Annotated in this window: 52 protein-coding genes and 1 tRNA gene (1 of these 53 running past the window's edge); 20 read left to right on the forward strand and 33 right to left on the reverse strand. The window is 28.4% G+C overall.

The annotated features are described in order from the left end of the window. Both EU92_RS06860 and EU92_RS06855 read right to left on the reverse strand, forming a co-directional pair. Positions 1-476: the 5' portion of a thiamine phosphate synthase gene (locus EU92_RS06860; protein ID WP_032523350.1), read on the reverse strand. 580 nt of this gene lie to the left of the window's left edge; only the first 476 of its 1,056 coding nucleotides appear in the window; it begins with the start codon at positions 474-476; its stop codon lies off the left edge, out of view. 7 nt (positions 477-483) lie between these two features. After that, complete coding sequence (locus tag EU92_RS06855) at positions 484-1,407, reverse strand: bifunctional riboflavin kinase/FAD synthetase (RefSeq protein WP_032513070.1); 924 nt, start codon at positions 1,405-1,407, stop codon at positions 484-486. 68 nt (positions 1,408-1,475) lie between these two features. Here EU92_RS06855 and EU92_RS06850 point away from each other — a divergent pair, with 68 nt between their 5' ends. After that, positions 1,476-2,009, forward strand: coding sequence for a DUF3611 family protein (locus EU92_RS06850; protein ID WP_032513068.1), 534 nt, complete (start codon positions 1,476-1,478; stop codon positions 2,007-2,009). On the opposite strand, the gene surE is transcribed toward EU92_RS06850, so the two are convergent. Beyond that, on the reverse strand, positions 1,989-2,798 hold the full coding sequence (surE, locus tag EU92_RS06845; protein WP_032513067.1) for a 5'/3'-nucleotidase SurE: 810 nt from the start codon (positions 2,796-2,798) through the stop codon (positions 1,989-1,991). The genes EU92_RS06850 and surE overlap by 21 nt on opposite strands. A 68-nt stretch (positions 2,799-2,866) precedes the next feature. Here surE and pheS point away from each other — a divergent pair, with 68 nt between their 5' ends. Beyond that, on the forward strand, positions 2,867-3,874 hold the full coding sequence (gene pheS, locus EU92_RS06840; protein ID WP_032523521.1) for a phenylalanine--tRNA ligase subunit alpha: 1,008 nt from the start codon (positions 2,867-2,869) through the stop codon (positions 3,872-3,874). A gap of 70 nt (positions 3,875-3,944) precedes the next feature. Beyond that, a complete protein-coding gene (locus EU92_RS06835; RefSeq protein WP_032513064.1) occupies positions 3,945-4,853 on the forward strand; it encodes an NAD(+) kinase in 909 nt (302 codons plus the stop codon). Positions 4,854-4,866: 13 nt separating this feature from the next. Here EU92_RS06835 and EU92_RS06830 read toward each other — a convergent pair whose 3' ends face one another. Continuing rightward, on the reverse strand, positions 4,867-6,141 hold the full coding sequence (locus EU92_RS06830) for a bifunctional cobalt-precorrin-7 (C(5))-methyltransferase/cobalt-precorrin-6B (C(15))-methyltransferase (RefSeq protein WP_032513063.1): 1,275 nt from the start codon (positions 6,139-6,141) through the stop codon (positions 4,867-4,869). A gap of 83 nt (positions 6,142-6,224) precedes the next feature. Between EU92_RS06830 and EU92_RS0108825 the strand changes: the two genes are divergently transcribed. The 6 genes from EU92_RS0108825 to lexA all read left to right on the forward strand — a co-directional run bounded on the left by EU92_RS0108825 (position 6,225) and on the right by lexA (position 11,669). Further along, positions 6,225-6,476, forward strand: a complete 252-nt coding sequence (locus EU92_RS0108825) for a hypothetical protein (protein ID WP_032513062.1) — start codon at positions 6,225-6,227, stop codon at positions 6,474-6,476. Next, a complete protein-coding gene (locus EU92_RS06825; protein WP_032513061.1) occupies positions 6,451-6,951 on the forward strand; it encodes a DUF3122 domain-containing protein in 501 nt (166 codons plus the stop codon). Before EU92_RS0108825 ends, EU92_RS06825 begins: the two co-directional genes overlap by 26 nt. A 15-nt stretch (positions 6,952-6,966) precedes the next feature. After that, the gene (ribD, locus tag EU92_RS06820) at positions 6,967-8,061 is read left to right on the forward strand and encodes a bifunctional diaminohydroxyphosphoribosylaminopyrimidine deaminase/5-amino-6-(5-phosphoribosylamino)uracil reductase RibD (protein ID WP_032513060.1); all 1,095 of its coding nucleotides are present in this window, start codon (positions 6,967-6,969) and stop codon (positions 8,059-8,061) included. 114 nt (positions 8,062-8,175) lie between these two features. After that, complete coding sequence (ftsH, locus tag EU92_RS06815) at positions 8,176-10,038, forward strand: ATP-dependent zinc metalloprotease FtsH (protein WP_032513059.1); 1,863 nt, start codon at positions 8,176-8,178, stop codon at positions 10,036-10,038. A 28-nt stretch (positions 10,039-10,066) separates the two neighbouring features. Then, a complete protein-coding gene (gene argF, locus EU92_RS06810; RefSeq protein ID WP_032513058.1) occupies positions 10,067-10,993 on the forward strand; it encodes an ornithine carbamoyltransferase in 927 nt (308 codons plus the stop codon). A gap of 58 nt (positions 10,994-11,051) precedes the next feature. Further along, on the forward strand, positions 11,052-11,669 hold the full coding sequence (gene lexA / locus EU92_RS06805; RefSeq protein ID WP_032513057.1) for a transcriptional repressor LexA: 618 nt from the start codon (positions 11,052-11,054) through the stop codon (positions 11,667-11,669). 131 nt (positions 11,670-11,800) lie between these two features. Here the strand turns inward: lexA and EU92_RS06800 are convergent, their stop codons facing one another. After that, the gene (locus EU92_RS06800; protein WP_032513056.1) at positions 11,801-12,523 is read right to left on the reverse strand and encodes a class I SAM-dependent methyltransferase; all 723 of its coding nucleotides are present in this window, start codon (positions 12,521-12,523) and stop codon (positions 11,801-11,803) included. A gap of 1,902 nt (positions 12,524-14,425) precedes the next feature. Between EU92_RS06800 and EU92_RS06790 the strand changes: the two genes are divergently transcribed. The 3 genes from EU92_RS06790 (at position 14,426) to galE (ending at position 17,425) form a co-directional block, all read left to right on the forward strand. Next, the gene (locus EU92_RS06790) at positions 14,426-15,895 is read left to right on the forward strand and encodes a hypothetical protein (RefSeq protein WP_032513053.1); all 1,470 of its coding nucleotides are present in this window, start codon (positions 14,426-14,428) and stop codon (positions 15,893-15,895) included. 115 nt (positions 15,896-16,010) lie between these two features. Next, positions 16,011-16,340, forward strand: coding sequence for a hypothetical protein (locus tag EU92_RS06785; RefSeq protein ID WP_032513052.1), 330 nt, complete (start codon positions 16,011-16,013; stop codon positions 16,338-16,340). Further along, the gene (galE, locus tag EU92_RS06780; RefSeq protein ID WP_032513051.1) at positions 16,337-17,425 is read left to right on the forward strand and encodes a UDP-glucose 4-epimerase GalE; all 1,089 of its coding nucleotides are present in this window, start codon (positions 16,337-16,339) and stop codon (positions 17,423-17,425) included. Before EU92_RS06785 ends, galE begins: the two co-directional genes overlap by 4 nt. Positions 17,426-17,507: 82 nt before the next feature. Here the strand turns inward: galE and EU92_RS06775 are convergent, their stop codons facing one another. The 8 genes from EU92_RS06775 to EU92_RS06745 all read right to left on the reverse strand — a co-directional run bounded on the left by EU92_RS06775 (position 17,508) and on the right by EU92_RS06745 (position 27,940). Continuing rightward, positions 17,508-18,455 (reverse strand): glycosyltransferase family 2 protein, encoded by a 948-nt coding sequence (locus EU92_RS06775; RefSeq protein ID WP_032513050.1) that lies wholly within the window; start codon positions 18,453-18,455, stop codon positions 17,508-17,510. Positions 18,456-18,594: 139 nt separating this feature from the next. Beyond that, entirely contained in the window at positions 18,595-19,290 is a 696-nt protein-coding gene (locus EU92_RS06770) for a polyphosphate polymerase domain-containing protein (RefSeq protein ID WP_032523522.1), read from the reverse strand. Positions 19,291-19,292: 2 nt separating this feature from the next. Next, positions 19,293-21,959, reverse strand: coding sequence for a CotH kinase family protein (locus EU92_RS06765; RefSeq protein ID WP_032523523.1), 2,667 nt, complete (start codon positions 21,957-21,959; stop codon positions 19,293-19,295). Positions 21,960-21,980: 21 nt separating this feature from the next. Further along, a complete protein-coding gene (locus tag EU92_RS09385) occupies positions 21,981-22,670 on the reverse strand; it encodes a DUF4956 domain-containing protein (protein ID WP_052045052.1) in 690 nt (229 codons plus the stop codon). A gap of 67 nt (positions 22,671-22,737) precedes the next feature. Beyond that, positions 22,738-23,829, reverse strand: a complete 1,092-nt coding sequence (locus EU92_RS06760; protein ID WP_032513047.1) for a metallophosphoesterase family protein — start codon at positions 23,827-23,829, stop codon at positions 22,738-22,740. Between the two features lie 540 nt (positions 23,830-24,369). Continuing rightward, entirely contained in the window at positions 24,370-25,059 is a 690-nt protein-coding gene (locus EU92_RS06755) for a hypothetical protein (RefSeq protein ID WP_032523352.1), read from the reverse strand. A gap of 294 nt (positions 25,060-25,353) precedes the next feature. After that, the gene (locus EU92_RS06750) at positions 25,354-26,430 is read right to left on the reverse strand and encodes a hypothetical protein (RefSeq protein WP_032513045.1); all 1,077 of its coding nucleotides are present in this window, start codon (positions 26,428-26,430) and stop codon (positions 25,354-25,356) included. Between the two features lie 10 nt (positions 26,431-26,440). Next, positions 26,441-27,940 (reverse strand): MBOAT family O-acyltransferase, encoded by a 1,500-nt coding sequence (locus tag EU92_RS06745; RefSeq protein ID WP_032513044.1) that lies wholly within the window; start codon positions 27,938-27,940, stop codon positions 26,441-26,443. Positions 27,941-28,359: 419 nt separating this feature from the next. On the opposite strand from EU92_RS06745, the gene EU92_RS0108835 reads away from it, so the two are divergent. Then, the gene (locus EU92_RS0108835) at positions 28,360-28,557 is read left to right on the forward strand and encodes a hypothetical protein (RefSeq protein ID WP_032513042.1); all 198 of its coding nucleotides are present in this window, start codon (positions 28,360-28,362) and stop codon (positions 28,555-28,557) included. A gap of 43 nt (positions 28,558-28,600) precedes the next feature. On the opposite strand, the gene EU92_RS06740 is transcribed toward EU92_RS0108835, so the two are convergent. Continuing rightward, positions 28,601-28,673, reverse strand: a tRNA-Ala gene (locus tag EU92_RS06740). A gap of 271 nt (positions 28,674-28,944) precedes the next feature. Further along, positions 28,945-30,231 (reverse strand): hypothetical protein, encoded by a 1,287-nt coding sequence (locus EU92_RS06735; protein ID WP_032513041.1) that lies wholly within the window; start codon positions 30,229-30,231, stop codon positions 28,945-28,947. A gap of 67 nt (positions 30,232-30,298) precedes the next feature. Between EU92_RS06735 and EU92_RS06730 the strand changes: the two genes are divergently transcribed. Next, positions 30,299-31,327 carry a glycosyltransferase family 2 protein gene (locus EU92_RS06730; protein WP_032513040.1) on the forward strand — a complete coding sequence of 343 codons (1,029 nt, stop codon included), beginning with the start codon at positions 30,299-30,301 and terminating at the stop codon, positions 31,325-31,327. Positions 31,328-31,450: 123 nt separating this feature from the next. Further along, a complete protein-coding gene (locus EU92_RS06725) occupies positions 31,451-32,896 on the forward strand; it encodes a mannose-1-phosphate guanylyltransferase/mannose-6-phosphate isomerase (protein ID WP_032513039.1) in 1,446 nt (481 codons plus the stop codon). 16 nt (positions 32,897-32,912) lie between these two features. Here the strand turns inward: EU92_RS06725 and EU92_RS06720 are convergent, their stop codons facing one another. After that, the gene (locus EU92_RS06720) at positions 32,913-33,431 is read right to left on the reverse strand and encodes an adenine phosphoribosyltransferase (protein WP_032513038.1); all 519 of its coding nucleotides are present in this window, start codon (positions 33,429-33,431) and stop codon (positions 32,913-32,915) included. A 52-nt stretch (positions 33,432-33,483) separates the two neighbouring features. On the opposite strand from EU92_RS06720, the gene EU92_RS06715 reads away from it, so the two are divergent. After that, entirely contained in the window at positions 33,484-34,272 is a 789-nt protein-coding gene (locus tag EU92_RS06715) for a 5'-methylthioadenosine/adenosylhomocysteine nucleosidase (RefSeq protein WP_052045051.1), read from the forward strand. 18 nt (positions 34,273-34,290) lie between these two features. On the opposite strand, the gene EU92_RS06710 is transcribed toward EU92_RS06715, so the two are convergent. From EU92_RS06710 to EU92_RS06665, 11 genes are all read right to left on the reverse strand, one after another. Beyond that, positions 34,291-35,313 carry a Gfo/Idh/MocA family oxidoreductase gene (locus tag EU92_RS06710; RefSeq protein ID WP_032513036.1) on the reverse strand — a complete coding sequence of 341 codons (1,023 nt, stop codon included), beginning with the start codon at positions 35,311-35,313 and terminating at the stop codon, positions 34,291-34,293. Beyond that, positions 35,310-35,996: an SDR family oxidoreductase gene (locus EU92_RS06705; RefSeq protein WP_032513035.1), complete on the reverse strand. Its 687-nt coding sequence runs from the start codon at positions 35,994-35,996 to the stop codon at positions 35,310-35,312. Before EU92_RS06705 ends, EU92_RS06710 begins: the two co-directional genes overlap by 4 nt. 5 nt (positions 35,997-36,001) lie before the next feature. Next, complete coding sequence (locus EU92_RS06700; protein WP_032513033.1) at positions 36,002-37,039, reverse strand: GDP-mannose 4,6-dehydratase; 1,038 nt, start codon at positions 37,037-37,039, stop codon at positions 36,002-36,004. After that, positions 37,036-38,862, reverse strand: coding sequence for an N-acetylneuraminate synthase family protein (locus EU92_RS06695; protein ID WP_032513031.1), 1,827 nt, complete (start codon positions 38,860-38,862; stop codon positions 37,036-37,038). Before EU92_RS06695 ends, EU92_RS06700 begins: the two co-directional genes overlap by 4 nt. Positions 38,863-38,893: 31 nt before the next feature. Continuing rightward, positions 38,894-39,889 carry an NAD-dependent epimerase/dehydratase family protein gene (locus EU92_RS06690; protein WP_032513030.1) on the reverse strand — a complete coding sequence of 332 codons (996 nt, stop codon included), beginning with the start codon at positions 39,887-39,889 and terminating at the stop codon, positions 38,894-38,896. Continuing rightward, positions 39,883-40,449 carry an NUDIX hydrolase gene (locus EU92_RS09390; protein WP_052045050.1) on the reverse strand — a complete coding sequence of 189 codons (567 nt, stop codon included), beginning with the start codon at positions 40,447-40,449 and terminating at the stop codon, positions 39,883-39,885. Before EU92_RS09390 ends, EU92_RS06690 begins: the two co-directional genes overlap by 7 nt. Positions 40,450-40,452: 3 nt before the next feature. Beyond that, complete coding sequence (locus EU92_RS06685; protein WP_032513029.1) at positions 40,453-41,604, reverse strand: methyltransferase domain-containing protein; 1,152 nt, start codon at positions 41,602-41,604, stop codon at positions 40,453-40,455. Beyond that, on the reverse strand, positions 41,601-43,436 hold the full coding sequence (locus EU92_RS06680) for a thiamine pyrophosphate-binding protein (RefSeq protein ID WP_032523353.1): 1,836 nt from the start codon (positions 43,434-43,436) through the stop codon (positions 41,601-41,603). Before EU92_RS06680 ends, EU92_RS06685 begins: the two co-directional genes overlap by 4 nt. A 107-nt stretch (positions 43,437-43,543) precedes the next feature. Next, positions 43,544-44,590 (reverse strand): aldo/keto reductase, encoded by a 1,047-nt coding sequence (locus tag EU92_RS06675; RefSeq protein WP_032523354.1) that lies wholly within the window; start codon positions 44,588-44,590, stop codon positions 43,544-43,546. A gap of 13 nt (positions 44,591-44,603) precedes the next feature. Further along, entirely contained in the window at positions 44,604-45,416 is an 813-nt protein-coding gene (locus EU92_RS06670) for a hypothetical protein (RefSeq protein ID WP_032513025.1), read from the reverse strand. A 3-nt stretch (positions 45,417-45,419) separates the two neighbouring features. Further along, complete coding sequence (locus tag EU92_RS06665; protein WP_032513023.1) at positions 45,420-46,553, reverse strand: radical SAM/SPASM domain-containing protein; 1,134 nt, start codon at positions 46,551-46,553, stop codon at positions 45,420-45,422. 192 nt (positions 46,554-46,745) lie between these two features. On the opposite strand from EU92_RS06665, the gene EU92_RS06660 reads away from it, so the two are divergent. Continuing rightward, the gene (locus tag EU92_RS06660) at positions 46,746-47,606 is read left to right on the forward strand and encodes a hypothetical protein (RefSeq protein WP_032513022.1); all 861 of its coding nucleotides are present in this window, start codon (positions 46,746-46,748) and stop codon (positions 47,604-47,606) included. Positions 47,607-47,700: 94 nt separating this feature from the next. Continuing rightward, positions 47,701-48,906 (forward strand): DegT/DnrJ/EryC1/StrS family aminotransferase, encoded by a 1,206-nt coding sequence (locus EU92_RS06655; RefSeq protein ID WP_032513020.1) that lies wholly within the window; start codon positions 47,701-47,703, stop codon positions 48,904-48,906. A gap of 11 nt (positions 48,907-48,917) precedes the next feature. Here the strand turns inward: EU92_RS06655 and EU92_RS06650 are convergent, their stop codons facing one another. Together EU92_RS06650 and EU92_RS06645 are read right to left on the reverse strand one after the other, a co-directional pair. Next, positions 48,918-49,454 carry a hypothetical protein gene (locus tag EU92_RS06650; protein WP_032513019.1) on the reverse strand — a complete coding sequence of 179 codons (537 nt, stop codon included), beginning with the start codon at positions 49,452-49,454 and terminating at the stop codon, positions 48,918-48,920. Between the two features lie 4 nt (positions 49,455-49,458). Then, a complete protein-coding gene (locus tag EU92_RS06645; protein ID WP_206537406.1) occupies positions 49,459-50,064 on the reverse strand; it encodes a thiamine pyrophosphate-dependent enzyme in 606 nt (201 codons plus the stop codon). 90 nt (positions 50,065-50,154) lie between these two features. On the opposite strand from EU92_RS06645, the gene EU92_RS06640 reads away from it, so the two are divergent. Continuing rightward, positions 50,155-51,243: a glycosyltransferase family 10 domain-containing protein gene (locus EU92_RS06640; protein ID WP_080727635.1), complete on the forward strand. Its 1,089-nt coding sequence runs from the start codon at positions 50,155-50,157 to the stop codon at positions 51,241-51,243. Positions 51,244-51,271: 28 nt separating this feature from the next. On the opposite strand, the gene EU92_RS06635 is transcribed toward EU92_RS06640, so the two are convergent. Together EU92_RS06635 and EU92_RS06630 are read right to left on the reverse strand one after the other, a co-directional pair. Further along, positions 51,272-52,393: a hypothetical protein gene (locus EU92_RS06635; protein WP_032523526.1), complete on the reverse strand. Its 1,122-nt coding sequence runs from the start codon at positions 52,391-52,393 to the stop codon at positions 51,272-51,274. Positions 52,394-52,477: 84 nt separating this feature from the next. Beyond that, complete coding sequence (locus EU92_RS06630; protein ID WP_032513015.1) at positions 52,478-53,995, reverse strand: B12-binding domain-containing radical SAM protein; 1,518 nt, start codon at positions 53,993-53,995, stop codon at positions 52,478-52,480. 82 nt (positions 53,996-54,077) lie between these two features. On the opposite strand from EU92_RS06630, the gene EU92_RS06625 reads away from it, so the two are divergent. Beyond that, positions 54,078-55,769 carry an ATP-binding cassette domain-containing protein gene (locus tag EU92_RS06625; protein WP_032513014.1) on the forward strand — a complete coding sequence of 564 codons (1,692 nt, stop codon included), beginning with the start codon at positions 54,078-54,080 and terminating at the stop codon, positions 55,767-55,769. Positions 55,770-55,800: 31 nt separating this feature from the next. Here EU92_RS06625 and EU92_RS06620 read toward each other — a convergent pair whose 3' ends face one another. Continuing rightward, a complete protein-coding gene (locus tag EU92_RS06620; protein ID WP_032513013.1) occupies positions 55,801-56,751 on the reverse strand; it encodes an NAD-dependent epimerase/dehydratase family protein in 951 nt (316 codons plus the stop codon). Positions 56,752-56,813: 62 nt separating this feature from the next. Continuing rightward, positions 56,814-57,567, reverse strand: a 754-nt coding sequence (gene rfbG, locus EU92_RS06615; protein WP_032523527.1) for a CDP-glucose 4,6-dehydratase, incomplete at its 5' end; no start/stop codon positions are given.

Consider the following 57,567-nt stretch of genomic DNA (forward strand, 5'->3'; position numbering starts at 1 on the left):
TCTGTGATAACGTATAAGTCATTTTCTTTTAATATTTTCTCCGACTTCCTGGATTTGCTTAAGCTTAATAGATCGATTTCTATAGTATAAATTTCATATCTAATTTCCGAAGCGATTTTTGAAAGTTCATGATTATGTAGCCTTGAGAATTCCTCTATGACTCTCAATGCTTCTTGAACTCTGCCGGAATTAGAACTTACAATTTGCTCAGGGGTTTTTCTTTTGATTTGCTCTTGATGAGTCAACCCCTTGCATTTGTCCTCAAGGTGATTTCTAGATTGTTTATAAACTTCTAAATGATTTTTTCCTAAAATTTGTCTAAAATTTTTAATCCTTTCAACATATTTTTCTTTGCCCAGACCAAATCTAGCCCAATCTTCAAGAACTCTTAGTCCCTCTCTAGCTCTATCAAGATTTGCATCAATAATTTGAAATGTTCTTAAATCTTCAGACTTTATAGAATTGAAATCTTGCATATATAGTTTATTTTTGGGAATTTTTAAAAATTTTTAGGGCATTATCTCTATCTTTTTTAATTTGATTAGAAAGTTGATTTATATTCTTGAACTGTATTTGAGATCTAAGCTTTTCAACTGGTTCTACAGCTAGATTTAAACCATATAGATCTATATCTTTATTAATTAAATGAACTTCAACTGCAGATGGCAATAAAGGATTTATTGTTGGTTGAGAACCAAGGTTCATAACAGATTCAATCTTTTGGTTGGAATTTTCTATAGTTGTCCATGCTGCGTAAACTCCTTCCCCAGGTAAAAATTTTCTACCATCTATTTCAAGATTTGCGGTAGGCCATCCTATACTTTTCCCAATTCCTTTACCTTTAACAACCTTCCCATTAAAATTATAAGGCCTATTAAGAATTTTGAAAGCATTTTTAAGATCACTTTTCTCTAATAAATCCCTTATTCTGCTGCTGCTTATTCTACCTTCTTTGTCTTCTAAAATTGGAGTAATTTTTAGTTTAATGTCCGTATCTTTAATCATATTTTTTATAGTATTTATGTCTCCACTTCTTTTAAAACCAAATTTAAAATTAGCACCCACAGAAATATTTTTTGCTTTTAATTGATTTATCAAAATATCTCTTACAAATATTTCTGCACTTAATTTGGATAGTTCTTTATCAAAAGGAATAAGAACTAATTGTTCAATCCCGAGATCTTCAAGAATAGGTAGTTTTTCATAAGGAAGATCAAGTCTAAGACGCGTCTCTTTATATAACACTTCTCTAGGATGAGGCCAGAAGCTTGCAATTGTTGGGGTATATTGATTTTCTTCAACCACACTTTTTATTAATTTTCTGTGGCCAGCATGTAGGCCATCAAAACTTCCAATAGCTATTGAAGTAGGATTCTTAACTTCAGATGGAGATATTAAAGAGATCAAAAGATTACGTGCAATTTTATGATTTTGATGGCAAATTTGAATAGATTATAGTTTATTCGATCAAATGAATGTCTGACAAAATTGATTTTCAGTCCCTTTCATTTGTAATGCGGCGCATTGGATGGATACGCTTTTGGGTTCAATCCATTTTAGGTGTTGTTGTTGCAGCTGTTTTGCTTTTTTCAAATGTTGTAAATAATAGCGAAGGACAGCTTAGCTTGGCGCCTGGTCTATCAATTACAACAATTTCTCTAATTTTACTACTTTTTAGTCTTTGGCAAGGTTGGTTAATAGTTAGAACAGGAAGAGCAATCGCAAGCAACGCAAGACCCTCAAGAGGACAAACAAGTAAATTAATAAAAAGAGGTCTAATAGTTGATTTGTTAGGAATTTTGTTTGGATTAATTGGATATCAAGCTCTTATGGGCGCCTTATTTATACAAGCATCTTCTCAGACGACTGGACAATTGATAACAGCGACATCTGATATCCCAATTACTGGACTTGAAATATTATCAGTTCTCAGCAACACGCAAGTTATTGCTGCTCATTTTTTTGGACTTTGCTTTTCTTTATGGCTTTTAAGAAGGATTTACAAATGAATTATTAATTTTAGGTAAGTCTTCTAAATTACCCCTCCAAAACAAATCTGGTTCTACAGGTGTAAGCGATATTATATTATCTTGAATTTGAGATACATCACTAGGCCAATTCTTAGGACCATAACCTTTTGATTTGAGATCTAAAACCACCTCACCTGCTAACCAATAATAATCATCACCTCTCGGGTCTTCTCTTTTTGAAAATTGATTTTTATATTTTCTTATTGATAATCTTGTCCAGGATAATTCTTTTATTTTGCTTTTCTCGCAAGGGGGTATATTCAAATTTAATAGAAGCGAAGCTGGCCAGCTATCCTTGATGGCTTGTTCGGCAATGTTCATTGCAATTTCTCCAGCAAATTCAAAATTCTTCCATTTAAAACTAGCTACACTTATTGCCATGGAGGGAACATTTTCTAAAGTGCCTTCCATGGCTGCAGCAACTGTTCCTGAACAAAAAATATCTGTTCCTAAATTGGGACCGTGATTTATTCCAGAGAGAACTAGATCTGGTTTTTTGTCCAAGAGTTCAGATAGTGCTAATTTGACGCAATCAGCAGGCGTGCCCGAACATCCCCAAGCTTCAATTCCTTCTCCAAATAATTCGTCTGCTCTTTCCACTCTTAATGGAGACTGTAAAGTGAGACCATGACCAGTAGCTGATCTTTCTTGGTCAGGACATACTACTTTAACCTTATGCCCTCTTTTTTGAGCTGATTTTGCTAAAGCTCTTATCCCCGCGGCAAAAACACCATCATCATTGCTAATTAATATATTTAACGGTTTCATTAATCAATTAATTTTATTTATGGACGATATTTAAGTAAAATAAAGCCATACTTATTTTTACTATATCAGTGAGTCAGATTGAATCATTAGGTCAAATTGAGGAAAAACTAAATAATCTTTCTCTAAAAGCAAAAAATAATATAGATAATGCTAATACTCATGAAGAACTGGATCAATTAAGAGTTTCCTTGCTAGGGAAAAAAGGTGATTTATCAATTATCTTGAAAAAAATGGGTCAACTATCTGCTACTGATAGACCAATTGTTGGTCAGAAGGCAAATTTAATAAAGATAAATTTGCAAGAATTAATAACTGATAGAAAAAATCAACTAAATAGTGAAGCCTTAGACAAAAAGATTAAAACAGAAAAAATTGATGTAACTATCCCTTCAATTGGAACCCCCCCTGGGAATAAACATCCTTTAATTTCAACTCAAGATGAAATAATAGATATTTTTTGTGGTTTAGGATACTCAGTTGAAAGTGGCCCTGAAATAGAAACTGATTTTTATAATTTTGAGTCTCTTAACATACCCAAAAATCATCCAGCAAGAGATATGCAGGATACTTTCTACTTAGATGAAAATCGACTTTTAAGGACCCATACTTCTCCTGTTCAGATAAGGTACCTAGAGAAAAATCCACCTCCAGTAAGAATTATTGCCCCAGGGAGAGTCTATAGGAGAGATGCTGTAGATGCTACTCATTCCCCTGTATTTAATCAGGTTGAGGTTTTATGTATCGATCAAGATATTAATTTTAGTCATTTAAGAGGAACAGTTCTTACATTTTTAAAGACATTTTTTGGAGATATTCCTGTAAGATTCAGGGCTAGTTATTTCCCATTTACTGAACCTTCGGCAGAAGTAGATGTTCAATGGAAAGGTAAATGGTTAGAAGTAATGGGATGCGGCATGGTAGATCCGAAGGTTTTAGACAAATTAGGAATAGATTCTGAGAAATGGACCGGATTCGCAGCTGGATTAGGAGTTGAGAGATTTTGTATGGTAAGACATCAGATTGACGATATCAGAAAATTTTATACAAATGATCTTAGATTCTTAGAACAGTTCTAATAAAATTGAAATTTTAAATTAGGATTGTCCAGCAAATTAGTTTAAGATAGTCATAGTTTTAGTTTTTTGATTGGGACGTAAAGCAGGGCTAATCGTTAATGATGGGAAAGAACTTGCTGTTCAAACTGCAAGTTCTGTTCAGAAAAAATTGGAAAAATCCAATTATCAAGTTGTAAGGGTTAGTAGCTCTGGTGGAATGGTTGGATTCGCCAATCCTGATCAACATGTTCGTCCTTTGGGATATACGAACTGTGTACCGGAGGGGTTTGACTCTTCAATGGAATTTGCAATTGTTCTTGGCGGAGATGGAACCGTGCTTTCTGCAGCAAGGCAAACAGCACCTGCTAAAATTCCAATCCTTACAATAAATACTGGACATTTAGGCTTTCTCGCGGAAGCTTATTTATCAAATCTTGATGAGGCAATAAATAAAATCATTGCTGGAAATTGGGATATTGAAGAAAGAACATGTTTTATTATTAGTGTAATGAGGAATGATCAAAGGAGATGGGAGTCTCTTTGTCTTAATGAAATGGCTCTTCATAGAGAACCTCTGACAAGTATGTGTCATTTTGAGATTTCTATAGGGCGACATGCTCCTGTGGATATCTCAGCTGATGGAGTAATTTTATCTACTCCAACTGGTTCTACGGCATATTCATTGAGTGCTGGAGGGCCAGTTATTACGCCTGATTGCCCAGTCGTGCAATTAACTCCAATTGCTCCACATTCATTGGCATCTAGGGCACTGGTTTTTAATGATTCAGAGCCAGTAACAGTTTTCCCCGCAACTCCTGAAAGGTTGGTAATGGTTGTTGACGGAAATGCTGGTTGTTATGTTTGGCCTGAAGATAGAGTTTTAATAAGAAAAAGTAAACACTCAGTAAAGTTTATTAGACTGGAAGATCATGAATTCTTCCAAGTTTTAAGAAATAAACTAGGTTGGGGTTTGCCCCATGTGGCTAAACCTAACAAATAAAAATTATTCAAATTTATTTTTTTCCTTTTAGTAGAAAAATAGGATTATTTGGTTCTAATCGCATTCCCTCGGCGATACTTAAGCTTTTATAAGTCTGAATTAAATTTAAATTTGTTTTGAAATTATTATCTTCTAATTCCTTTTTCAATTCTTTAATATTGTGAATGTCAATTATTGGGATAACAATAATATCTCCAATACTCATACCCTCAGCCAGGGTATTAATAATTTGAAGTTTAGTCTTTTTATCACATCCTCCAATTACTAATCTATTTGGTTTTTCAAAAGAACTTAAATTTCTCGTATTCAAAGTATTATTTATGTCTTCTTCAAAAATAAATTTTGGTTCAACACCAAGTCTTTTTGAGTTTTCTAATATTAATGCTTTTGAACCAATCCTTTGATCTATACAAAACAAATTTAAATTAGGCCTTAATTTTAATGCCTCTAAACCAATTGACCCACAACCTGCTCCTATATCCCAAATGACACCATTTTTCGGGAGCTCTAAATCAGCTAAGATTTGAATGCGAACCTCCCTTTTAGTAAATAAATTTGGTCTATCATCAAAAGTTTTAAAAATATGGTCACTGATTCCAAAAAGAGGGAGATTATGGTTTGAGTAAATTTTCTTTGTTTGTGTAAGTATAACAATGTTCAAACTTGATATATCAGAGGGTAATGACTCTTTAAGATTTAATTTTCTTATATTTTCATTGTCAAATCCTAGCTCTTCACAGAGCCAAATATCATATAAGTCAATCAGATTTAATTCGGATAAGTTTTTTTTGATTATTTCTAAACTTCTCTTATTTGAATCTGTAATAATGGTCAAACTTTTCGGCCTTGCTTTAAGAGCCCCAATTAACTTAGTAGAATCTCTGCCGTGAATACTTACGCTAACAGAATCTTGCCATGGGATCTTTAACTTATTAAATGCTAATTGAATGCAAGTATTTGAAGGGTAGAAACTTAATTCATCTTTTTTAAAGTTTTCTAGTAGTATTCTCCCAATTCCAAACCAAAGTGGATCTCCTCTCGAAATTAAAATAACATCTGTTTTTTGAGATCTAAGCCAGTTAAGAAGCTCGTTATTACTGTTGCTTGAAAAAAATGATTTCTTTTTTCCTAAATCATTTTCGCTCCATGATTTAATTTCTTCAAAATATGAATTGGGAACAGCAATATTCTCTGTCTTTAAAAATAGATCTTGTAATTTGGAAGATAAATCTCTAAATATATATGAATTAATACCTACTACATGAATTTTTCTATTAACTTCGGTCATAAATATTTAATGAAAAGGAACTAAATTGTTTGAATGTTGTATTAAATTATCTTATTATTATTCGAGTTATCATAGTAAATTAATTGTCTGAAAGGAGAAAGAGATTACATGATTTATTGTTAACTCTAATTAATAAAGATAGTGAATTTGAGTTTATTGAAGAAGATTCTAGTGATTTAACATCTAGCTATTCTGAAAAAGACACTTTGAATTTATCTCGAGTTATAAAAAAAAATCGTAAAATAATCAAAAGATACCAAGCTATTGTTAGAACAGCTGTAACTCTAGATGCTCTGATGGATTCTGAAAATGAAGAAAATTACAAAATCAAATAAAAATATTTTTTTAAAAGGAATATTACCTTTACTTTTACTAATATCCTTTGTTTTTAGCCCAATAAAAGTATCTGCAGAAGTGGCAGAAACAGAAATAAATGGAGAATTAATAAATGCTAGCAGTGAGTTTTTAAGGGACCTGGACTTTGAAACTTGGCAATTAGTAGCTTATAAATCTCCACTTTTTGAAGATAAATTGATCTTGAGGGTAATAGGATATCCAGGTAATCTTAGGATTGATCATCCCACAGGATTAAATGTTGAATCTGGAAGAAAGAAATGGATCTTAGATGACAAGACATTACTTAACGTGGCATTAGCAAATGACGGAAGGCAAGCTGCTGCCGAATTTGATCTTGATGAGCTTATTCAAACAATAGATAAAAATAGACCATTAAGACTATCTTTGTCAGGTGTTTTTTCAGAGTTACCTGTTCCTCCCTTTGTTGTTAAAGAGTGGAGATCATTAAACTGAATTTGATTTTTGAGGATGTCTAAAAAAAATGTAAGCCATGCAAAATGGATGAAAAGAGCAATTTTTTTGGCTTCGTTAGGTAGAAATACAACGAGTCCCAACCCTAATGTAGGAGCGGTAATACTTGATAAAAATGGAGATCTTATTTCAGAAGGATTTCATTACAAGGCTGGGATGCCTCATGCTGAGGCAATGGCTTTTAATAATCTAAAAAAAGATGCTAAAGGAGGATCAATGTATGTAAATCTTGAACCTTGCTGCCACCATGGTAAAACACCTCCATGTGTAGATAAGGTCATATCCTCTGGGATAAAAAAGGTATATGTATCAATTGAGGACCCTGATAAAAGAGTCTCTGGTAAAGGTATTAAGCTGCTAAAAGAAGCTGGAATACAAGTTCACTTAGGATTGTGTAAAAAAGAATCCTTAGATTTAAATAAGGCTTTCATTCATAAGAATATTACTAAAAAGGCATTTGGTGTTCTTAAATGGGCTATGAGTATTGATGGAAGAATAGCTTTAAAAAATGGGAAAAGTAAATGGATTACTAATGAAGAATCGAGGTCATTAGTTCACTATTTGAGAGCAGAATTTGATGCAATAATCATTGGTGGAAACACTTTAAGAAATGATAACCCACTTTTGACTACTAGAGGTTCAAAAAATCCTGAGCCTTTGCGAGTTGTTTTTACAAAAAGTTTGAATCTGCCTTCAAAATCTAATCTTTGGGATTGTAATAAGGCAAAAACTTTAGTTATTTATGATTCTTCTACAGCAAATGAACATTACCTCACAAGGATTCCGAAATGTGTGGAGGTTGAAAAGGTATCGTCAGATAATCCAGAGTTAATTTCAAAAATACTTGCTAAAAGAGGGTGTAATAAAGTTCTTTGGGAATGTGGCCCTAGATTGGCTACCGCAGCTATCCAATCTAATTGTATTCAAGAAATTATCACTTTTATTGCTCCAAAAATTTTAGGTGGAGAAAATAGTATGAATCCCTTTGGTGATTTTGAGTTTAAAGAAATGCATGAAATTATTAAATTAAGAGCTTCTCAGTTTAGTTTGATTGGGAATGATATATGCGTTAAGAGTTCATTTGAAAATTAATTTTTATACTAATTTCTATGGGTCAATATATCGTACGGTTCTTACCCAAAAAAAATAATACAGATACGGAAACTATTCATTTAGTTTATAATAAGTTCAAAATTGATCACAACCATGCCAATAAGACAAGACGATAATCAACCTAATAGAAGATTTGGAATTGTGAATATAATTTTGATAGGAGTTGGAGCATTACTTCTTTTTAGTAGCCTCTTCCCTAATCAAAATATGCAAATTCCCAGGGTTCCTTACTCTTTATTTATAGATCAGGTTAATGATGGAGAAGTTAAGCGTGCATATATAACTCAAGAACAAATTAGATATGAGTTAAATGGAGCTGAAGAAGGTGCACCTTCAGTTTTAGCAACAACTCCAATTTTTGATATGGACCTCCCCCAAAGGTTAGAAAGTAAAGGGGTTGAATTCGCGGCTGCTCCTCCGAAAAAACCTAATATTTTCTCAACTATTTTGAGCTGGGTAGTTCCTCCTTTAATTTTCATCCTTGTTTTACAATTTTTTGCTAGAAGAAGCATGGGAGGTGGAGGTGCCCAAGGAGCTCTAAGTTTTACCAAAAGTAAAGCTAAAGTTTATGTCCCCGATGATGAATCAAAGGTAACATTTGCCGATGTTGCAGGAGTTGATGAAGCCAAGGATGAATTAACAGAAATAGTTGATTTTTTGAAAAAACCAGAAAGATATACTGATATAGGAGCTCGTATACCTAAAGGAGTTCTTCTTGTAGGACCTCCAGGAACAGGAAAAACTCTTCTTTCAAAAGCCGTAGCGGGAGAAGCAGAAGTTCCTTTCTTCATTATTTCGGGTTCTGAATTTGTTGAACTTTTTGTTGGTGCTGGTGCTGCAAGAGTTAGGGATTTATTTGAACAAGCTAAGAAAAAAGCTCCTTGCATAATTTTTATTGATGAATTGGATGCTATCGGTAAAAGTAGATCTGGTTCTATGGGTGTCGTTGGCGGAAATGATGAAAGAGAACAAACTTTGAACCAGCTTCTTACTGAAATGGATGGTTTTGCTTCTGCAGATAAACCAGTAATAGTTCTTGCAGCTACTAACCAACCAGAAGTCCTTGATGCTGCTTTATTAAGGCCTGGAAGATTTGATAGACAAGTGTTAGTTGATAGACCAGATTTGTCTGGAAGAAAGACAATTTTAGAGATATACACCAAAAAGGTTAAATTATCAGATTCTATTGATTTAGATTCTATAGCTCAAGCTACAAGTGGTTTTGCTGGTGCAGACTTGGCGAATATGGTTAATGAGGCGGCTCTACTAGCAGCAAGAGCCAAGAGAAAAAGTGTTGAGCAACAGGATTTGAGTGAAGCGATAGAAAGAGTTGTAGCTGGTTTAGAAAAGAAGAGTCGTGTTTTGCAAGATGATGAGAAGAAAGTTGTTGCCTATCATGAAGTTGGTCATGCAATCGTTGGTCATCTTATGCCTGGGGGGTCAAAAGTTGCGAAGATTTCAATTGTACCGAGAGGGATGAGTGCACTTGGTTATACTCTTCAACTGCCAACTGAAGAAAGGTTCTTGAATTCAAAAGAGGAGCTAAAAGGACAAATAGCTACACTACTTGGAGGAAGATCTGCAGAGGAAGTTGTTTTTGGAAAGATTACAACTGGTGCTTCAAATGATTTACAAAGAGCAACTGATATTGCAGAACAGATGGTAGGTACATTTGGTATGAGTGATATCCTTGGTCCACTTGCTTATGATAAGCAAGGTGGTGGGCAATTTCTGGGGAATGGAAATAATCCAAGAAGATCTGTTAGTGATGCTACTGCTCAAGCAATAGACAAAGAGGTTAGAGATCTTGTTGATGATGCGCATGAAACTGCACTCAATATTTTAAGGAATAACTTACCATTACTTGAATCGATTTCTCAAAAAATTCTTCAGGAAGAGGTTATAGAAGGAGAAGATCTGAAAACTCTCTTAGCAGAAAGTAAAATGCCCGCATAGTAGAATCTAGATCTAACTAGAATTATTCATGATAAAACCAAATAAGCTTGCTAATAATAATTTTCTATCAAGCCTGGATGTATCAACAGATGAAGCTTTACATATTCTAGAACTTGCAAAAAATTTTAAAAATAAAAGAATAGATATTGATTCAAATAATAAAGTTTTAGGCTTAATTTTTGATAAGTCATCAACTCGTACAAGAGTTAGTTTCCAAGTTGCTATGTCGAGGCTTGGTGGAACCACTATCGATCTCAATCCGACAACATCGCAAATAGGAAGAGGAGAGCCAATTAAAGATACTGCAAGAGTTCTAAGTAGATATTGTGACGTTATAGCAATTCGAACATTTGATCATTTAGATTTGGAGGAATATGCAAAGTGGTCTACGAAGCCAGTTATTAATGCTCTTACAGATTTAGAACATCCTTGTCAGGCCTTAGCAGATTTTTTAACAATTCAAGAGGAATTTCTTGATTTTAAAGATGTAGTTTTGACATTTATTGGTGATGGCAATAATGTCGCAAATTCTCTTATTTTATGTGGGGCATTATTAGGAGTAGAAGTTAGAATTGCCTGCCCTAAAGGTTATGAACCTAACTCTTTGGTGCTTAAAAAAGCATATGAAATTTATAAAAATAAAGATTTACTGAAAATTACTAATGATCCTAACATTGCTGTTTTAGGAGCAAACGTTATCTATACAGATGTTTGGTCATCCATGGGTGAAGAAAATAAAAAGGCAGAAAAAGATAAATCTTTTAATGGATTCACTATTGATAGTAATTTAGTTAGTAAGGCTAATAAAGATGCTATTGTTCTACATTGCCTTCCTGCTTATAGATCTAAAGAGATAACTGATGAGGTATTTGAAAGTAAAAAAAATAGAATTTTTGGTCAAGCAGAAAATAGATTGCATGCTCAACAAGCACTTTTGGCTTGTCTTCTTTCATAGCATCACTTGCAAACTTAATTTTTAAATGATACAAATGTATTAGAGTATATTTGTTTTAATGACATCTCCTGTTGATAGCGATCTTACTGATGCTCAAAATGAGCTTTATGGATGGATCAAGGATTATATGAAAAATTTTCAACATAGTCCATCTATAAGGCAAATGATGCAAGCAATGGGATTGAAATCGCCTGCACCTATTCAAAGTCGTTTAAAGCATCTTCAGGAAAAAGGCTATATTTCATGGCAAGAGGGCAAAGCTAGAACACTTCAAATTGTTGATGAAATAATAGAAGGAGTTCCAATTATGGGTTCTGTTGCGGCCGGTGGATTAATTGAGACGTTTTCAGACATTAATGAAAATTTAGATATTTCTGATGTTTTAAAGAAAAAGGATGTATTTGCTCTTACCGTTAATGGTGATTCAATGATAGATGCATATATAGCGGATGGAGATATGGTTTTGATGGAGCCAATTACTGATTCATATACTTTAAGAAATGGAACAATTGTTAGCGCAATGGTTCCAGGTTTAGGAACAACTTTAAAGTATTTTGTTAAGAGAGGAGGAAAAATATTTCTAGAAGCAGCAAATCCAGCTTATGACCCTATTGAACTAAATTTAGATGAAGTTGTTTTTCAAGGAAAACTTTTAGCAGTTTGGAGGAAAATTTAAAGTTTGTAATGATAATAAATAGAAATATTAATTAAATTGTTCAAGTTCTTAATTTAAAAAGATAAATAAAATTTCAAAATTCTGAAGAACCCTGAGGAACCTATATTTTTCATATTTATGTTGATCAGTAATCATTGAATTTGTATCACAACTTGTCCAGCGTTCATATTGAAAGCTTTATATTTAAACTCATTGCTTTCAAATACCTCTATAAGTGCTTTATATTCTCCCTCTTTCCAATTAATGTGATTATAAAGCTCATCAAAAATAATTACACTCCCTTTTATAAGAAATGGTTTAATTTTTTCTAATGTGAATTTTGTTGGATTATAAATATCCATATCCAAATGAACAAAATTAATTTTAGGGTTATGATTTTTTAAAAATTGATCAAGTGTATTTTCAACATAACCAATTACTGGATTAACGTTTTTATTTAATTTAGGTAATTTACCTCCTAAAGATAAACTTCCTTTTGGAGCATTGCCTTCCCATTCCTCTTTGAAACCATGAAAACTATCAAATGCGTAGAATTCCTTGACAAATTTTGAGAAAAAATTAGCGCTTTCCCCTCTCCAAACACCAAATTCTAGAGAATAGGTTGCATCTGTATTACTCATATCATTTTCCAAAGCTAAATTTATTGCATAATTTCTAATTGATTTGATATCAAAAAACCTTTGGCTACTTTTTAATTCATTTGAAAATACATCCCAAATTTCTTCTGACTTTTGTTTATTAAGCCTATTTATTAAACTATCTTCTTTAAATTCTGTAGGGGTAAGATAATAAAATATTCTAGATAATTTCTCAAGTAAATTTTTTACTAGAAGATTTTTATTTAAAGATTTCATCTTGAATAACTAAATTGTTTTAACAACGTGATCATTTTATTCGATTTATTTATTAAATGTAGAATGTTAAGGGTTCAAAATACTTAAAAAAAAATAATAAAGTAATTTTATTTACATGTGTGCTCTACTAATTTGAATATAAAATTTTTGTTTTACAAAACTGATCTTAGAAGTCTATTTTTTAATTAAAACAATGTTAAGAAGTACTAGATAATTTTAATTCATAATTCAGTTTATTTTCTGCACTAGAAAAGCTAGGAATATATTCAATCTAACAAAATTTATCTACATTAAAATTATGATCTATTTGTGACATCAGTAATTCTTATAATTATTTATGTAATGTAAGTATTAAATTTTTTACCTTGAAAAAATACTTTTAGATTAAATATTTTATACATCCTTTTTGGAAATAAATTAAATATATTCTTAGCCTAATAAAAGTTCAGGCTCGAAATGCTCTAATTATTGAATTAAAATAAATTAAAACTTATAGAAATATAGACTCAGAGAAAATTACTTTTGTGTTTTACAATAAAACAATATATAAATTATTATTATTTTATTCTTGGTTTTAGAATAATTAATTTAATTTTAAATGATACCTTAGTCCCATAATTATGAAAAAATTTCTTAGAAAGTTTATTAATAGGCATTCATTTTTTATAGCTTTTGTTTCGATATTGTTTTTCCTATCAACTTATTTAAACTCTAGAAACTTAGTACCTAGTAGAAACCCGAATTATCAAAATATTAGTAAAAGTCTTAGTGAAATTAGCTTCATCAATAGTTTTTTCTTTTCAGTCAAAGAAATCTCTCTTTTTGGTATCGCAGAGGTTTCAATTTTAATCCTTACTATCGTTATTATTGTTTATAATCGTCTATATTTTATTAACTACTACAATAAATTTTCTTATTATTTGAAAATTTTATTATTCTCATTATTGACTTTTGAAGAATTGAGTTTTTTGACTGAAGATAGGTTCAACTTTTTAGATTCTTTTAATAATCAAAATGAGCTCAATCTACATAATTCTAATTTTCTAAGTATATACATATTTGATTTTGTCCCAATCTTCGGAAAGGTTGGTTTGATTACATTTTTAGTTACAATTCTGCTTTTTATTATTGGATACGGGTCATTTTTTAAAAAATTAAATAAATTAAATTTCATATTTCTTGAGAGGAGAAATTCTTTTTATAGCAATTTATATTTTTTAAATTTATTTTTATCTAACGCAATTATCTATTTTTCTTTGACAGAATTTTATGGATCATTAATGCAAGTAAATCCAGGTTATATTTTTAATTTAGAACTGGTTGAATTCTTTTTATACTCTTTATTTCTTATTGACACTATAGATAAGCTTAAATTAGTTAAAAAATAAAAATTTATTTTAATCATTAATTAAAGAATTTATAAAAATTAAAATATAAGTAGTATTTATTCTGAATTTCTATTAAGTCTAATATCAAAAGAAAATTAAACTCTAATAAATTTATATATTTTACGATCTTATTATCATATTTCCTTTAAATTGCCTACCTTTATATTAAATAAAAAAATTAAAATATCTTTGCGATGACTTATTAGTAATTTGACTTTGCTATGATTTATATTTTTTAAATTAAAAATTTAAGCACCTTTTTTTTAAGTCCTTGATTAAATTCATTTGCTCAAAAATAATTAGCTTATTAATTTGCAAAATTAGAAAAACTTTTTAGAGTTTTTATTTACATATACTACATACATAAAAAAATTTAAAAAGCTTATTTAAAATAAACTCTAAAATTTTATTATTTTTAAAAATAATCTTTTATCTTTTAAGTTCCAATATTATTTAAAAAATTGAGGATGTTTCTTGGTGTATAGTTAATTAAATAAATCCTTTTCAATTTTACATGCGAAAAGCAATTAATTTTTTTGAGACATTAAATATAAGAAATAAATGGATAATAATTTTTTTCTTATTAGTAATTCCCAGAGTTATCTATATAGTTTTTAATTCAGTCAAAACTGATGATTCTTTTTTTTATCTTGATGTAGCTGAAAATATAGGAAAAGGATGCGGATTTTCCTTCACAAATAATACAGGAGAATGTCAAGTTTTAACTGGAGGCTATTTACCAGCTTTTCCATATTTTATTTGGTTTTTGAAACATATAGGTTTAGTTGATAAATTTATTCCAATTATTGTATCAATACTTGCAATAATGTCTGTTTTTTATTTATTGTTTACTCTCCAGAAAAATGGTTTAAAGCAAGAAAAGACATATCCTTTGGCTCTTATTTTAGGATTCTCTCCTATAGCTTTTGGTTATTCAAGATATATTTTAATCGAGCCTATACTTTATATTTTTAGTGTTCTATTATTGGCAGAATTTATAAATCTAAGAAAAAATACAAAGAACTTTAAATTTATATATTTAAGAATTGTACTTCTCACTATCATTGCAGTTTTTTTTAAACCTACATCAATAGCATTAATTATTCCTCACTTCCTTGTTATTTTAAATTCTTATGGAATTAAGAGATTTATAAAATCATTTATTATTTTTTCTTTAGCATTAGTTTTTTTTATTATGCCTTGGGGACTTAGAGATATTCAATATGGAGGACATACCCCTTTTAAAATTAATCCCACTAATGGTCCAGAAAATATTCGTGGATTAAGAAGTTGGTTGTCTACATTTTCCTTAACAGAATATGATCATGCATCTACTTTATATCCTATTTATAATAGAGAAAATGGTGATAGAAAAAAAATAGTAATTAATACTAAATGGAATCCTTTTATTTCCGAAAATGATTCTGACTATAAAAAAGTTATTAAAATACTATATAAAGATGAACCTTCAATAAAAAGGGGATTTAATAAAGATGAAGAAAAGATTTTCAAAGAATTAGCCAGAAAGAGATTAGAAAAAAATGGACTTATAGGAAATACATCTTTATTTATAATTAAATCTTTAAGTGTTTTAATGAATCCATTAAACTCTTGGGGGTGGCCTTTAGCGATTGGATTAGATGCAAAATTTTCAATATTAAATAGTTCATTATTAATCAAACTCCTATTCAAATTTATTATTTTTGTTTACAGAATTATTCTTTTTTCTTTTTATTTTAAATATTTTTTTATTTTTATTAGATCATTGAATCCTCTTAAACTTGTATCTAAAAATAATATTGATTTAATTCAAAATAACTATATTTTAATTGGAAGTTTTTTACTTCTAATGGCAAATATAATTATGCATATTGGAATTTTTCACTTAGTAGAGCATAGATATTTTTATCCAGTAATGCCATGGATTGAATTTTTAGTATACTCTAAACTTATAAATAGTCCCTCTTTAAAATTAGCAGGTTAGTTTTTTAAAAAATTATTGTTGATTCTTCCATGTTTTGATTCCAAAAAAGGATTAAACCAATTTAATAGGTTAAATGAATACATATATATTTCACTATTATTTATAAATTTTTAAAATGTGGAATAATATAATAATTAAAAGTAAAAAGCATTTGAACAAAAAAATAAAGATATGTCTTTCCTCTTCTGCTTTCGATGGATTATTTTGCTTTTTCACTAATCTTGCTTTAGCAAATCAAAATATTTTCTTTGAAGAAAAATTACGCTTTATAGAAAACGTTAATTTTGTTAATCTTCATAATAAAGAATTTAAAATTATAGCTTGCGAAGAAATTTCAGTAATAATTAGATTACCTTCATGGGTAATAGATATGAGAAATATTTATATACATTATAATGCAATTATTTTGGGGCTTAATGTATGGCGAATTGGAATTGATAAATGAGGATTTTAGTAACAGGTGGAGCCGGTTATATAGGAAGTCATACAGTTAAAGCCTTAATTGATAAAGGACATAAACCTATAGTTATAGATAATCTTGTATATGGGCATAAATATGTTGTAACAGATATTCTTAAAGTCCCCTTAATCGTAGGACAAGTGGGTAATAAAAAACAATTAATGAAAATTCTTTTAGGAGAACATGAAGATTTAAAAGGGACAGTTCATGAAGGAAAAACTATTGAGGCAGTAATGCATTTTGCCGCATATGCATATGTTGCAGAATCTATGGAAAATCCTCTTAAATATTATTTGAATAATGTTGTGCAATCGACCATATTATTAGATGCAATTTGTGATTACAAAGTAGTTAAAAAAACTTTCAATAACCTTCCAATACCAATTATTTTTTCTAGTACATGTGCAACTTATGGAATTCCTAAAGAATTTCCTATTACAGAAAAAACAAAGCAAAAGCCTATAAATCCATATGGAAAAAGTAAATTATTTATTGAAGAAATGATTAAGGATTTAGGACGCTATTCGAATCTTAAAAGTGTTATTTTAAGATACTTTAATGCCGCTGGAGCTATGCCTGACTCTTCCTTAGGTGAAATGCATAAACCTGAGACTCATCTTATTCCACTTGTTATTCAATCAGCATTAGGAATGAGGGATAATATTGAAGTTTTTGGTAATGATTATGAAACAAAAGATGGCACTTGTATTAGAGACTATATTCATGTTTGTGATCTAGCAGATGCTCATGTTAGTGCCTTAAGTATTTTCTCAAATGAAAGCAAATCAAATTATTTAAAAAATAAAGATAATTGTTTAGTTTTTAATTTAGGAAATGGTTATGAGGTCTCTGTCCAAGATATTATTAATATTGTTCAAAAGATATCAAATAAGAAGATAAAGGTTATTTTTTCTCCTAGAAGATTAGGTGATGCTCCAAAATTGATAGCATCATCTATTAAAATTGAGAAAATTTTAGGATGGAAACCAAAATTTAATAAAATAGAAAAAATAGTTGAAGATTCATATAATTGGCAAAAAAAGAATATTAAAAGATATTTAAACTTTTAAATCAATTTCAATTATTTCCTGTTACCTTTCTAATATCTCAAAAACAACTTTACTTTTAAAAAGAAAGATTTTTAAGGAGCTTTTATTTTATTATTTCTCTAATTAAATATGTAGGTCTTTTTTTGGATTCAAGAAAGATTCTTGAAATATATTCGCCAATTATACCTATTGCAAATAATTGAACTCCAGATACAAAGAATATCGAAACTATAATAGACGTATATCCAGGAACATCATTGGGAGAAAAACCTAAGATTTTTATTGTTAATATATTTTGGATAATAAGTATTAACATAATTAATAGACTTACTAAAGAAACTAAGAATCCGAAAGCGCTTGTTATTTTTAAAGGCCTATCACTAAAATTAAAAATCCCATCAGAAGCTAGTCTAAGTAATTTTCTAAAATTATACTTTGGGGATCCTGCATATCTTGATTCTCTTTCATAAGGAATACCTAATTGCCTTAATCCAATATATGATCTAAGACCTCTAATAAACCTATTTTTTTCAGGTAAGTCATTAAGCTTTTTTAACGCATTATTTGTCATTAAACAAAAATCACCCGAATCAATAGGAATATATATATTACTTAAACTTGATAAGATTTTATAAAAGAATTTATAAGAAATTCTCTTCAAAATAGATTCTTTTCTTTTCTTGCGGATTCCGTAGATAACATCATATCCTTTTTCTGCAGTTTTTATGAATTCGTTTATTACTAAAGGCGGATCCTGAAGATCGCCATCCAATATAGCAATTAAGTCTGAGTTTGCATAGGCTAGTCCTGCAGTTAAAGCCTCTTGATGGCCAAAATTCCTTGTAAGACAAATACACTTTATATTTATTCCATCTTTTATGTAACTTTTTATAATACTGACAGATTTATCTGAAGAGCCATCATCAATAAAAACTATCTCAAAATTCTTTAAATTATTTTTGTTAAAAGCTTCAATTATTTTCTTTATAATTATTGGTATATTTAATTCCTCATTAAATATTGGTATTACATAGGAAATAGTATTATACATCTAAAATCTTAATAGTTTGTACTTATTTATATTATCTAAGAAAATAATAAAATAAATTATTGTTAATCTCAAACAATATAAAAAATTCAAGAAAAGATTTGTGATATTAAACTAGTTTTTTAAAATACTATTTCTATTTTTAAATGTCTAAAATACCTAATTCAGCTAATGCTATTCTATATTTAGAGAAATTTGTTAGTCTCAAAGGAAAAATTTTTATAAATGAATTAACATCATTTTCATTTTTTTCGGAGTACTTAAGTTCGATAACTTTTTGATGAAAACGGACTAGAGAACCTAAAGGTAAAGGAAATGATTTGTTAGGGTTAAAAATATTATTAAAGGTTAAACATCTATCAAATGTAAATCTAAATCTTTCAAACTTTTCTAGATAATAATATCTTTTATAGGAAATAAAAACAACAGGTTTAAGAAGAACAATCAGATCATTTACAAAAGATGGTAATTTTGAATTATTTAATAAGTATGATAAAGAAAAGTTATCCTCAATTAATTTAATATTGTTAATATTAAATTTTTGTTTAATACCAACGTTTCCAATTTTGTATTTAATTTCTAGGAAGGGATTATTTAAAATGCTACTTTCACCATAATATCTAATCCTGACTTTGAAACGATTTGAATGACCTTCTTTACTTTGATTAGCTAAAAGTAAATTTCCAGTATCATAATAAATAGAATTTACTCTTCTTGTAGGATAAGCTTCATATATATCGCAAGGTAAGCAATACCTTAAATGATCAAGAGAATCCACAAAGGAATTTTGAACTAAAAATTTTTTCTCATATCTAAAATTCTCATCAGAAGAAATCATTATCATTTTTCAGATGGGTATAATTTTTTATATGCGTTAAAAGTATTTGGGGTTAAACCTTGTGAATCAGAATTTATTGTAGAACCATCTTCTAAAATATAATTAAATGGCTGACAAATTTTATTTTTCTCAAATAACATTATTGAGCCAGGTCCATATTCAGATTTCTTTTGATAGGCGGCTAAACATATTTCAGTATTGTTAATATTTGAATTATTTATCTTTATAGAAGAAAGGTCTTTACTAGCGATGCCAATAAATGCTCTAGAAATATTTAGATTATTTCCAATGACATTGCTATTTTCTCCAACACTAATTGCTTTATCAATAGCAGAATCTATATTTATTTTATTGAGAGTAACTAAAGAACCAGAAATATCTATTGCATCATTACCTATTTTAAAGAATTGATTATTTTCAATACTCCCTTCAGAAAAATCAATATCAATTGCATCAGAAAACGAATTTTCAAAATATGAATTTTTTATTGAGAAAGTAGAACGTATTATGTTTATTGCATCCTCAGATTTTGAATTTATGAATCTCGAGTATGATATATCAACTGGAGAATTATAAAAAGTTAAGCCTCCCGTAATGTTTAAAGATGCCACACTTGGGGCATTAAGATTATTAAAAACAACATTTTTTAAATTAGATCGAAACTTGGAATTTAGAACAAGAATACCCATTGCATTTTTCTCACTTGAAATATAAACAGGTTTATCTTCAGTTCCCTCTATTATTAGAGGACCTTGTACTAAAAACATACCACTATTATTTAATGAAATATTTGTTCCAGCTTCAATTAGAATCCTATAATCAATTGGAAATATAAGAGGCTTTTTAACTACAAAATCATCTTTTATAGTAATTAATCTATTTGAATTATCTATGATTAAAGATGGGAATGAAAGATGATTTGGTTCTCTAGCTATTAATCGATTTGAACTTTTAGTTGACTCAGCCCAGGGTATAATTGTAGTCTCTGTGGTAAAAAAGTTATTAATACCATCCAAACTGTATTTTACTATTACTTCATTTTCTTTGGTTATATTGTTATTTAGTAATTGCGATTTTTTATGAATAAATTCGGTTTCAGTATAGTTAAATCTTTTAAATTTTTTTCTTGGATCTAAGCTTTTTTTTAAGGATGGATAATAAGTTTTATTTTCATATACCAAACTATGAACTTGAATAGGGAATAAAGATTTATTGAATAATTTTATCTTTAATTTTTCATAATCTTTAACTTGCTCAGCAAATGATAAAGATATAGGGTCTAAGGGATTTAATCTGTTTTTTATGTATTTTTGGTTTTTATATAATTCTTCTTTTAGGAAATTTACATGAGGAAATGTTTTATTAATAACCGCAATTTGTTTTTTTATATCACTTGATATTTCATTAAGAAATTCATCTAAATATTTAGTTTTACTAATTCTATGAAGTTCTTTTAAATATTCTTTTAAAAATATTTTGTCATCAAATAAGCCCATAACATTTAAATCAAAAGATAGGTGCTTGTTTCTATTCCGTATAGCAGGCTGAGCATCATATCCAATAGGAACTAGACGGGAAGAAATTGGATTAAAATAAAATCTCATATCATGCCATGTTTGTGCTGATGCGGCACCTAATAGATCACACAAAGCAAAATATTTGGCAGTTAGTTTAAGATCAAATACTTCTGATGTTTTAGCTTCTCTCTTTAATATCTGATCTAATAAATTCTTAGAGAGACGAAATTGTGAAATTTTAGCTTCATTTTGGACTGTTTTATCAATGTTAAAAGTAAGAATCTCAGAATTGTTTACATCTACTGTATTAATTGGACTTTCATATTTGATTATTTTTTTTCTTTGTGTTTCTCCTCTAAGGTTTTGGTCGGAAATCTTAATTATAGGACCTTCTCTGAAGCCACTATTTTCTAATAATTCTTTGGAAAAGTGCTCCTCTAATGCATAAACTCCTAAGTGTTTTCCATTAATCGCTATAGGTAAGAATTTATACCTTAAATAAGGCAGACTTTCATATTTTAATAAATTATGAAAGATAAATTCATTTAAATAATTTCTTGTTCTTGGATGTTGTAAGGATAGTTCATTCATACCAAGCAATGACTTCCCTTTGCGGCTCTCTACGCGAAAAGACCACTTATCTCCAATCAAGTGATCTGTCCAGTCTCCTTTTAATCTTAATTTTACTGGATATGATTTTCCTTTATATTCTATTGTTGCATTTACTTTATCATCTGAACTCCTTACAAGTATTCCATCTTTAACCGCTTGATCTCTTTTTATTTGCAACTTTTTAAAATTTTTAAAACTTATATTTATGTTTAATATATCTTCATTAACGAATACAGATCTAATATAATTTAAGCCCACATTATATAAACTATCTCCAAAATCTAAACTTTCGGTGGCTATAAATTGTGCTCTTTTATCCAATTTTCCAATAGTAGCTAATAAATACATACGGAATTTATCTATAGGCCTACCAGATGTGTTAGTGTTCAAATAATCTAGTGGAGTAAAAATTATTACTCCGAAAAATAATGAAAATAAAACTTTAAATAAAACTCTTTTTTTTAATCTCCTTTTAAAATATTCTTGAACTTTTGTATAGTTATTTTTACTGTTTTTATCTTGCTCTTTAAAAATATTCATTACTCTAAATTATTTTAAAATTTAAAAACTTTGGGAATCAAGAATAGTAAAAGATGCTGATGGAAAAGTTTTTGCGATTTCATTTGCTAAATAGTCTATATTAGTAAACTCTTTATTTATAGGCATTATTGTTAGAGCTAGTGATGTATTTTGATTCGTATCTGCATTAGTTACAGATAAGTTATTAAAATCAACTGTTTTGGAATATTTAGTTATTAAATTAATTAGCCCACTTGTTTCCTCTGGACGAATGCAAGTTATAGAAATTCTAATTAAATTATTTTCAGAGACTTTCTTATCAAATCTTTTTAATAAATACAAAGAAACTATTATCAAAGCTAATCCCACTATGGCAGCTTTATATTGATAAGCACCACAGGCAATTCCAATCCCAACTGAGAAGAAAATAAAAGATAGCTCTTCAGGTTCTTTTATTGGAGTTCTAAATCTTACTATTGAGAGAGCCCCAACAAGGCCTAGAGATAATGCTAATGATGATTTGATTACGGCAATTATAATTGTTGTACCTATAGCAATTAAAGGTAAAACTCTAAATAATGAATAAGGATTCGAAAGGCTTTTAGAAAAGTATATATAAGACTTAGAAAGTATATAAGATAAAATAAACGACAAGACAATAGAATAAGAAAATAAAACTACCGAAGTACCTCCAGTCGTAACAGATAATTGATCTAAAATTGTATTATTCAATTCTTAAAAAAAATATACCTAATTATATAACACACATCATGAATTAGGTGTTTTTTTTGAATTTATTTTACCTTATTATTCTTTTAGTCATTAATGAAAAAAAAGCGCCAATCAAAAAGAAAAAAAGGTAAAGGAAGTATTTTCTATTTTTTCGTAATTTTTTGTAATGTCTGTAAAAACGGCTTGTTTTAAATTTATATTTGAGATCTAAATAATTTGATTCTATATTCCCAGCAATTTTATTAGATCTAATCTTGGCTGGGGAGACACTTCCTGGATGCAATACTAGCTTATTGATTGGAAGTGGGTCTTTAAATTCGGTTTGAATATGATGAGGAATAACTATTGCTTCATTTTCTTTATTAGACAATACTTCGACGAATCCCAATTTTGGTCTACCTTGACCAATCCCAACTGAATAAGCATTTATATTTCCAATCCTATCAGCCCAATATATAAGATTCATATTTTGTTTCCCTGATATGCCTTTTCCTATATCAGCAAAAAATTGATGTTTAGAATTACCGGCAAAGATTGTTGATACATATTTTTCTAAAGTCGGGAATATATCCTTAAGGTAAAAACTTTTATCATGAAGATATGGTCTTGGGCTTGTCAATGTATCATCCCAAATTCGATGATGAATTAATAATATATTAGGTTTCTTTATTCTATTATTATTACTTTCTTCAATAAAACTGACTAATTCGGAATAGTGAGCATTGGAATTGCCTACTAAGAATCTTACTATAGGTGTTTCCACCACAGTATTTTTGTATCCTACATTATCAATGAATTGATCAAGATTTCCATTAACTATCTCATGATTACCTGGGGCAAAAAAAACTTTATTGCCAAAATATTTACGCCATTTATTTATGATATTTTTATTGTATAATTTTGAATCACCTAAGATGAAAATAAAATCAGGATCCAATATTTTAATTTTTTCAAAAAGTATTTCTAATATTTTTGGATTATGTCGCATAATTGGATACAAGTGGCCTAAAACTACAGACTTAATTTCCGAATTATTTGATCTTATTGGAGCACTTATAATGGGGTGAATATTAATTAAAAATAAAAATATAATTAAAAACTTTTTCCCCCTATTTAAAAATGGATTAAAAAGTTTTTTTTTCTCGATTATAAGGCTCATAAATTAATAAAGATTTAGTTTCTTTCCTGAATTTATTGAAATGAATAATATAAAAAAAAGAAATACAAAAAATTAAGGAGTAAGAACTTTATTCATGAAAATTTACTTTTTAAGTAATACCTAAATTGAATAAAAGTTATTCTAAAAAATGTTCTTTAAATTTACCCAAATAAAAAACTATAAATAGAAATCCTAAAATATATGGTATTAAAAATATTTTAAAATATTTTTATAATTATAATTTAGCAATAAAAAATTAAATAAACAAAAAATACTATTATATTAAAAGTCTTTTTGCGGTAATAATAAGTAAATACTAACTATCCTTTATTAGTCAAATATATATGAAATTTAGGTTTAATTTTATTTATCAATAATTTTATATTTTACTATAACCGTTTTGAATCCTAATATCTTTAAAGAACTCAATTAATATCATTTTATAAATTATATTAATTTTAGTATAACTGATGCCTATAAGTAGTAATTTCTAACTTCCCCCAATTAGTTATTAATCTTCAGAACTGAAATATATAAATTTTAAACTTCTGAAATATTTTTTTTGTTAATTCTATAAAGTCTCAATGAATACAAAAAAGCACCTAGGGCAAGTAAAAACTCATTAGGTTCCTGAAAGTAAAAAATGTGACTTGTTAAAACTATTTCCCCTTGTATTTCTTGTGGAAAGTTTAGAATTATTTCTCCTATAAAATAATAAAGAGATGGAAGTAAGAAGAAATAAAGAATTGATTTATCTGGGAGTAAGCTCGTTTTTCTTTTTTTCTTTAAAACACACATGAAACTTACAATGAATCCCAATATGTAATAACTTTTATGAAGATGTGGTTGAAAAATATTCAAGTTATGAACATTAATTTCGTTTTGAAAATTAATACTATAAAGTTTGTCCCAAGAAAAATTAAAAATTCTTTGGCCCCAGGAAACCTCTTCTATAGCCCAGATAATAAAAAATACAAGTATAAATATAAGTGTAAAGTTTTTTGAAGAAATATCTTTTATATTTTTTAAATTTATTGTTCTAGATATATATAAAGCCGATAGAAAAATGAGAACAAAAGATAGATTCTCAAATAAATTATCTTCACTAGAAATATGTAGAATTATTTTTGATCCAAGTGATGTATAAGTATTAATCCAGTAACAAAAGAACAAAAATATAAATGGAAATTTGTTGGAAATTTTTTTGTCAAAATGTATTAGATTTTTCATTAATAATTAGCTTATAGAAAAATATTTTGTTTAAAAAGGTTTTATATTATGTAAATAGCTTAATTTATAAATATCGTAGCTAATAATTATTTTATCAAATTCCATAGCTTTTATTTTTTATATTTACCTAAAATGATATCCTTTATCGATCTAGTAATAATATACTTAAAATATTCTTTAAGCTATTCATTTAAATAGAAAAAAAAATTGTATTTAGAAGCATTAAAGACACTGAAATCTTTTTGAGAGATATAAATTTTGATATATACTAAATAGTTTTAAAATTGATTAGTTTTATTCAGATGTATTTATATAATTTCCAAGAACTTTGCCAACTTTATGCGAATGAAAAATTGACGCTTTTGGTGTTAAATGCCAATGATCGCTAAATTCCTCTTTATCAATAGAATTTATGAAGTCAAAGGGTATAAAAACATCAGGATTTGATTTTTTAAATGTTAGTAGATCATTATGAATAGGTACTATCTTTTCCGAATCTTCACAAGCTACTGGATTGAAAATAACTATTAGGTTTACATCATATCTATCAGTAATATTTTTTACTTTCTGGAGGGCGCTGTTCAAAGTTGGCTTTCCTGAAGCATCATAAAAATTCCTAAGAATAGAAGGCCCACATTTCGCGATTGGCATATCTTTCCAACCATCTTTTCTATCAAACGGTAGCCAACCCCTAGAAAATTTTAAATATTCAAGTAGTTGTTCATATTTATATCCAGTATAAGATTCGAAATTCTTTGCTATCCCAAGATTATCCATTGCTCTTTTATATTCTTTCTCTTTATCCTCAATACTATTTTGATATAAAAAATTAAGAACCCTTTTTCTATAATACAAAGTTGGAATATAGTTAAAAACTTTGAAGAAGTTTTTATCTTTAATATCTCCAAATATATGATTAAGGTCTTCAGAAAATCCTTTTTTATATTGCATTGGAAGAGAATATGGGGAAGTATACAGAACTAAATATTTTGCGTCTGGGTTATTTTTTAAATAATAATTAGCCTGATAAACATACCCATCCCAGCCTGAATCTGCGCAGCAACTTATATTAAGAAAATCAAGTCCATTTAAATAAGTATTTATAATATTAGGCCTTATTCCAAAAAAACCAGAAGAATCTCCAATTTGGATAAAATCTGCATTATTATTTTTAAAAATCTGACTTTTGTAAAGGACAAAGTATTTCTGACCAACGTCTAATTTTTTGAATTTATTATCGAAAAATGTATTTTCAATAGATGCTTCAGTAATTTTAGCTTTACCAATTCTAAAGAAAGTTATAACCTCTATAGATAAAAATATTAAAGAAGCGAAAATTAAGGGTTTAAAAATATGAACTTTTAATTTCATTTTATTTTAACTAAAATTGGAAGTAAATGAAATCATAACTACCTCTAGAACCAATAAATAAAATACCATATATTATTAACAAGTATATTATTAGTTTAGAAATTGGCCCCACTTTTTTAGCTATATCAACAAATTCAAGATTGAATCTATACCCGATAAATTCAGTTATTAAAATTGGCAAACAAAAAATGATTAGCCCATAACTAATTCCAAAAAAACTAATAATTAATTCTTTGGATGCTGATAAAAGTGAAAAAGTAGAGAAAATAGAATTTAATATTGAAATAAAATCGTCGTTATCTCTTGAAAAGAATAGTAGCCAGCCAAATAAAGTAAAAGAATACATTATTAAAATCGCAACGATTTTGCCCTTAATATTCCCAAAGGTTTTTATTAAGTACTTGTCAACTGGAATTATCCTATAAAAAATTAAAAGTAAACCATTATAAATACCCCAGATTGGGAAGAATTTTCTTGCCCCATGCCATAATCCCATAATTGCCATTGTTATTAAAACAGTTAAAGTATTTTTTAGTTTTGACCCCCTATTTCCGCCTAATGGAATATATATGTAATCTCTAACCCATTGCGAAAGTGAGATATGCCATCTTTTCCAAAAGTCACTTGGATTTATTGCGAAATAAGGAGTAAGGAAGTTTCGTTTTAGTTGAATGCCAAATAAATTAGCCGTACCTCTAGCAATATCAGTGTAGGCACTAAAATCACAATAAATCTGAAAAGAAAAAGCGATTAATAAAGTAAGGCCTAATCCTGGAGTTTCAATATTTTCTAGACATCTCTCAACCAAATGTCCTAGGTTATCAGCAAAAACTAGTTTCTTAAAAAGCCCCCATGAAATAAGAAAAAAAGCATGTTCAGCCATCTCGGAGGTAATTGGTTTTCTGAATTTACTTAATTGGGGTAATAAATCTTTTGCTCGTTCAATTGGACCTGCAATCAATTGAGGAAAAAATGCAACAAATGCAAAATAATCAACAATACTTTTTTTAGCCTTGAATTCTCCTTTGTATATATCTAATGTATAACTCAATGTTTGGAATGTATAAAAAGAAATACCAGGAGGAACTTGTATTTGATGTTGAAATGTTACTGAATTGATATCAAAAATATTAAGGCCTAATTTTGATAAAGCCAAGATCGAAACACCAAAGAACCAATCCCAATATTTAAAAAAGAATAAAAGACCAATATTAAAAAAAATACTAATAATTAGTAAACTCTTTTTTCTATTTACTAATTTATCAGTATTCTCTTGAGTTGAATTAATATCTGAAATTTGGTTAATATGATCTATCTTTTTACCAATGTGATAATCAATTATTGAAGAAGATAATAGTAGTAATGATAAATAAGGGTTGCCCCATGCATAGAAAATATAGCTTGCTAAAATTAGTATAATATTCCTAATTTTATTTAATGAGCTTAAATTGTATAAAATTAAAGTTACAGGAAGAAATAAAAAAATATAATTTAAAGAATGGAAAATCATTTAAGAAATCTTGTCCAGATTATTAAATATTCTAATGTTAGATTTAAGAATAATACAGAATTTTTTAAATAGGTAAATACTTTTTAAATTATCATTATTAACTAATTCTAAGAATAAGTTTTATTGATTATCTTCGTAAGACTTCTGTTTTATAGATTTGCAAACTATTTATTTAGTATTCTAATAATAAAAAAAATTAAAAGAATGAAAAAAATAATAAAAAATTTTTTTATTTTTCTCTTCCTTATATTTGGGAGTCTAGAAGTAGTCTAAACTTTTTTTATGTGCTGATTTAATACCTAATAAATTTGAAAAATTGGAATACAGTAAATCTAAAAATATAAAGTATCAAGGTGAAAGTTTTAAAAAAGAGAAGTAATCTTGGGACTTTTGGCTGAGGATAAACTCAACTTCTAGACATGCAAAATCATTCTTTGATATTAGTATTGCTTCAAATAATATCGGGCCAAGAGATATTCAAGATTACTACGAATATGATCATGAAAATTCAATTGTTTTTTCTAGGAGATAGCTTTATAGATGGAAGTGGTTATAATAACGATGATGATATGACAGACCTAATTCAAAATTCAATTAAAGAAAAGTTATCTTTCTAAGAATGTATCTCTTAAATTAATTGCTATTACTAAGAAAATTAAGTGGAGCCAAGCGGATTCGAACCGCTGACCCCCTGCATGCCATGCAGGTGCTCTACCAGCTGAGCTATGGCCCCATATCGTAAAAAAACAGTTATATCAATCAATCTGAAGATTCATTTTGTAACTGTCGTAATTCCTATAGTACTTTATACAGTGTGATCAATCAATTGTTTATTTTAAAATAAAATGAAGAATATTTAAGGACGTTATTTCATATTAAATTAATTTGATGGGACAGATCACATACTTAATAGGCAAGTTTGAATTTTTTTAATTTTTAAAAAGGACATAGCAAGAAATTAAATTTTTTAAGCAAATTGATTTTAAATATTAAGGTTTAATATTTTAAGAAATTTTTAAATTTTTTTGGTTCTTCAATTCATTCAGTATTAGCCCAAATGTTTTTGCAGATATTATAATTAAAGGTGGATAAATCATTATTAAATACCTTGTAAAAGCAACGCCTAATAAATTAGGTCCTAAACACAATATTGCAGCAAATAGATTAATCCAAAGCCCATAATAAAAAATCTTTTTAAAATAAATAAATATCCCAAAAAAAGCTAATAAATTTATAGGGTAAATTATAAAAATGCCAACAAATATTCTTGAAATTGATGGGAATAATGCATTAAATCCATAAAGAGAATGTGAATCTCTAATATCACTTAATCCAGCTACAAAATCAATTACTTTCCAAAGGATCAAATAAAAGTAGGACTTAATATAGTTTAAATCTTCATTAGCAAATGAAGTTATCTTGTCTCTTAATAGTTGTCTTTCTATTCCAAAAAAAGTACCTCCCTCTGAAACAAAATTGTTAAATGTAAAAGTTAAATAATTTGTATTAACTTTCAATTGATAAAAACAATAAGCTAAACAAAAAGAAAATACTGAATAGATAATTATTTTTTCGACTCTTGATAAACTAATTAATTTCCTAAGAGATTTACTTAATATTATTGCCCCTAATAGAAATATTACAACGATTGAAAAAATTGATCCTGTAGGTCTAATTGAAGACAAAAATAATACATTTAACAATAAAAGTGAAATTGTTAATGGGATTTTGTGTGCAAATTTAGAAGGGTTAAATAAGTTACTTTTTGATATTAAATATGTTGAAAAAGCAACACCAAATGTCATATAAATGGTAATTCCTCCACTTAAACAATAATAAATAGTGTAGGGACATAAAACAAAAATCCAAGATGCAATTTTAGCGGTTCCTTTATCAAATATTATGTTTGCTGATCTATCTATAAAAAATAATGATCCTAGTGCACATATAGTTGCTAAAAATATGACTAATGTATTCCAAAGTATTGTAGATGAACCTAATTTTGAGGTAATGAATGCTAAAAAATTAAGTATATATGGGTAAAGGAAACTCCCTTTTATTGAGCCATTATCGCCGTAACCATATAAACTACTATTCTCCTGAAAATAAAAATTTCTATCACCAATAGCAAGATAATCTGCTCCCAAACCTATAGTTTTTGCGGAGATTGGAGTTGGTATGGGATGAAATAAAGTATATGTAAAAAATATAAAAAGTATAATTAAAAAGAAATATAGTGGATATCTTATACTTTCACTAATAAACCTCTTATTAATAGGCCTTTTTTTCATAATTTTTACAAAAACTTTTAATTGGTATATTATTAATATAAATTGAAAAAGTCAAAATATTATATTCATGAAGCCAATTATTGGGATAGTAATTCCCTGTTACGGAGCAAATGGGTTAATAAATTCAGTTGTTAAGAGAATAATTGATACCACAAATAAAATTTCCAATATTGCAACAACAAAGATCTATTTAATAAATGATTGTTGCCCAAAAAATAGTTGGCAAGAGGTTGACAAGAAATTTAATGTCGAAATAATTCATCATTCCAGAAATCTTGGAGTAGGCTTTGCCTCTAAATCGGGTTTTTATCAGGCATTAAAAGATAATTGTGATGCTGTTATTAAAATAGATGCAGATGGTCAACACCCTCCAGAATATTTAGCAGAGATAATTCCATTTATAATTTCAAGGGAAGAGAACGAAATGTTCTTGCTGAAAGGCTCTAGATATTGTTTTAGAAACAGATTTACAAAGATTCCTATCATAAGAAGAATAGGATCGTTAATTTTGGAACCAATAGCAAGAGTAGGATTGAATTGTAGAGGACTAACTGATATCGCAAATGGATTTATCGCTACAAACTCTTTGACCTTAAAGTATTTACTTTCAGTAAATACAAATACACAAATTTTTTCAAGGTATCTTTTTGAGAGTAGCTTCTTGGAAAAAAGCTGCTCGCTTAAGTGTCAAATATATCAATTTCCCATGGCAGCAAATTATGGAAAAAATTGGATAACCTCTATGGAAAGTAATAAAATGATAATTCCAATTTTAAGTTTTTGGTTTAAAGCAATTTGTAGAAGAATATTTAATCAATATTTATTTAATCTAAACCTTGGAACTTTATTATTATCTATTTTCTTTTTGGCAATTTCTTATGTGATTTATATATTTTTTTATTCAATAAGTCCAAGTATATCTTCAGGAATATTTGTAAGCGCTGGAATAGCCGCTTCTTTTACAAGTATGATCACAATTTCCTCAATATGCCTTTGCCTTTTCTTTTTTTATGATTATACATCAGGGATAAGAATAAAAATTGTAAACTTTAGATATTATCTTGATGATATTCTTTTAAGAAAAGATAGCAATTAGTTATTTATAAATATATTTAAACTTAAAGGCAAAATAGTGTTATATTCTTAACGTAATAATTTTAAAAATTAAATATTTAGTTTTTAAAAAAAAGTATACAATAATTATATAAAAGTTGATTTTATGAGAGAGAAAATAATTCCTGTAATCCTTTGTGGAGGGGTAGGTTCTAGACTATGGCCTCTTTCAAGAGCCAGCTTCCCTAAACAATATTTGAAAATTGGCAATGATAATACAAAGACACTCTTACAAAATACTTTTGAAAGAATTAAAAAGCTTGAAAATCTTGATGATCCAATAATAATTTGTAATGAAGAGCATAGATTTATTGTTGCTGAGCAATTAAGAGAAATTGGAATAAAACCCAAATCTATTCTATTAGAACCTTTTGGAAAAGGTACAGCTCCTGCAATAGCTTTGGCAGGAATCAAAGCTAAAGAGGAGGGGAATGATCCTTTCTTATTAGTGCTTTCTTCAGATCATGAGATTAAAAATAGTGAGAATTTTTTAAAATCAATTAGGTCAGGTATTAAGGAAGTTGAAAAAGGAAGATTAGTTACTTTTGGTGTTGTTCCAAATTCACCTGAGACAGGTTATGGATATATTCAAGCGATGAATAATTTGGATCCTATTTCCTTACAAGGGAGTGAAATAAAAAGATTTTTTGAGAAGCCTGATATTGAATTAGCTAAAGAATTTATTAACGATAATAGTTTTACTTGGAATAGTGGTATTTTTTTATTTCAAACAAAAAACATTTTAAATCAAATAAGAAATTTTTCACCACAGATTATTCGTAATTGTGAAAATGCTCTTCAAAAAAGTAAGTTTGACTTAGACTTTCAGAGAATTAATAAAGAATTTTTTTCTTATTGTGAAGATATTTCTATTGATATTGCAGTTATGGAAAAAACTAATTTAGGAACTGTTATTCCATTAGATGCAGGTTGGAGTGATATTGGAAGTTGGAATAAAGTTTGGGAAACTTCAAAAAAAGATCTTCAAAATAATTCTTTGGAAGGTAATGTTTTAATTAAGAATTCTTTTGACTCACTAATTAAAAGTGAAAGTAGATTATTAGTTGCTTTAGGTATTAAAAATCTTGTAGTAATTGAAACTAGTGATGCAATTCTTGTTGCCAATAAAGATTGTTCTCAGGACGTTAAAGAAATTGTTACTGATTTGGATAAGCTAAATTTAAATGAGGGTAAAGAACATAAAAAAATCTTTCGTCCTTGGGGGAATTATATTTCCATAGCTGAAGATCATAATTGGAAAGTGAAAAAGATTTCGGTAAAACCATATCAATCTTTATCATTACAAATGCATGAGCATAGATCTGAGCATTGGATTGTAGTTAACGGCAAAGCAAAAGTTGAAATAGACCAAAAAACAATAATTTTAGAAGCCAATCAAAGTGCCTATATTCCTCCAAGATCAAAACACAGATTATCTAATAATGGAGACTCACCCTTAGTATTAATTGAGGTGCAAAGTGGAAATTATTTAGGAGAAGATGATATTTTTAGATATGAGGATAATTATGGAAGAATAAGTAAAAAAAAATAATATTTCAATTTGGAAATTAATATTTTATCAAAGAATTCACAGGGAAATTAAAGTTTTTACTCCCACTTAATTCTAGCAATTCAATAAGAATAATTAATCCAGTTATTTTTTTATTTTTACTTTCAATTATTTCTTTTACGCAATTAACCGTACCTCCTGTTGCAAGTAAATCATCAATAATACAAAAGCTTTGATAACCATCCAAAGATTTATTTTGAAGAGAAAGGGAGTTTTCGCCATACTCTAACTTATAAGTTCTTGTCGTTAGATCTCCAGGGAGTTTCCCTGGTTTTCTCGCCAAAATAAGTGGTTTTTTTAGTCTTGCAGATAATGCAGAACCAAATAAAAAACCTCTTGCATCAATAGCTATTAGAGCATCAGCTTTATGAGAACTTTCGAATTCTGCAAATTTATCAATTACCATATCAAAAACTTTTGGATTTCTAAAAATGGGAGTAATATCCTTGAAATTAATTCCTTCTTTTGGAAAATTAGGATATGTATCTATGTGCTTATGAAGTTGATTTTCTAACATTCTCGGTATTTGATAAATTATTAGAATAATACTAAATATTTACTTTTAAATTATGAAAAGTGTTCATATTGGTTTAATTAGTGCAATGCCCCAGGAAATTGGAAACACCTTAGATTATTTAACAGATGTGAAAATTAAGGAATTTGGTGATTTAAAAATATATCAAGGGTATTGGAAGTTTCAAAGTATTGGAAATATAAAGTTTGAAATATCGCTTGTTTGGAGTGGATGGGGAAAAGTAAGTGCTTCAAGAGCAGCAACTAGATTAATATCAACACCCAATAAAAATTGTAGTATTGACTTCTTAATATTCACTGGTGTTGCAGGCTCAACAAGTATTGATTTAAAGCAATGGGATCTTATAATCGCAAAAGATTTAGTACAGTACGATTTAGATGCCAGGCCTCTATTTGAAAGATTTGTTATACCTTCTCTAAAGGTTGATAAATTATGTTCTCCTAGAAAATTCCAGAAATGGATATTGGATACTCTTAAAAAAGAGAAAATTAAAGGACATCTTTCAAAATTTGGTACTATAAATGAAGGTTTGATAGGAACGGGAGATAGTTTTATTTCAAGTTTTTCAAAAATAAAGGAATTAAAAGATGTCCTTCCAAATTTGGCAGCTGTTGAAATGGAGGGGGCTGCAGTGGCCCAAGTTGCAGAACAAGAAAATATTCCATGGGCAGTTCTAAGAGTTATTTCAGACAATGCAAACGAAACTGCTCCAGAAAATTTCACTGAATTCTTGAACAATTATGAAAAGTATTCATCAAAAATAATTGAATTATTGTTTGAGAACTTAAAAAGTTCAGAATTTATAGAAAATTATCTGAAATGAAATAATTTTATGGATTAATTAATTTTTTGTATTTAGGAACAACCATTCTAATAATTTAAAAGAATCATTTATCTTAACTAGACCACTATATTTATTAGATTGATGAGTCTGATTCCTTTCTAAAGAATTGGAAATATTAATTACTTCTTTTGCTATTTTTTGAAATAGCTTATTTCTTTCGAATGATTTTCCATCTTTATTTTTTTTATTATTAATTTCTAAAATATCAAGATTCAAATCCCACTTAATAAAGGCTTTCTCAAAAATAAATGAATGAACTTTCGTTTTATTAAAGCAATAATAAGAAGATGATATAGAACCAAAGATTGATGGCTGTGTATCGTACAAAAAAGAACCTAGATAATAGTCATCTGCATCAATTCGTAAATTATTGCCATCTCCAATGAAAAAATTTGATTTTACAGGTAAGCCGATTAAGCTATAAAGAATATCAAGATCATGTATTTGTGTTAATAAACAACCTCCGCCCATAGATTTAATTGTGGAGTAAGATTCTAAATAATTCTCCCAAGGATGCCATGTTTGAATGGCTTCATGATTTAAAAAACTGAATGATATTAAGTCTCCATAAGTTTTTCTTGTAATCATTTTATCTAAGGAATAAAATGATTTACTAGCTCTAAATTGAGAAACCACATAAATATTATTATTATTTTTAAGATTTGAAATTTTTTCCAAACTTTCTTGATTGGTAGCTAAAGGCTTCTCAATTATTATTAAGATATTTTTTACTGAACTATCAAATATAGTTAATAAATTTTCTGTATGTTCAAACGATCTGCTGCAAATAAAAATAACGTCGCCTTTTTTAAAATTTCTTATTTTTTCTTGTAATTCAGTTTTCGAACTTAACAATTTAAGTTCACTTTCAATAATATTAAAGTTAGGTCTTATTGTTATATTTGTTTTGTTCTCACCAATATAAACATAAAAATCACCATCAATAATTTGTTCTTTGATGTTTATAAAATGTCTTTGCCCTATAGAGCCAAATCCAATAAACAGGAAATTTTTTTTCAAAGACTAAACCCGCCATCTACAGGTAAAACTATGCCATTAACATAAGAGGAACCTTTACTTAATAAAAATCTAATTGGCTCTATTAAATCAACTGGATAGCACATCCTTTTTAAAGGTACTTTAGAACTATATTTTTCAACAAAATCTTTATTTTGACTATTGAAAACACCTCCAGGTGCAATAACATTAAATCTATAATCTCCATTCGGCATGTTTTTGGCAAAATATTGAGTTAAAGGGATAACACTAGATTTGGAAACAGAATAAGAAATACTTTTCATGTCCTTCCCTTCATATAAATTATTGTTAGGGGGCCTTAATCCGTAAATTGATGAAAAATTTATCACTGATCCATATGAATTGTGTTTACAAAATGTTCTGCAGACATTAAAAAGGGAAACAACATTTACTGATAGAATTTTTTTCATTTGCTCAATATCGAAATCTTCATATGATTGAGCTTGTTTTGATATTCCCACATGTTCGTTTAAAGCATAAAGGTTAATTAATCCATAACAGGAATTTTCCTGAAATATATTTTCTACAATTTGCTCATTAGTAAAGTCATGTCCTAATAAATAATCATATTTGAAAATGTTGTACTCTTTTTCAAAATACGAACATATCTTTGAACCGATTACACCCTCACTTCCCAAAATAAATAGATTTTGTTTTAAAACCATAATATTTAGGATTTACTTTTTTCAATATCATAATTTATCATATCTTTTATTATTTCTTCTAATGAATATTCTGGCTCCCAACCAGTTTTTTTTATAGTATCTGTAGGATCTCCAACTAATCCAGGGGTATCAAGTTCTCTATAAAATCTTGGAGACATTGAAATTATAAGCTTTCCGCTTTTTTTACAGTAAATTTTTTCATTGATTCCTTCCCCTTCAGAAACTAATTTTAATCCAAGATAATTTGCAGATATATTTATAAATTCTCTTACTGTCCTTAGTCTTCCACTAGCAAGTAAGATATCCTCTATTTTAGTTTTTACATTTAGAGCATAATAAAAACATCTTACAAAATCTTTTGCTGAACTCCAATCTCTTTGAGAAGAAATATTCCCTAATTGAAAGCTATAGTCGTTATTTTTGGTAAAAGTTACAAGATTCTTGGTGATTTTTTTTGTCACAAAAAAATGACTCCTTAATTCACTTTCATGATTAAATAAAACTGCAGTCATTACGGGTAAGTTGTAGTAATCCCTGTATTGCTTAACTACATTAAATAAGAATAGTTTAGAGGCGCCATATGGATTGGTTGGATTAACTTTTGATTTCAAGGTCACTTTCTCGTTTACATTCTCTTGGCCGAATATTTCTGAACTGCCTGCAAATAAACAACGTGTATCTGGTATATTTTTTCTTAAAAAATCTAGAAGAAAACAAATTGGTTTAAGGTTGCTATCAGCTACTTCTAAAATATCGCTAAAGGAATCAGCTGTTTTAGTATAACCAGCTAAAAAATAAATATATTCAGGTAGAACACTTTCTAATGTTTTTTGGAATGAATTGAGATCTTTTATGTCGCATTTATGAATAGTTAAACGGTCTTTGATTTTTAAGTAATTAAGACGTTCTAGTGAAAAGCTAGTAATGTTTCTACATGTAATATGGACTTCATGTCCCTTAGAAATAAGGAAATTTGAAAGTAGTGAACCATCTTGACCCGAACCGCCGATAATAAGATGTTTTTGTGGAGAATTTTTAATCAAGAGTAAACTTTATTGATGTATTCTATCTCTTCTTTGAATCCATTAAAACCATTTAGGTGGCCTTGCCATACTTCTATAACACATAACTTATCACTAAATATCATCTTATCCAGAATTCTTTTTTCATTATTTTTTAAATGTTCAAGTCCTTTACCCTCGCCATCCGGTCCATCAGCGCCTGAAATATGGAAATGCACTGAATTATTCTCAATTAATTCAAATGCTTTTTCAGGATCAAAATTATAGTAGTAAGAAGACATAAGTAAATGACTTAAATCTGTACAAATCTTAAGATTAAGATCTGAAATTAATTTATAGTCTTCCATAGAATCAAAAATATCAACTTTTATGCTCCCGCCAAAATACCATGCAAATGGAGGTAACAATTGAAAACACAATTCCACCCTATAATCACTAAATTGATTATGCAACTTCTTTAAGGAATAATAAAATTCTTTTTTGCTCTTTTTATAAATAGAAAAACTACCAACAATTATTATCTTTTTACCTGTTAAATTATAGAGATAAGTACCTAATTCATGTGTTTTTTTAATCAAAAGAATTGATTTTTCTTTTGTAGATTTATTTTCTGAAAAAGGATCTATCAACTGCGTAGAGGAGATATAATCTGGAATATGTATCGAATAACTTTCATCATTTAAAAATAAATTTAGATCTTTGTTATTTAAAACTTCTCCAAAAGATAAATGGCATTCATAACTAGAGATATTGAAAATTTTTCTTATTTTTTCTATGTCATGTAATCTTACAGGTAATGAAATATTATTGATTTTTTTATTTAATAGACCAGAGATATCAAAGTTTTTTATTGCAGGTTTCTTGAAGTGATATTCACTTAAAACCTCTCCCTTAGAAATTGAAGAATATATTTCTTTACCTAAATAATTTTTAAATTCTTTAAATCCTAAGCCTGTCCTGGGAGATCTATATTCAAAATCTTTATCGTTTATCTTATAACCTTTTTTGAAGTTTTTAATAGCGTAGAAAGACCTGCCAAGGTTCTGAAGATTTATAATTTCTCCTTGATTTATTATTCTGGGATTGTCTCCTAGTCTCTGATATGAGACAAGTTTGAGTTGTTCATTTAATAATTTGAATTTTGCTAAATTAGAGCTTGTTGAATGATCTAATCCATCTGAATTTATATCTAAAGTAACGTGTCTTTCAATATAATCGGCGCCCATAGATGCTGCCACAATACACCCAATTTGATCTTTATCATGACTTGAATACCCTACTTTCCCTCCCCATATTTTTTTTAAATATCTAATATAACCAATAATAGAATTGAATGCTTCTAATGGATAATTAGAAACGCAATGCATAGGTATTAAATTTTTTTGCCCTTTATATCTTTTGATAAGAATATCAATATCAGATTGGGAATGAGCACCAGTAGAGCAAAAAACTGTCTTATCTAAATTTAAAAGTTTATCAATCAAATAAGTATTATTCATCTCAGGAGATGGTATTTTAAAAAAATCAAATTTTTTTAAATCTTTTTTAAAATCATTTATATCATCAGAGCAAAAAAAACTTATACCTACAAATAATCCAAGACTTTTTGCATATTCCGTTAGGTTAATTAAATCTTGTGGTTTAATGAAACATCTGTTTATTTCTTTTCTTAGGATCTCATCACCAATTTCCTTCTCTGAATGATAACTTCTGTTTAAATTTCTATATTGAAATTTTATATATTTACAACCAGAATGATTTGAGCCATCAATTAATTTCTTACATTTTTCTATACTACCATCATGATTTATTCCAATTTCGGCAATTAATTCTACAGAATTCATTATAATTACAAATTCAATTTAATAATATAACTCATCGATACAAACTATTTAAATATTTTTTTACAGAATCATTTAATTTACATTTAATAGTTAAATTCAATTCCTTTTTTGCTCTTGTTATATCAGGTATATAAAAATTTCTTTGTGGGTTAGATAGAGAAACATTTTTTTCTCCAAGAACTTTTATCTTTGAATTTGAATTCGCGAGAAATTTAATTTTTTCTGCCAGTTCAAGTATTGATATTGTTTCATCAGATCCAGTATTTATAATATTACTCTCAAAATCCCTAAGTAATTGGTTCAGTAACCAAAATGCTAAATCATCTAAGTCCATATAACTTCTTATAGATTTTCCATCACCTTTAATTATGATATCTTTATTGTTTATAGCTTGATGTGCAAAATTTCCAATCGCATAATGTAAGTCAACAGGTATTCCCTCTCCACAAAAACTGAAGCATCTGGCAATCTTTGTATCAAGGTCACTAAATTCTCTAAAATAATTGCAAATATATTCTGCAGAAATCTTACCTATAATTAAACTATTATTTTTAGAAGTGTTATTTGAAACTAATAATGATCTATCTTCTTTTAAAGGTTCATTATTATTGTTAGGACCATAAACGCAGCCACTACTCGTAAAAAGTAATCTTTTTGCTTTTATTTTTAAAGCATAATTACAAATATCTAATGTTCCTTCGGACAAAAGTCTGAATTTTAAAAGCGGATCAATATTTTCATAGCTTTCTTTTGCAGTTACACTTGCCATGTGTAATACATAGTCAACTTTGGGTAATTTGTTTATAAAGGATTTGTTAATAAATGGCAGTTCACTTTCTATATAAAATAGATTTAGGTTTGAAAATCTATTTTTTAAAATTTCTACTTTTTCCTTGTTTCTTGATAACAGAAAAATATTGAAAGAACATTTTGCAGCATCTAATTTTTTTAAGATTGATATACCAAATGGCCCAGTACCTCCTGTAATCAAAATATTAGTATTAGAAAATTTTTTAAGATCTAACATATTTCATGATAATCATATGCAATATTATACTTTCTTGATTCGTTCCCAAATAAAGATTCATCAATTAAATCTTTATATTTTAAATGTTCTTTAATTAAATTATTTGGGGAATCTGTATGTGCTGCCACATCTCCATTCTTATATTCTTTATTAGGATTAAAGTCTTTAAAGTTAAGAGTATTTTCTTCTAAATTTACTTTAAATATGAGCGAAATAAAATGACTTCTAACTATCATTTTTAAATTAACTATTTCATATACTCCCATTAATTTTATATCTTGAATTTTAGGTGAAAGAACTCCAATTTCATTTTCTATTGTTTTAATTATTCGTGTTCTTGATTTTTCTTTAAACCTTAGAATCCCTCCAGGTAAATGCCATCCAGGGCCGTAGAATTCATCATCCCTAAAGATCAATAATGATTTATTGTGAATAGTTTTTATTATTAACTCTACATTCGTTATTGGAGTCAGTTGACTTAATATTAAGAAAATTCTTTTACCTAAGCCTTTTTTTGGTTTAATTAAAATATCTATAAAATAATGAAAAATTTTCCACATTATCTATTGGATTCTTTTGAGTTCGCCATTAATAATATAGTAAAAATTAAAATTACCATTTATTATTTGTTTCGCAATCTTTAAAACTTCTTTATTGTATCCCCCACAGGATATTATTAAGTCACCAGAATTAACTTCCTCTAATATTTTAGGTTCGTGGATTCTATATCCAGATCCAGGACAAAAATTTCCTTGCTTGAATTTTGCACTATCAATTACTTTTATATTTTTATTTGTACCAATCATTGATAAATATGCCAAAGCTTGATGTCCTGCTCCCCAGAAAAAAATATTACCCTTAAGTTTATTAATTGATTTGGAAATCATTTCTTTTTCACTCATATATTTAATATTTAAATTTTTTAAATCACTTTCATTTTTTGGTTTACAGTAACATGAAATTATATAATCATTGTAAAAATTTTCAATTTTAATAATTTCATAGCCTGCTTTGTTAATAAGATATGAAAAACTATTGATGGTAAAGTAACTCAAATGGTCAGGTATAAACTCAGAATATAAATTTTCTTCTTTTATCATATTAAAATTTGGAACCTCAAATAGACAAATGGCTTCTTTAGAAATCAACTTTTTAATTTCCATTAATGACTTAATTGGATTTGGCCAATGTTCAATAAAGTTTAGACAAAAACAGAAATTTATTTTTTCTTTATCTACTAAATTGAATAGTTTTAATTTTAAATCTTCAGTATTTGACTCGCCAACAAAACCATTTATTATTTTTTCTTTCCCAATAGCTTTTTTTATATTTTCTTTGCTCCATTCTATTCCAAAACTTTCCCAATTAAGTTCTTTACATATGTTCAAATATTCTCCAGCCCCAGTTCCAATTTCAAGAGCAAATATTTTATTTTCTGTAATATATAAATCTTTTAATGCACTAAATTGTTTTAATCTTTGAAATTTCATATCTTCTGAGTAAGCAGAAGACCGAATTACTTCTTTATAATATTTGACTGGTTGATTTGTAATTTGAACCAGCCCACACTCTTTACATTCAAAAACATTTATATCCTCCTTTAAAACTTTCGCCTCAATTTCGTTTTTAGTCCATCCCTGAGCAGAAGAAGGGAAATTGTTGAGAGTGAAAGAATCTCTTATTTCTTTAGAGTTACATACCCTGCAAATTTTCATTTTCTGGCATCAATTGATCTATCCAGTAGATTGCTGTATCTCATCCATCTTTTTAGCTCACTTAAATCAAGCAATGGCGACATATCTTCTATAGGCATTGTAACCATCTCACCTCTTTCATTTGGTATTGAACTTACTTTAGGTTGTAGTTTTTCATCAGGATAAGTAAAAACCTCTAGTATTAAAGGCCCATCAAAATTTTCATTAATTTTTATGTTTGTCTTAATTGACTCAAGATCGTAACAAAAATAGTGTTTTATTTTGTAAGCACTACTTATTTTGGACAGATCAGGTAGATGTAAACCGCTTTTTTTATCGCTACCTAAACGTCTTCCTTTGAAATATCCATCTTGGGTATTTCTTATAGAACAATAACCTTTATTATTTATTACTATAATTATCAATTTTAGATTATTGCCTTTTAAGGTCGCTAGTTCTTGAATATTCATTTGAAGACTACCATCTCCCTCTATTAAAATCACTTTTTCTTTGGTTGCTTTACAAACTCCAATTGCAGCTGGCAATCCAAATCCCATTGATCCAAGACCGGAATCAATTAATATTCTCTGTTCAAGACTATTTTTGAACAAAACATAAAAAGCTTCAATACAAAAACCTGAACTTCCTGTAACAATGTATTTGAAATCTTTAAGTGGATTAGATAATCCATCCATGAGCTCATATATATTTATACCTTTTTGATTAGCAGCTTCATTAAGACTGAAAGCATTATCTTTTTCAAAAGAGAATCTTTCTTTTAAGTCTTTACAAAAACTTATCCATTCGGAACAGTTCTTTCTGTAAGTATCACCATACTTTTTAAAAGCTATTTTTAAATCTTTTATTGCGTTTATGGCCGTCGATTGAATCTTATATGAATTAGGGGGTAAAACTTTATTAAGTTCATTTTTATCAATATCAAAAATTATTTTATCAGCATTTCTTGCAAACTCAGCTTGGTTATAAGCTGTGATTATATTATTTAGACTACAACCAATTGAAATCAATAAATCACAATTTTGAATTGCTAAGTTTGCTGATCTTTTTGCAACAGTACCAGGATGACCAACAAAAAGTGGATTTTCATATTCGAAGCAATCTTTCCCAGGGAATGTGCTTACTGATATTATTTTGTTCTCTTCAATAAAATTATTTAATTCTTTTACTGCATTATCGAGTCTAACGCCTTGACCTGCAAGCAAAACTATTCTTCTCTTTGAAGAAATAATAGGCGCCCATTCCTCCAAATTAATGTTTTCAATTTCAGAATATTTTTTATTTTTTTTAGGAATTTGAATTTGTTCTAGTTCACTATATTTTGATCCTTGAATATCCAGAGGAACCTCAATCCAAACAGGCCCTTTCCTTCCCTCTAGCATTTCAAATATTGCCCTATCTAAAGTTGATTTAATTTGATTAGAAGCTGTTATTACTGCTTGATACTTTGTAATTGGCTCAGCCATTGATAAAGTTGCCACTTCCTGAACTCCAGTTTGACGGAGTGATTTTTGGGCTTGATAATCTGTACTTTTTACTTGCCCAGATAATATAAGCATTGGAATTGACTCTATATAGGCACCAGCTACTGAGGTAAGAGTATTTGTCGCACCAGGACCATTCGTAACTAAAGCAACTCCAAATTTATTATTTTCGACTCTTCCCCAATATTCTGCGGATATGGCTACAGCTTGTTCATGCAAGCAAATAGTAGTTTCTATACCACTTTTATACAATGCGTCATTTAAATGCATAGCCCCACCTCCAGGGAGGCAAAAAACATTACTAATCCCAAGATTCTTAAGATAATCAAAAATAAAATCAGCTACTCTCATTATTTATATATTCTTTTTAAAACTATAAACTTCTAAAAGGGGAATTATAAATTTTTTGTAAAAACTTTTATTAAGTATAAAAAGAAAATAATGAAAAATTTTTTTAATCAAAATGCCAATATTGAATATTTCTCCAATAATTGATAAACGAAATCAATATGGGTTTTATCTTTTAAATTAAAGTTTTTAATGCTTTTTATTGAAGTTTCTAATTGCTTGATATTTCTCGGCCCTATGACTATATGAGATACAGTTGGATCATTTAATAAAAAACCATATGCTAAGTCATAAATATTTGTGCTTGTTTTTGTGCAAATTTTTTCTAAATCCTGAAAAAAATCATTATGATTTGCTAAATCATATCTTCTAAAGTATTCAGGATATCTAGATTTCCTAGAATTTATATCAATATTTGGCTTATCTAATAAATTGCCAACATTTTTTTGACTTAAAAGACCAAAAGCTAATGGAGAGTGAGCTTGTAATTTTATTCTTTCTCTTAAACAAATCTCTTGTAATGTAATTATGTAACTTGTAGCTATAAGGTTATAGGGGTTTTGAATGAAAATATCACCTTGATAATTATATTTCTTTGTTACTTCAACCAGTTTAATGAGACCATAAGGAGTTTCATTAGAAAGCCCTATAGCTTTTATTAAACCTGTTTTTTGTAAATTTATAAGATTTAAAATATTTTCATCCAGATTGGGTTCAGATATTTCATAAAGTTTTTGAGGATTAGTTGATATCCCTTTACTAAAATTATGAGTTTTTCTTATTGGCCAATGTAAATAAAGAACATCTAAGTAGTTTGTTCTCAATCTGGATAATATATGCTCAAGTTCATTTTTGAGATGTATCTCGCTATAAACTCTATTGTAATTTGAGTTTAGGAAAGGAACTTTTTCAGATTTGCCTCCTATTTTTGAACTAATAAATAAATTTGTCCTTACATTATTAATCTCTATCCACTCACCAATAATGAGTTCGCTTAACCCTATTTTGTTTTTTGTACATGGGACTGGATACATCTGTGCAGTATCAATAGCTCTTCCTCCATAAGAGTGAAAAGCATCTAGCAAAGAAAAGGAATTTTCTTTACTTATCAATGATCCAAATAACATCGTCCCAAGGGAAACTCGAGACAAGTTCATAATTGTCAAGAATCTATTTAGCCATAGCCTGATAAAAAGTAAGACCTCCAGACCATTGTTCTGAAACTTGATCTATGCCAGGAAGTAATTGGTTCCCTAGGCCCCAAAATTCTAGATGTGGACCATAGGATTTAAACAAGCAAGTTATCCTTCTGTCTTGATGTTCTAGAGCTGTCAAGCACAACATTGGAGAATAAGTTTCTTTGTGAATTAGCATCTGCGGATTACCAATTAGAGCGCTACACACATCTAATGCTCCGCTTATACAAATACCATCAAATTCAGGTAAATCCGCCATTTGTTTCTTTTGAGAAGGAATATCATAGCCTATTAAAGCTTCAGGAAAATAAAAACCACAAATCACATGTTTATTATTTGTTTTTACTAAGTTTTCATATCTTGAAATTTTAGAGATTGTAATTCTTTCTTGTAGAGAAAGATTATTTTGAATAGTAATTTTAAAATGACAATCAGGAAATTCATTTGTAAATGATCTCTCTACAAGAGGTAGTAATTCTTTTTCTAATTGTTCTCCAATATCTATTTTTTTAGAATTTATAGGAATAATAAAAGGGTAATATTTAGATTTAAGAATTGGCTTGTAATCTTTATTGGATTCAATTCTTTTAGTTAATTCCTCTAAATTCTTCTCAAAAAGTGTAGAGTCTATATCTTTAAGGCTTGGGAAATATTTTTTTGATTCTTCTAGAATTTTTTGAGGCTGATTTATAAATTCATTTAGCTTATAATAGTTAGTCTTGGAATCACTATAAGTTCTATATGAACTATTAGGCTGTCTCCAACCTAACTCATTGAAATAGGACATAAATTATTCTTCAACAGTATCTGTTAAAGCAAACCCTTTCTCATATGGTACTGGTAAATAAGGTACCTCTTCTGACCATTCATTAACTTTATCATTATGAAACTTTATAAACTCCCAATTCTCACCGATTATGCACTCATCTCTATAAGGCCCTAACCATTTGTTTTTCATACCCCTATCTAGTATTAGTGATAATGGTTCTTGAGTAACATTCCCAAGGGACATGTCCATAAATGGGCATGGCATAATTTCTCCATCATGATTAACGGTATTTATTCCTTTAACAGTGATACATTTCCCAGGATGACCATATGAAGGAGTCATATGAGTAAAAATTTGATGTTTGTCTTCTAAGAACTTTAAATAATCTACATCTTTTTTCGTACATACCCATTCATCATGGCCTTTACCGCTACCAACAGGCTTAGCTAATGTTAAGTAAAGAGGAATTTCTTCTTCAGCACAGAAAGCCATCATTTCTTCGAATTCTTCGGAAAAAACTCTATCTTTTATTAAACAAGACGATAAAAGCATTTGTAAACCCGCTTTTTTAGCGGCTTTAAATGCTCTAAGAGCCTTTGCGTGAGCACCTGGCGTCCTTCTAAATGCATCATGATCGGCAGGATTCATGCTATCAAGAGAAATTTGAACTTTATAACCACCTTTGTCAGCAAACCACTTCGCTTTTTCATCATCGAAAAACCATCCATTCGAATCTAAAATGATTAAATGTTTATAGGGGTCTAAGATATCAATAAGATCACCAAGTTTTCTATCTAAGAGAGCCTCTCCTCCTGTGATGACAAATCTAAATATTCCATATTCATCAGCTTCTAGAGAAAGCTTACGATAATCTTCTAACTCCATTTGCTTTCTAGGATCTTTCTTCCCTGTTCTTTTGACAAGATCTCTTGTCATGTAAGGCTCTTCACAACAGTGTTGACACTGCATATTGCATGCAGATCGATTAATTTTTAATCTTAGAATGGGACTTATAGAACCATTAAGAGTGTCAGAATTATGCTTATCAATTTTTTCGAAAACTCTGGGTCTTTTATTTCTCTGAAATTCTCTCTTATTCTGCTCTATTTCACTAATGGCATTATTTTCGACAGTAATAGTATCTGAAATTGCCATTTAAGTAAATTATTTTTAAAAGTTTACAAAATATACATTAATAAGTCAATGATAACCATAAAAAAATGAAAAAATCAAAATTTCATTCTTTACTCTTAATTTATTGTCAGAAAATGATTAAATTTTATTAATTTATAATTTAATAACAAAACTACAAAAACTACTATCTAATAATATTCTCCATGATTAAAATTGTTTGATATTTTTCTTCAAGTTACCCGTAAAGATTATTTCGCAGAAGAATCTATAAAGGCCTTTAATAAATTAAAAATTCAAGATGGTGTTAGAAAGCATATATCCATGCATGAAAGTTTGGTTGAACACCATAGTCAAATATTGAAGAACTTTGAAGGAGTGTTAATTAAACAAAAAGGAAAGCTAAAAACCGCAAGAGAACACATAGATTCTTTGTTGAATTATTCAAATTCAAAATATATTATGTTTTGCCATGATGATGATTTATTTTCTCCGCAAATGGCTATATATATCTTGAACTTGTTAAAAAAGTTTCAACCAAATTCTTTATGTTCAAAAGTAAAATATATTAATCAAAAAGGGCTTTTATTGCCCAATAGGCAGGATAAATCAATAAATAAAATTAACTTTATAAATGAAAATCAAGTTTTAAGGGGTTATTTCCTTCCTTTCTCAAGGCCAATAGTTTATCCAACTATGGTTTACGAAAGAATTCGTTTAATTAAATATTTTAAAAATAATAGTTATCTAGGCCCGCATGAAGATGTCAGGATTATATATGAATTCGCTAGGAAAGGACTTATGGTCATGAATTTAAAGTCAGATCTCTATTTCTACAGAACTCATCCTGGGCAAGACAGTAGCGTTAGGAATACAATTCCTAGATTAAGATTGATGGTTTGGCTAAAAAATTTAAATACCAATATATTTTTGAAGTTTGCATTGTTTAATTTCTCTAAAATACAATATATAGTTTTTTATAAAAAAAATTCTTTTGCTTTTAAATTTATAGATCGTATTTTTAATTCTATTAGATATAATCTAATAAAATTCCGCTCAGGTGAAAAACTTTTTTAAAATTAAGCTTTAAAAAAAGTTTCCATTCAAATAATTTTTTTAATAAATTTAGTTTTATAATCTAGTTTAATACTATAAATAAAACAAAAAAATAATGAAAGAAATTGAGAAGATTTCATATGCCAAGACGGTTTATGGGGAGGAGGAAATAGAGGCAGTAGTTAAATGTCTTGGAGAGTCAACTCAAATGGGTTATTACTCAAGAAAATTTGAAAAAGCAATAGCTAATTTATTCGATAAGAAACACTGTTTATATGTTAATTCGGGCTCTTCAGCTCTTCTAATTGGAGTGGAAGCATGCAATTTTCCTGAAGGATCCGAAATTATTACTCCTGCACTAACTTTTTCAACAACTATAGGAGCTATTTTAAAAAATCATCTTATACCGGTTTTCGTAGATGTTAAACCTTTGACTTATTGCTTAAATGTTGAGCAGGTTGAGGAATTAATTACGGATAAAACTAAAGCTATATTGGCTCCAAATTTAATGGGTAATCTCTGCGAATGGGATAAATTGAGAAAGATAGCAGATAAATATGATCTTCTATTAATTGAAGATTCTGCGGATACATTAGGAGCAACTTTCGAAGATGGTAGATCTAGTGGATCATTTACAGATATATCAATAACAAGTTTTTATGGGTCACATATTATTAATTGCGCAGGCAATGGTGGAGCTTTGGCAATAAATGATGATCAAATCCTCAAATCTGCAAAGCTTTTAAGATCTTGGGGGAGGAGTTCATCTCTTTTTGATGAGAAAAGTGAGGCAATAGAAAATAGATTCAACATCGATTTGAACGGAATTGATTATGATGCTAAGTTTGTTTTCGAAACTGTTGGATATAATGTAGAAGGAAATGAGTTAGGAGCTGCTTTTGGTCTAGAACAACTAAAAAAATTAAAGAGTAATATCAATACAAGACAATTAAACTTTAAAAAACAAATTCAGTTTTTCAACAAACATAAGCAATTCTTTTTAAATCCTATAGAAACAGAAGGAGTAAATACGTCTTGGTTAGCTTTCCCTATCTTGATTTCTCAAGATGCACCTTTTAAAAGGAATGATTTTCAAATTTACTTGGAAAAAAGAAATATTCAAACTAGAGTTGTTTTTACTGGAAATATTTTAAAGCAACCAATGTGTAAAGGAATAGAGAAAAGAGTAACATCCTCGGGTTTACATCATGCTGATGAAGTTATGAAAAGAGGCGTTTTATTGCCTGTTCATCATGGGATGACTAATGAAATGTTTAATCGCCTTCATGAAACTATAGAAGAATTTATAGACAAGTTTTAGAATCATTAATTTTATTTTTCGTTATAGAAATCTGCAAATTCAACAATTAAAAATGCCTTCTTTTTTGGGTATTCATATGCGTATTTATAGGCCGGAATAATATCATCTGTTTCTTTTAGTTCAATTATTTCTATATTTGTAAGAATTTTCTTAAATCCTTCACTCATATTCCCGATATGTTGATAGCCAGGGAATAGGGGTTTTTCAGATCCAACTGCAGTTCTTATAATAGGGTTTGGACAAAAGGTGTTTTCACTCATGATTGGGTATTTGTCAAGATGATTTACTAATTGATTAGTTGCACATAAAAGAAAATTCCATCTTGGGAATATACTTATCGGTCTAAAATTCGTCAGACATAATCCTGAACTTATTCCAAGTTGAGTTTCTTCGAATACTGGAAGTTCAATTCTTTTCTCTTCGGGAACTTCTTTTAAGGTATTAAATAAAGCAGTGCCTGGATAATTTACTGCTTGACCTATAAAAATGGTGTCATTTTTTTCTCCTAGCCATCTCATGGATTCAGAAAGTGCTTCAAAATATTTCATGAAATCAAAATTGAACTCTTTTGCCGGCCCCTGCATGTGGCCAAGGTAGATCATATTCGTAGAATTTTACCTTTGGTGACCCTTTAAGTGAATAATCTTTTAATCCCCAAGTAGGTAAAGTATCAGTACAAACTGATTTGTGATTAATTTCTATTATGAACTCTATCGGTAAATCTTGACCAATAGCATATTTAACTGCTTCATTAGCTACTCCTGTTTCTGATGTCATTCCACCCATAAATAAATATACGATAGAGTCTTTAATATTCTTTTTCTTTATACCTAGAGCTGTTCCAAGGGCAATAGGAATTATTCCTCCAACTATAGCACTTGTATAAACTTTGTATTCTGGATAAATAAGTGTTATGCTTTTTCCTTCTTTAATATCTTTAAATAAGATATCTTCTGGGACACCTTTGAGAAGGCAATGATAGTGAGATCTCCATGAACTGAATACCCAGTCTTTTTGATTTATGTTCTCAAAAATATTTATAAGTTGAGTTTCATTATTACCGTGAAGATGGATTGGTGCTTTTATCTTTGCATCATTAAAATTATCAGCAACCTTTCTTTCAAAATCTATTAAGGATTTTTTATCTAATAAATTCATAATACAAATCCTATCCTATAAAATTTATATAATTTTAAGCTAAGGACCGATCATAACTTAAGTTGTGATAAAATTTTACTTTGTTTAGAAATGATGTTAATTGGAATTAGTTCTTATTACGGAGAAGTAAACTTTAAAGATAATGAAAAGCAAGCAGAAGATTTAAGAGTTTTTAATGCTAAAAAAGAATTAAGAGAAATAGGATCAAGAAGAGGTCTTGAATTTTTTAAAGAATGCGAGAAGTCTGATGTAAATTTAGAAAATTATAATAAGAAAAACCATTTTAAATATGATCTTATAATTTTCTGGGATATCCCAAATTTGATTAATTTATTAAAAATAAATTTAAGGAATATTATTTTTAAAAAGCGAACTATCTTGATTATCGAAGATACTCCAGTAGCAAGAAGTAGAAATTTGTTAATTATCCCATTTTTATTTCACAAAATCATTATTAATACAATTGATTCAAATTTTAAATTTAGAAACTATAAAACTTCTACTTTTACCTTACCTACACTTCCAAGTGTAAACGAAATAAAAGAAATGAAATCTTTTATAAGTAATTCAAAAAGGAAGAAAAAAATTAATTATATTGCTAGTAATAAATCAGCTTTAAACAAAAATTCCTCCTTTTTATTTCGAGAAAGAATTGTAAAAGATTTAAATTTATATGAAAGTAAAATATTTGATTTATATGGGAATGGATGGGAAAGAAGACAAATTCCAATGGATATGCCTTTAATATTTTTGATAGTAAGAAACAAATATATTAAAAAATTAGTATTGAATTTTATAAATATTTTTAGATATTCTACTAAATCTAATGGGATGGTTAAATTGAAATCTGAAACATTAAATCAGTATGATTTCTCATTAGCAATTGAACCTTTTTTGGGAAGTCCTAAAATTGTTTTAGAAAAATTATTTGACCCTATGCTGGCGGGTTCAATACCTATATATTATGGTCCAGATATAAGTTCTATCCCTAATGACTGTTACTTAAGAATTAAAAAGAGTGGAGCTTTAAAGCAAATTTCTAATTATGTAAATAAAATGTCTGAAGAAAAAAAAGAAATTTATAGAAGAAATATATATGAGTTTTTGATATCTAAAGCTGCAGATAAATATAGATATAAAACTTACGCAAAATTTTTACTTAATGAGATTGTTTCTTAAAGATTTTGTTAAAGGTTTTATTGTTTTTTTAGAATTTGCTAAAAAATTTATTAAATATTTTATAAAAGTAAAATCCAGAAAATATTATTGAGAAAGAGAATTTTTTTCTAAGTATGCTGTAGTCATATGAAGCTTTACACATTAATTCATCAAATATAGTAATTTCTTGATTTTTAGAAGTGTGTAACATAGAACTTTCCATAAATAGGTTAAATTGTTTTTTAAAACTATTGATCGAACAATATTTTTTAATTAAATTAAAATTTTCTTCCCTAATTTTATTTATTACTGATTCGTCATTTTCGAGTAAACTTTCTAAATTTTTCTTTGAAAAATCACTTAATCTAAAATAATTTACGCCTTCTTTAAGTTCAAATGCATAAGAATTTGGAGCGTGATCAATCACTGGGACACAACCCGCAATCATATATTCAAAAATTTTCCCTTTAAACTGATGTTGATAAGTAATTTTTCTTTTGGATAACGGATTCGAAGATGGAGCTGAGCCGTTAACGATACCAAATTTACATTTTCTGAAATTTAGATGTAATTCTTTCATCTTTAAAAATTTACAATTTTTAGAAGGTCCAATAAATAAAAATTTAATTTTGGAATTTTTGAGATTATTATAAATTTCATTTCTTCCTCTTCTTTCATTATCAATTCTGCCAGAGTGAACGAAGTCAAAAATTCTTTTATTTGATTTATCAAGCTTTGTAGGCTTTTCGAAGAAATTTTTAGTCCTAATAACAAATAAAGGATGATGAAAAGATGCAATTCCATAAAATGATTCATACATGAATGATTCTCCTAGTTCTCCTGTAAAACAGAAATCTAAGAATTTTGCATAATAAGAAAATATTTCTTTTAAATATTGTTGACTATCTGCTAGATTCATCCCTAAAAAAGAATATCTAGCATTTATGTATTTTTTTAATTTTTTTAGTTCACCAAGTTTTGGATAAAAACACAGTAAGAAAAAATCTCCATTTTTAAAATTGTAACTTTTAATTTCTTTGATATTAATTATACGAGTGAAATTTCTCCCAAAAGCTTTGTCATATATAGCTTTAAACTTAAGAAAAAAATAATATTTAAACTCATCATTAAGATCTTTTTCTTTTTCATTAATTATTAATATTAAAGACATAAAAGATTTTTGAATTTAAAGTTTAATTTCTTTTTAAAAGATTTTTTAAGTTGACTAAGATTTATAATCTTTAAAGAAATAATTTTAGTCTCCACAAACTTTACGTTTTAACTTGTGCCCAGCCATCTCTTCAACATTCAACCTTTGCTGTAATCCGAATTTTGCTTCCACCTTCTTTAGGAAGGCGGGATTTCTGAAATAAGTTTCCCAAAAATAATCTCTAAATTTCAGAACTTCTCTCGAAGATAAAAACTTAGTAGGTAGAGGTTTGCATTCATAAGATAAGAATGCAAATTCCTCATAATTACTAGGTAAATCCCATCCTTCCTCTTTAGCCATAGTATAAAGTTTAGATCCTGGCAATGCCTGGCATGGGTATACATTCATCATTTCAGTATTTAGTTCTAATGCAAGATTAAGAGTATCAGTCATAGTTTCATATCTATCTTCAGGTAATCCAACTATGTAGTTGCTTATTATATTAATATCGTGTCTTGAGATCATCTTACAAATTTCTCTTACATTTACATCCTTAAAAGAACCCTTAGATACTTCTTGCCGAACCATTTGATTACCCGCCTCAATTCCCAAAGCTAGCCATTTAATTCCTGCTTGTCTTGTAAGATCAAGAACTTTTTCTCGTGCCGTATCTATTCTTGAATATGCCCACATATGAAAATTAAAATCCTCTTCGATTATCTTCTTGCATATAGAAACATAATATTTTTGATTTAAAAGAAACATTTCATCTGATATTCGAATTGTAGAAACGCCATAATCCTTTAGAATCCTAAATTGTTTTGATACCCATTCCGGAGACCAAAATCTCATTACTCTGCTATCAGTAGCAGATATGTTTTCTGAATTATCAGTTCTATTTAAAATATTTATCATGCAAAATTCACAACCATACACACAACCGAGGCTTGTGTATATGGCGGCATATGGGGAACGCATAGATTCGTTAAAATTTGCATGCCAAACGTGAGATCGATATAAATCAAACGGCTTTTCTTTCATTGGAAGAAGATCCCATGCATATCCAGGTAAATCAATATCCATTCTTTCTTGGGGGACAATTCTTTCAGGATCATTTATTATTAAGCTCTTTGAATTATCTTTCCAACCAATTCCCTTGACTTTTTTTAGATCTTGTTCGCTTAAATCACATTTTAATAGGTTCCATAGAGCATAAACACCCTCATTTAATAGTACTGAATCAACACATTTTAGTTCTAATACTTCTTTTGGAAGAGCTGAAATATGAGAGCCAACAAATGATATATGTGTATCAATTTCAGCATTATAAACTTCGCTAGCTAATTCCTTAGCACCAATCATACTTGTTGTCCCTGCATTAGGATTTTGTCCATAAACTACAAATAGAGTTACTCTTGGTTTCAGTTCGTTTATTCTTTTAACTGCTTCCTCATTTGAAAGATTTTCTGCACAACAATCTAATATTTTTACTTCAAAACCTTTTGATCTGCAACTTTCAGCTAGTAAAAGAGACCATGTAGGAGGCTCGATTCCAGAAAATTTATTACTTAAGTTTTGATAAGCTCTCTTGGCTGAGTTAGAGTGAACAAGTAAACAATCCATATAATCTGCTAGTAGGTGCTAATCTTAAAAAAAATAATTAAAAGCATTTTATAACTTAATTTTAGAAAAATATTTAATTATTATGTTTCATGCTTACAACATTTTAAAGAATATTCTTCAGAATGTAAATATAAAATCACAATACCTGATCTCTCAGCATTTAATTTTTTCTCTTTTAGTTACTTTATTAGATTTAGGACTATATTATCTGATTGCAGCTGATTATAAAGAAAACTTTATTTTTTATTATTGGGAATTATCACCACCACTTTTAATAATTCTAACAATTATTTTTATCTCTTTTACAAGATTATTACTTCTTTATTCGACAGTAATTACAACAGCATGTGTAGGAACAAGTCTTCATACAAATCTTGTCTATTCTTATTTACAACTTCCTTACATAAACTTTAAGAAAAAAGAAAAGGGATTTTATATAAATAAGCTTTCAAAACATGTTGAGTTGGCTATACATTCATTATTTTCCTGTTTTCAACTAATTATTTGTGCTTTAACTCTTATAATATCTGCTATTTATGTCTTATTTAATTCAGATACTAATACTATTTTATTAATCTCTTTTACTGCCTTGTTGTTCTTGGGGATTTCTGTATTTGCAAAGAAAAAATTAACAAAAATTTCAGAATTTCATCAGGATAACCTGAACCAATTGATGTTAGGCAATGTAAGGCTAATTTCATCTTTTAGAGAAATTTTCTTTTCTCAAGCATTACATCAAGAAATATCTAATGAAGAAAGGTTGATCCAAAAAACATGGATGAATGGAAGTTTTATAGCTTTTTACTCAAATTTTTCTAGGTATATTTTAGAGCCTATTATATTAATATCTGCCGTGATTTTTTTATTAAGGGATAATAGTTTTGGAGAAGTTTTTCGTAATCCAGCAATTTTATTTTCCCTTTTAAGAGCAATTAGCGTAATTCAAACTTTATTTTCTAGTTGGGCCAATGTAATGGCATATAAAGGTTTCGCATTCTCAGTATGTCACGATATAAAGTTCTTGTTTAATAAAAATAAAACGCACATTTTAGATCATCAAAAATTTAGACTGAGTGATAATGCCTCAAATATAATTGAATTCAGGAATATAACTTTTAAGTACAATAAGAATCAAGTGATATTGAAGAGATTAAGTTTTTGTTTTAAATCAGGAGTAAATATTTTGATTGGAAATAATGGAACTGGTAAGTCAACTCTTCTTGATATTATTTGTGGTCTTGTACCCCCAGATTCTGGAGAAGTTTATATTCAAGGAATTCCTATTTGGATTAATGCGAAGCTTAGTGATGAGGAATTAATAAAAAAGAAAAAAATATTGAGTTCAATTGCTTACTTATCTCAAAATCAATTTATTCGTAATGATACAATTTTGAGAAATATAACTAACAATAATTTACTCGAGAATTGTGATAAAAAACTTCTAAAGGAAGTAATAGATATGATAGGGATGTGGGAGATTATTGGAAAAGATTTCAGATTTGCAAATAAAATGTGTGGAGAAAATGGGAATCTATTATCTGGTGGACAAAGACAAAAACTTTCCTTAGCAAGAGCTTTATACCAGAAACCTAGTTATTTATTCTTAGATGAATCTTTATCAGCAATTGATGAAAATTCTAGAATAAGGATTTTGGGAAATTTAGGTAAGCTGAAATTTATCAAATGCACAATTCTTATCTCCCATAATTTTGTTGAGAATAATGAAAATATACATAAATATTTATTATCCCAGAATGAGATAAAGTCTATATAGTATTTTTAAGAGAATTTTTTTTAAAATAAAATTAATATTTATTTCTAATAGTAATAAAGTCTTCATTTTTTTCAAACCATAAACATGTTTCTTTTATACCCTTTTCTAAGGGTGTAAATTCAAAACCAGATTCTTTTATGAATTTAGAATTATCCATTGGTCTTCTGAAAATCCCTTTTGGTTTGTTAGTAAGATAGTGTATTTTGCTTTGATCAATTTTAAAAGACTTACAAATTAATTTTGCAATATCATCAATTGAAAGTTCTTCTGCAGTACCAACGTTAATAATTTCTGGAAGATTAAAATTATTTATGCACCATTTATAAATATGAACATAATCATCTACAAAGGTATATTGCCTTAATGGGGTGCCATCTCCCCATACTTCTAAATTTTCATTATTTAATTTTGATAAATAAGCCTTTCTTATTAATGAAGGTAACATAGTCGAATGATCAGGATCAAAGTTATCCTCAGGTCCATATATCCCATTGGGGACTAGACCAACAAAATTAACTTTGTATTGAGATGAATAAGTTTTAATTAAAGGTTCTAATATTGCTTTCGCATATGCATAGCCTGTTCCAGATGAATGAGGATTTCCTGTTAAATTAGACTCTTCTTTAATTGGTAATTCTGCATTCTCAGGATACATTCCAACAGATAGAGTAAAAATACATTTGTTTACTTTATTTTTTACACAATTATCGGCAATATTAATTGCCATCAATAAATTATCTCTAAATAATGTGGCCTGAAATTCTTTGCTAAAACCTATCCCACCACTTTTAGCTGCTAAATGGAATACAAAATTCGGTTTAATCTTTTCAAAAAGTTTATTGCATTCTTGTGGACTTGTTAGATCGCAATCTCTCCCAGTTGTATAAATAATCTCATAATCATTAAAAAGTTTTTTATTTCTCCTAAAAGCATTTCCAAGTACTCCATTTGCTCCAGTTATTAGAATTTTGGATTTAGCCATAATTTATATACTTCATTAACCAAAATAACATAAAATTTTGATGTTATTTTATCCTCTTGAAGCTATAAATTTAAAAAGTTATTGATATCCTTAAGGCAAATATCCATTGCATGCTTTGAATTTAAATAAAAATCTTTATACCAATTTGTAGTCATTTCTACAGATAAATCAAAATTTAATTTAGGATTCCAATCTAGTAATTTTTGAGATTTATTAATACAAAGGTTTAAGCTTTCTGATTCATGATGATAAATGGTGTTTTTATCGAATTGATATTTTCCTGGCCAAAAAGAATATATTTTTTCTATTAGTTCTAATACCGATTTATTTTGAGTTGTATTGGGACCAAAGTTAAAAGCATATGAAGATATTTTATTCTCATGCTCAATATTATTTTCCTCGAGGTATTCAATTAGATTTAAGTATCCATTTAAGGGGTCTAAAACATGTTGCCAAGGTCTTGATGAATATGGATTCCTTATCTTAAGAGAATCTTTTTTCAAAATTGATTTAATTGCATCAGGGATTATTCTGTTCTTTGCCCAATCTCCACCGCCAATTACATTCCCAGCTCTTGCCGTGGCTAATTTTATAGAGTTCTTATCCAGAAAAGATAAACGCCAACTTGCAACTGCAATCTCTGTAGCTGCTTTAGACGCACTATAAGGGTCATACCCTCCAAGAAAATCATCTTCTTTAAATTGTTGATTTGAATTATTATTCCAATAAACCTTATCAGTTGTAATTATTAATGCGGTACCTGAGAACTTCGTATTAGTTATTGCTTCTAATAAATTTAAGGTACCCATCAAATTT

Source organism: Prochlorococcus marinus str. MIT 9107 (genome assembly GCF_000759855.1).
Lineage (GTDB): Bacteria > Cyanobacteriota > Cyanobacteriia > PCC-6307 > Cyanobiaceae > Prochlorococcus_A > Prochlorococcus_A marinus_N.

Bases quoted from the DNA above. Each gene is read 5' to 3' on its own strand.
- galE (WP_032513051.1), top strand. From the start codon at position 16,337: ATGAGGATTTTAGTAACAGGTGGAGCCGGTTATATAGGAAGTCATACA.
- EU92_RS06760 (WP_032513047.1), bottom strand. From the start codon at position 23,829: ATGAGCCTTATAATCGAGAAAAAAAAACTTTTTAATCCATTTTTAAAT.
- EU92_RS06620 (WP_032513013.1), bottom strand. From the start codon at position 56,751: ATGGCTAAATCCAAAATTCTAATAACTGGAGCAAATGGAGTACTTGGA.
- lexA (WP_032513057.1), top strand. From the start codon at position 11,052: ATGACATCTCCTGTTGATAGCGATCTTACTGATGCTCAAAATGAGCTT.
- EU92_RS06665 (WP_032513023.1), bottom strand. From the start codon at position 46,553: ATGGCAATTTCAGATACTATTACTGTCGAAAATAATGCCATTAGTGAA.
- EU92_RS06735 (WP_032513041.1), bottom strand. From the start codon at position 30,231: ATGAAAAAAAGGCCTATTAATAAGAGGTTTATTAGTGAAAGTATAAGA.
- EU92_RS06830 (WP_032513063.1), bottom strand. From the start codon at position 6,141: ATGACCGAAGTTAATAGAAAAATTCATGTAGTAGGTATTAATTCATAT.
- EU92_RS06850 (WP_032513068.1), top strand. From the start codon at position 1,476: ATGTCTGACAAAATTGATTTTCAGTCCCTTTCATTTGTAATGCGGCGC.
- EU92_RS06750 (WP_032513045.1), bottom strand. From the start codon at position 26,430: ATGAAATTAAAAGTTCATATTTTTAAACCCTTAATTTTCGCTTCTTTA.
- ftsH (WP_032513059.1), top strand. From the start codon at position 8,176: ATGCCAATAAGACAAGACGATAATCAACCTAATAGAAGATTTGGAATT.
- EU92_RS06785 (WP_032513052.1), top strand. From the start codon at position 16,011: ATGTGGAATAATATAATAATTAAAAGTAAAAAGCATTTGAACAAAAAA.
- EU92_RS06685 (WP_032513029.1), bottom strand. From the start codon at position 41,604: ATGAAAATTTGCAGGGTATGTAACTCTAAAGAAATAAGAGATTCTTTC.
- EU92_RS06825 (WP_032513061.1), top strand. From the start codon at position 6,451: ATGAAGAAAATTACAAAATCAAATAAAAATATTTTTTTAAAAGGAATA.
- EU92_RS06745 (WP_032513044.1), bottom strand. From the start codon at position 27,940: ATGATTTTCCATTCTTTAAATTATATTTTTTTATTTCTTCCTGTAACT.
- EU92_RS06690 (WP_032513030.1), bottom strand. From the start codon at position 39,889: ATGTTAGATCTTAAAAAATTTTCTAATACTAATATTTTGATTACAGGA.
- EU92_RS06675 (WP_032523354.1), bottom strand. From the start codon at position 44,590: ATGAACTTGTCTCGAGTTTCCCTTGGGACGATGTTATTTGGATCATTG.
- EU92_RS06730 (WP_032513040.1), top strand. From the start codon at position 30,299: ATGAAGCCAATTATTGGGATAGTAATTCCCTGTTACGGAGCAAATGGG.
- EU92_RS06650 (WP_032513019.1), bottom strand. From the start codon at position 49,454: ATGAAATATTTTGAAGCACTTTCTGAATCCATGAGATGGCTAGGAGAA.
- EU92_RS06790 (WP_032513053.1), top strand. From the start codon at position 14,426: ATGCGAAAAGCAATTAATTTTTTTGAGACATTAAATATAAGAAATAAA.
- ribD (WP_032513060.1), top strand. From the start codon at position 6,967: ATGTCTAAAAAAAATGTAAGCCATGCAAAATGGATGAAAAGAGCAATT.
- EU92_RS06715 (WP_052045051.1), top strand. From the start codon at position 33,484: ATGAAAAGTGTTCATATTGGTTTAATTAGTGCAATGCCCCAGGAAATT.
- surE (WP_032513067.1), bottom strand. From the start codon at position 2,798: ATGAAACCGTTAAATATATTAATTAGCAATGATGATGGTGTTTTTGCC.
- argF (WP_032513058.1), top strand. From the start codon at position 10,067: ATGATAAAACCAAATAAGCTTGCTAATAATAATTTTCTATCAAGCCTG.
- EU92_RS06765 (WP_032523523.1), bottom strand. From the start codon at position 21,959: ATGAATATTTTTAAAGAGCAAGATAAAAACAGTAAAAATAACTATACA.
- EU92_RS06645 (WP_206537406.1), bottom strand. From the start codon at position 50,064: ATGAATTTATTAGATAAAAAATCCTTAATAGATTTTGAAAGAAAGGTT.
- EU92_RS06680 (WP_032523353.1), bottom strand. From the start codon at position 43,436: ATGAGAGTAGCTGATTTTATTTTTGATTATCTTAAGAATCTTGGGATT.
- EU92_RS0108835 (WP_032513042.1), top strand. From the start codon at position 28,360: ATGCAAAATCATTCTTTGATATTAGTATTGCTTCAAATAATATCGGGC.
- EU92_RS06755 (WP_032523352.1), bottom strand. From the start codon at position 25,059: ATGAAAAATCTAATACATTTTGACAAAAAAATTTCCAACAAATTTCCA.
- EU92_RS06640 (WP_080727635.1), top strand. From the start codon at position 50,155: ATGATGTTAATTGGAATTAGTTCTTATTACGGAGAAGTAAACTTTAAA.
- EU92_RS06635 (WP_032523526.1), bottom strand. From the start codon at position 52,393: ATGTCTTTAATATTAATAATTAATGAAAAAGAAAAAGATCTTAATGAT.
- EU92_RS06725 (WP_032513039.1), top strand. From the start codon at position 31,451: ATGAGAGAGAAAATAATTCCTGTAATCCTTTGTGGAGGGGTAGGTTCT.
- EU92_RS06775 (WP_032513050.1), bottom strand. From the start codon at position 18,455: ATGTATAATACTATTTCCTATGTAATACCAATATTTAATGAGGAATTA.
- EU92_RS06695 (WP_032513031.1), bottom strand. From the start codon at position 38,862: ATGAATTCTGTAGAATTAATTGCCGAAATTGGAATAAATCATGATGGT.
- EU92_RS06655 (WP_032513020.1), top strand. From the start codon at position 47,701: ATGAAAGAAATTGAGAAGATTTCATATGCCAAGACGGTTTATGGGGAG.
- EU92_RS06705 (WP_032513035.1), bottom strand. From the start codon at position 35,996: ATGGTTTTAAAACAAAATCTATTTATTTTGGGAAGTGAGGGTGTAATC.
- EU92_RS06720 (WP_032513038.1), bottom strand. From the start codon at position 33,431: ATGTTAGAAAATCAACTTCATAAGCACATAGATACATATCCTAATTTT.
- EU92_RS06630 (WP_032513015.1), bottom strand. From the start codon at position 53,995: ATGGATTGTTTACTTGTTCACTCTAACTCAGCCAAGAGAGCTTATCAA.
- EU92_RS06770 (WP_032523522.1), bottom strand. From the start codon at position 19,290: ATGATTTCTTCTGATGAGAATTTTAGATATGAGAAAAAATTTTTAGTT.
- EU92_RS06670 (WP_032513025.1), bottom strand. From the start codon at position 45,416: ATGTCCTATTTCAATGAGTTAGGTTGGAGACAGCCTAATAGTTCATAT.
- EU92_RS06800 (WP_032513056.1), bottom strand. From the start codon at position 12,523: ATGAAATCTTTAAATAAAAATCTTCTAGTAAAAAATTTACTTGAGAAA.
- EU92_RS09390 (WP_052045050.1), bottom strand. From the start codon at position 40,449: ATGTGGAAAATTTTTCATTATTTTATAGATATTTTAATTAAACCAAAA.
- EU92_RS06625 (WP_032513014.1), top strand. From the start codon at position 54,078: ATGTTTCATGCTTACAACATTTTAAAGAATATTCTTCAGAATGTAAAT.